We start from the raw sequence: 53,874 nt of genomic DNA on the forward strand, positions 1-53,874 counted from the left end.
GCGTTGCCGTGGCGGAAGACGTCGCCGCAGCGGTCGACGCCCGGACCCTTGCCGTACCAGATGCCCACGACACCATCATACTTCGCACCGGGCGAGAGGTTGAGCTGCTGCGAGCCCCAGACCGCGGTTGCCGCCAGATCCTCGTTCACGCCGGGCTGGAATTTGATGTTGTACTGCTCGAGGTGCTTGCGAGCGGCGAAGAGCTGCTGATCGTAGCCGCCGAGCGGCGAGCCGCGATAGCCGGAGATGAAGCCCGCGGTGTTCAGGCCGGCGGCGCGGTCGCGGCGAATCTGGGCCATCGGCAAACGGACCAGCGCCTGGATGCCCGTCGTGAAAATATGACCGGTGTCCTGGGTGTATTTCTGATCGAGACTGATCGGACCCTGGTTGATGCCCATCGTTGTCCTCTTCCGCCCTTTTGAGCGTTGGCTGCTTAAGCCGTTGCCTGCCCGTTGTTTTTAGCTAGGGCGCGCCGACCATCGCCGCCACTCTATGTCGGATATTCAACGCAAAGCATCACAAATCTGGGCCTGCCGCGGCGGCGGGAAAAAAACGCAATTTCGTGGCCGGAAAGGCATTGGCGATTTTCAATTTGTGTCACCATAGCCCGCCGTCGCGAAATGACGTGACGCCCGTATGATGCGAATGGGCGATGAGTCGCAGCAAGAAGGGTCGAGGATGCGGGGGATTCTGGCGGGCCTGATCTTGTGCAGTGCGATTGCGCGCGCGGCAGTTGCCGCCGAGCCGTCGCCCGAGCTGATCGCCGCCGGCAAGACGCTGGTCGAGGCCGGCGACTGCGCGGGCTGCCACACAGCCGATCCGGCAAAGCCGTTCGCCGGGGGCAAACGCATCGACACGCCGTTCGGCGCGATCTATGCGCCGAACCTGACACCTGATCGCGAGACCGGGATCGGCGCCTGGAGCGACGATAATTTCACCCGCGCCCTGCGCACCGGCACCGCGCCTGACGGCTCGCTTTACTACCCGGCCTTTCCCTACCCCTACTTCACGAAGATGACCAAGGACGACACGCTGGCAATCCGCGCCTATCTCGGCACGCTCGCACCTGTCGTCAGCCGCAACAAGCCGCCGGAGCTGCGTTGGCCCCTCAATTATCGCGTCCTGATGCGCGGCTGGAACTTGCTGTTCTTCACGCCCGGCCTGTTCGAGCCGGACCAGAGCAAGAGCGCGACGTGGAACAGGGGCGGCTATCTCGTCACCGGACCCGGACATTGCGGCGCCTGCCACACGCCGAAGAACTACTTCGGTGCGGACAAGAGCGCGCAGGCGCTGACCGGCAGCGAGCTCGACGGCTGGTACGCGCCGCGTCTCGATGGCGCCGCGCGCAGCGGGCTGCAATCGTGGAGCGCCGAGGACATCACCGAATATCTACAGAGCGGCCGCAATGCCCGGAGCCATGCCGGCGGCCCGATGGCCGAGGTGATCGTCAATTCGACCTCGAAGATGAGCGATGCCGATGTGCGTGCCATCGCGGTTTACCTGAAGGGCCTGCCGCCGGCGCGCCGCGAGACCATCGTGACGCCGCCTGACGAGAGCGAGATGAAAGCCGGCCAGGCGGTCTATGCAAAGTTCTGCATCGCCTGCCACGAAGCCGACGGCACCGGAGCGCCGCGCATCTATCCGCCGCTGCCGGGCAACGCGCTGCTGCAATCGATCAATCCATCCTCCACCTTGCGCGTCATTCTCGACGGCGCGCACACCGTGACGACGCCGCGGGCGCCGAACACAGGCGAGATGCCGGCCTATGCCAGGCAATTGTCGGATGAGGAGATCGCGGCTGTGGTGAACTACATCCGCAACTCCTGGGGCAATGCCGGCCCGCTGGTGACGCCGGAGCAGGTCGCGAAGGCGCGCAATTGAGGAACGAATGGGAAAAGTGAACGGCGAATGGCGGATCCATTCGCAATTGGCCATTCGCGCGCGACAGCGCTCACCGCTCCTCATCTCCCGTGAACACGAATTTCGGCATCTCCCATTTGTAGCGCACCGCAAGCAGACGGAAGCCGAGGCCGAGCACGAAGGTCAGGATCGTCCAGAGCTCGGCGTTGAGCTCGAGGCCGAATGCAGTCGCGTAGAATAGTCCCGTCACGACTGAAACGCTGGCATAGAGCTCGGAGCGAAACAGCAGCGGGACATCGTTGCAGAGCACGTCGCGCAACACACCGCCGGCGCAGCCGGTCACCATGCCCGAAACGATGACGATCGGCAGCGAGGCATCCATCTGCCAGGCGACGTTGCAGCCGATCATGGTGAAGACGACGAGGCCGATGGCATCCAGCACGATGAAGGCGACGTGCAGCCGATGCACGAGTCGCGCCATCAGGATCGTCACGAGCGCCGAACCGCCCGGTAGCGCCAGGTAGACCGGATTTGCAACCCAGACCAGCGGGTAGTGACCGAGAAACAAGTCGCGCAGCGTACCCCCGCCAAGCGCCGTGACACAGGCGAGAAGGCAGACACCCACATAATCCATGCTGCGTCTGCCGGCCGCCAATGCTGCCGTCATGCCCTCCGCCGAGATGGCGATATACGCGAGAAGATGCAGCACGCTGTCGGTTGGCGGCAAGCTCCACATCGGTCAGTTCCCTCGTTGCGGCCATGGAACCCGGGTCCACCGGCTCCTGAGGAACAGGTTCCCGATTCCTCATGAGAGGGCAACATCCGACGAAAGCATAAGAGGGGCGGAACAGAATCTCGCAGCCGAGGGTTGTCACGGCGTAACAACGAGGAGACCCAATCGATGGCAGACGACCGTTTTCCCAACGATCCGTACCGCCCGAACCTCGCCGACGATGAGTATCTTCGCGCGGCGCGCCGGGATGCCGACCTTCAGGTCGATCCTGAGCTCGGCGAAGGCCCCGCCTCCAGCGGCAAGGTTGCGCTGTTCGCGGTGGCGATCGCCCTGGTGCTGGGTGCCGTGTTCTATGGCTTGAACAACTCCAGCACGGGCAACCAGGCGAGCAATACGCCTGCGACGCAGACCGCGCAGCAGACGGCTCCGGCCAACCCGGCCGCGCCTCCCGGCATGCGGGACGTGACCCCGCGTAACAACACCGCACCGGGCGTGACCACGGGCGCCGCCTCCAGCAAGCCGGCCGCACCGGCCCCGGATACGCCTGCGGCAAAGGCGGCACCGGATACGCAGACCCCGTCCGACGGCGCGAAGTAACAATTTGCAACACGAAGCGACAGCGGCGGGATCGAAAGGTCCCGCCGCTTCCGTATGGATCTATCCGAACATCTTGTTGAGCTCGCCGCCGGAATAGCCGGTGCCGAGCTCGGTGAAGGTGCCCTTCTCCGCCATCTCCTTCGCCGCGCGCATGAAGCCGCCCCAGGCGGCGCGGGCGAGCGAGCCGCCGACACTGATGCGGCGCACGCCGAGATCCTCGGCTTCCTTCAACGACAGGCCAGCCGCGCCGATCAGCAGGTTGAACGGCTTGGGTGCGACGGCCTTCACCACGGCGGCGATGTCCTCGCGCGTCTTCAGGCCCGGCGCATAGAGACAGTCGGCGCCAGCATCCGCGTAAGCGGTCAGCCGGTCGATGACGAGCTTGAGATCGGTCACGCCCCAGAGATACGCCTCGCAGCGGCCGACCAGCAGCGTACCGCTGTCGCCGATCGCCTTGCGCGAGGCCTTGATGCGCTCGACCGCGAGCGCGCGCTCATAGATCGGCTTGTCCTTGTCGCCGGTGGAATCCTCGATCGACAGGCCCGCGACGCCGGTGCGCACGCCGCGCGCGACATTTTCCGCGACCTTGTCCGGCTCGACCGCGAAGCCGCCCTCGAAATCCGCGTTCACGGGAATGTCGACAGACGAGCTCAATGCTGCCAGATGCTGACACACGTCCTCGACGGTGACGCGGTTGTCGGCCTTGCCGATGGTCCAGGCAAAGCCCGCGCTCGACGACGCAATGGCCTTGAAACCGAGATGCTGCAACGCCTTGGCGCTCCCGACATCGACGGGATTGGGCAGAATGAAGCATCCGCTCTCGTGCATCTTCCTGAATGTTGCGCGCTTGTCTGCAGTTGTCACATGCATGTTTCTCTCCCGTGTTGGCTGCGCACAGATGGGGTTGCGCGCTCGACAGCGCTAGTGCGCGTCGTGCACCGCGCGGCTGTCCTTCGGCGCCTGCTCGCGATCATTCATGCCGTAGTCCCTGACGACGCTGGCGATGCGCAGGTGATAGTCGGCGAAGATCGTCGCCCTGCCTTTGGCCTGGGTGCGCCTGTGCTCCATTGTGTTGCGCCAGGCCTGCACTGCGGCCTCATCGCGCCAGAACGATAACGACAGGAACTTGCCCTTCTCAGTCAGGCTTTCGAACCGCTCAACCGAGATGAAGCCGTCGATGGCCTGCAGGATCGGCTTCAGATCGGCCGCGAGGTCGAAATAAGTCTGGCAGTGCTCGGGCTTGGGCCAGACTTCGAAGATCACGGCGATCATGGCAGTCTCCTTGATGTTGGTAACCTACATTACCACCTTGCGCAGGAAGGTGCGCTCCTCCGCGAGGATGAATTTGTTGTCCTCGGCAAAATGGAAGTTCGCCATCGCCTCGGCATCGTGCCGCAGCCGCGCGCGATAAGCTTCGTAGGCGGCGAGGCTTTCAAAGGTGACCAGCGCGAACGCGATGTTGTTGGTACCCTCATGCGGCATGAAATAGCCGATCAGGTCGCCGCCGCATTTCGGGATGATCGCGAGCCAGCGCTTCGAATAATCCTCGAACTGCGCACGCTTGAAGGGATCAAGCTGATAGCGGATGAAAACTGTGACGGACATGGGCTCTCCTGTTTCCTCCGTCATTGCGAGCGCAGCGAAGCAATCCGGGAAGAGTTTGGATTGCATCGGCACCAGTGCAAATTGCTTCGCAATTCATCACGGGTTCCTCGCAAATGGCGAGATGGCGAGAAACTACGCGCTTGCCCGGCTACAATGCTTCGGCTACGATCGAAGCATGAAATCAGGACCCGACATTGCCATGGTCGCCGCGCTGGTCGGCGATCCCGCCCGCGCCAATATGCTCACGGCGCTGATGAACGGACGCGCGCTCACCGCGAGCGAGCTCGCGCAGGAGGCCGGCATCACCCCACAGACGGCGAGCTCGCATCTCTCGAAGCTGGAGGCCGGCGGGCTGGTCGAGCCGGAGAAGCAGGGCCGCCACCGCTACTACCGCCTCACCGACGACGATGTCGCCGGCGTGCTCGAAGGGCTTGCAGGGCTTGCTGCGCGCACCGGCCATATGCGCGTGCGCACCGGGCCGAAGGATCCGGCGCTGCGGCGCGCGCGGATCTGCTACGACCACCTCGCCGGCGATCTCGGCGTGCAGATGCTCGACAGCCTGCGTGCACGAAACCTGGTGAAGCAGAAGAAGCAGGAGATCGAGCTGACGGCGGAAGGCGAGCGCTTCCTCGCCAAGAATTTGCAGATTTCATCGGAGATGCTCAGCCATCCGCGCCGCCCGGTCTGCAAAGCCTGTCTCGACTGGAGCGAGCGGCGCCACCATCTCGCCGGAACCCTGGGTGCCGCGATGATGCAGCGGTTTGCCGAGCTGAAATGGGCCGCGCGCGACGCCACGCCCGGCAGCCGCGTGGTGAATTTCACCCGCACCGGCGAGAAGCAGTTTGCGGTGCTGTTCGGCAACGGCAAGGACTGATCACGGCCTGGCGTGGCAGCACACGACCGCGTGTGAACGGAGACCCCCATGTTCCCCATCCTGCCGGCCGCGCTCATCGCCGCCCTGCTCGCTTTTCCCCTCACCGCCCGCGCCGCCGACACGCCGCAACGCGAACCCTATGGCATCTCGCTCGAGGGCTTTGCCTATCCCTACCCCGTGCATCTGCTGCCTGTCGTCAACGACGGCGAGCAGCTCAGCATGGCCTACATGGACATCGCGCCGGAGCAGCCGAACGGGCGCACCGTGGTGCTGCTGCACGGTCGCAATTTTCCGTCGAGTTATTGGGCCGATGTCATCAAGATGCTGAACGAGGCCGGCTACCGCGTCGTGGTGCCCGACCAGATCGGCTTCGGCAAATCGTCCAAGCCTGTAGGCGAACTGCATTTCGATAATCTGGCGCGCAACTCCATCGCGCTGCTCGATCACCTCAAAATCGACAAGGCCGACATCATCGCGCATTCACTCGGCGGCATGCTGGGGGTGCGCATCGCCCGCGCCTATCCCGACCGCGTCTCCCATCTCGTGCTGACCGCGCCGATCGGGCTCGAAGATTACCGCCTCTACGTGCCGCCAACGCCGACCGAGAAGATCATCGAGAGCGAGGACAAGCTCACCGCCGATGGCTATCGCAAGCAGCTGCAGACCAACTACGCGATCAAGCTGCCATCAGAGGCGATCACGCCGTTCATCGATGCCCGCTTCAACATCAAGGGCAGCCCCGATTACCCGCGCTGGCTGCGCGCCTTCGTCTCTTCCGGGCAGATGATCTATCGCGAGCCGGTTGCGCACGAGATTGCTGAGATCACCGAGCCGACGCTGTTCATCATGGGCGCCGACGACCACAACGCGCCGGGCCGGCCGAATGCGCCGGAAGCCTTGCGCGCAAAGATGGGGCAGAATGCCGAGCTCGCAACGGCGTTTGCTGCGAAGATGCCGAATGCGCGCGCCGAGATTATTCCGGATACCGGTCACCTCGTCTTCCTGGAAGCGCCCGGGAAGTACAAGGAATTGGTGCTGGGCTTTCTCGGTCGCTAGCGACGCCGAATTGTCGCTTCAGGCAGCACGCGAGAAATGTTCATGCCGCATTCACGTCATGATTGGCAGGCTTGGATCGCAACGTGACGGCACGTGTCCAAATCAATGTGTCAAATCGCGTCCTTGTGCGCCGCAAGCGCAAAACCCTGCCCGAGAACTTGCTCCCGAGGACCAGAAGGAAGATCGGATGAAATATCTCTTTGCCGCCGTGATGCTCGCCAGTGCGGTCGTCGGCTTCAGCGAGGCGGCCGGCGCCGCCGGTGGTTGCGGCCCGGGCTGGTACCGCGGCCCCTATGGCGGCTGCCGTCCCATGCGCGGTCCCGTCGTCGTCGCCCCCGCGCCTGTCGTGGTCGCCCCGCCTGTTGTCGTGGTGCGTCCGCGCGTTTGCCCCTACGGCTTCCGCTGGTACGCCGGCCGCTGCCGTCCGTTCTGATCTTTCGCGCGGTCAATATCGGTGAATGGCCCAAACCAAAAGGGGATCGCAATCGCGATCCCCTTTTTCAGTCCAGGCGCTGCCCTTACCAGTGGCGCCAATGGCGACGGTGCCAGCGACGGCGCCAACCCCAGTGCCGGTGATGCCAACCCCAGTGCCGGTGACGCCAGCCCCAGTGACGGTGATGCCAGCCCCAGTGACGGTGATGCCAGTGGCCGTGCCCCCAGCGCACCTGCTCGGGCTTGAGCTCTGCTACTTCCTCACTGGTGGTGACGGCGGGATGAGCGTCCGGATTGGCTGATGGCATGCTGCCGTTCCCCAGCGCCCGCGGCGCCAGCGGCGCGGCCTGTGCGGCGGCGGTGAACGCGGCAGTTGCCGCCGCGACACCGAATGCAAGTTTCAAAAAGTTCCGGCGCTCCATGACTCAATCCTCCGATTCATCGATCAAGTGATGCAGAGGAATTGTCGCGGCGGCGACATGAACTGCGGCTGAATCAACCGTTCAGATTCGACGGGTCTGCGCTTGGCGAAAAAACATCGCAGGCCTGTCGGAACGTGCCGGCTCCATCCGTCCTAGGCTCGAGACAGCATGGAGACACTGCATGGTCGACCTCACCTTGATCACCTACGACTGGGTTCCCCCGCCACCGCGCGGCTATGTGCGCGATCTCAGGGTCCGCTGGGCGCTCGAAGAGGCTGGACTGCCCTATCGCGTTGCCAGCACGCCATTCAACGACCGCGGCGCAGAACATCTTGTGCACCAGCCGTTCGGCCAGGTGCCATGGCTGACCGACGGCGACCTTTCGATCTTCGAGAGCGGCGCGATCCTGCTGCATCTCGGCGGGCTCAGCCCGAAACTGATGCCATCAGATCGGCGCGGCCGCAGCGAAGCCACTGAATGGCTGTTCGCCGCGCTCAACTCGGTCGAGATGGCAAGCCTGCCGTGGACGATGTCGAAGTTCATGCGCCACCCAACCGATACGGCGGCATGGAAATTCGTCGACGACTTCCTGAAGCTCCGCCTCAAGCATCTCGAGCCGGTGCTGGCCGGCCGCGAATGGCTGGCCGGATCGTTCTCCGCCGCCGACATCCTGATGTCGGACGTCCTGCGCGTCGTCGATCAATTCGACGGGCTGGCCGACAGCCCCGCCTGCCGCGCCTACGTCGCGCGCGCGATAGGCCGTCCGGCGTTCGCAAAGGCCCACGCCGATCAGATGGCGCACTTCGCCGCAGCGGATAAGGCGCGCGGGATGTGACCTGCCGCACATCGTTAACCCGATGTTAGCCATAGGCTCACGGCCGCTGGAACGAAGCAATTTGCTTCAAATTGTCGAGGTGGAAGGTGACCCATGACCCGCATCGACTATCTCAGAGAGCAGGTAGCCCGCGCCGAGCGCCTGGCGAAGGCGATCCTCGATCCGCAAACCGCGGAACGGCTGCGAGCCTTCGCCGCCGAATGTCGCGCGGAGCTGGAGCTCTTGACCGTCAGGACTGCTGCATAAGGCGGCGCGTCACACCAGCTTCATCGGCGTATCGGCCACCACGCGCAAATCGATCCCGCCGATGAGTGCCGCGCGGCGCGCCTCGGCAGCACCGATCGCATCCTCCGACTGCCGCAGCGTGCTGACGTTCGAGCCGAGCGAGACGATGCCGCCGAGCACCAGCGCGATCGAGCCGAGCGTGGCGGTCTGACCCAATCCAGACAACCCGAGGATGGTGACCAGGAGTAATACCGCGCCGCCCCCGATCGCGATCTTGGACGCCAGGATGTACTTCCGGCAACGCTCGGCGATCCCGGCGAGCCGCTCGATCCGATCCTCGATGTCGGAGATTTCGTCGATCAGATCGTCGTCGGTCATGGGATTGCGGTTACCAGATCCCGATTGCAAAGCGGATTCTACAACGGCAGATTGTCGTGCTTCTTCGCCGGCGCTTCGACCTTCTTGTCCTTCAGCATCGCCAGTGCCCGCGCGATCCGCTTCCGGGTCGAATGCGGCATGATGACGTCGTCGATGTAGCCGCGCTCGGCGGCAATGAACGGCGACAGGAAGCGGTCCTCGTATTCCTTGGTGCGGGCGGCGATCTTGTCGGCATCGCCGATGTCGGAGCGGAAGATGATCTCGACCGCACCCTTGGCGCCCATGACCGCGATCTGGGCGGTCGGCCAGGCGTAATTCATGTCGGCGCCGATTTCCTTGGAGGCCATGACGTCGAAGGCGCCGCCATAGGCCTTGCGGGTGATGACCGTCACCAGCGGCACGGTGCATTGCGAGTACGCGAACAAGAGCTTTGCGCCGTGCTTGATCAGGCCGCCATACTCCTGCGCGGTGCCCGGCAGGAAGCCCGGAACGTCGACGAAGGTCACGATCGGGATGTTGAAGGCATCACAAAAACGAACGAAGCGCGCGGCCTTGCGCGAGGCGTCACTGTCGAGCACGCCTGCCAGCACCATCGGCTGGTTGGCGACGAAGCCGACGGTGCGGCCGGCGATACGGCCGAAGCCGGTGACGATGTTCTTGGCGAAGCTCTCCGCGATCTCGAAGAAGTCGCCCTCGTCCACGACCTTCAGGATCAGCTCCTTCATGTCGTAGGGCTTGTTCGGATTGTCGGGGATCAGCGTATCGAGCGACATGTCGATACGGGCGGTGTCGTCGAAGCTCGGCCATTCCGGCACGCCGTCGGTGTTGTTAGCCGGCAGGAAGTCGATCAGGCGCCGCATCTGCAGCAGCGTCTCGACGTCGTTCTCGAAGGCGCCATCCGCGATCGAAGAGCGCGTGGCGTGCACCGAGGCGCCGCCGAGCTCTTCCGCGGTGACGACCTCGTTGGTGACGGTCTTCACCACGTCGGGGCCGGTGACGAACATGTAGCTGGTGTTCTTCACCATGAAGATGAAGTCCGTCATGGCAGGCGAATAGACGTCGCCGCCGGCGCATGGCCCCATGATGACCGAGATCTGCGGGATCACGCCCGAGGCAAGCACGTTGCGGCGGAACACGTAGGAATAGCCGGCGAGCGCTGCGACGCCTTCCTGGATGCGGGCGCCGCCCGCATCATAGAGGCCGATGATGGGCGCCCTCGCCTTCATCGCCATGTCCTGGAGTTTTGTGATTTTCAGCGCATGCGTTTCCGACAACGAGCCGCCGAACACCGTAAAATCCTTGGCGAAGACGAAGGTCTTTCGGCCGTTGACGGTGCCCCACCCCGTGACGACGCCGTCGCCGGGGATCTTGTTCTTCTCCATGCCGAACTCGGTGGAGCGGTGCTCGACGAACATGTCGAACTCCTCGAACGATCCCTTGTCGAGCAAGAGCTCGATGCGCTCGCGGGCGGTCAGCTTGCCGCGGGCGTGCTGCGCCTCGATGCGCTTCTCCCCGCCGCCGAGCTTTGCGCCGGCGCGACGGTCTTCGAGGGCGTCCAGGATATGTTTCATTTGCTCCCGCCAGTTCTTAAGCCTTAAGTGAAGCGGGTTCTAACACGGCATTTTGCGCGCCGGAAAGCGGCTTTCGGCGCCGCAGGGCTGCCTTGAGGTAGCCTGAAGGCGCAAGGAATTCCAGAGTTTTGCTGAGAGGTGAACCATGGACGAGAGCGCAGTTGGCACGGGTGCCGTGACCGGAGGCGTCAGGATCCTGCTGCGGCTCGAGGGGCTCGCGCTGTTCGCGGCCATGACCGCGCTCTATGCGACCTGGGGCGGCTCCTGGTGGCTCTACGCCCTGCTCTTCCTGGTGCCGGATCTGAGCTTCCTGGCGTACCTGTCGGACGCCAGACTCGGCGCGCTGGTCTACAACGCCGCCCACAGCTACATGGCGCCGGTGGCGCTGATGACGCTGGGCTTTGGGTTCTCCTCGCCGTTGACCCTGTCCATCGCCTTGATCTGGCTCGCCCATATCGGCATCGACCGGGCCCTGGGCTACGGCCTGAAATATGACGCCGGCTTCGGCTTCACCCATCTGGGGCGGATCGGCCGCCAGAAAAGCGCCTGATCCCCCGTGCACGCGCGGCGGGATGAGCGCGATTTGCCCGCGCTGATCAGTTGACCGGACCAGCCGATCCAGGCTTGCTCCAGATCCGATCAGGCGCTGACGGCGAAGAAGACGACGGATCGCGCGGCGGCCAGGCGACGCTCTATGCGAGCCTCGACCGCTTCCACAAGCTCTGGAACAAGTCGGGCGTGCAGTTCGCCGCAGCGCGCACGGTTTTGACAGCGGCCTGCTCGGCGTCGCCTCGGTCACCGTGTCGGCCAATGCCCAGACCGTGCGCAATTGCCACACACGGAGGGCGACGGCTGCGTGCTGATGAACGGCGATACCAACGCGCCCTTCACCTACAAGGACCCCTGCGTCGAGCTCAATCCACATGTCGGCGGCAATCCCGCCACGGCCGAGGCCTCGCGAAAAGCAGTGGTGGAATTTTTGCAGACGTTGTTCAAGCTGGGATAGGCCCGCGTCGGTGCCAAATTCTCCGTCATTGCGAGCGTAGCGAAGCAATCCAGAGTCTTTCCGCGGTGACAGCCTGGATTGCTTCGTCGCAAGAGCTCCTCGCAATGACGAGCCCGATCAACCTGATGCGCTAGCGCGCTCGGCCCGACAGCCGCAGCACGAACACCAGCACTTCGGCGACGGCCTTGTAGAGGTCCGGCGGAATCTCTTCGCCGAGCTCGACCTTCGAAAGCGCGCCGGCCAGGATCTCGTTCTCCTCGATCGGGATGTCGTTGGCCCTGGCGATCTCGACGATCTTGGCGCCGATCGTACCTTTGCCCTTGGCGACGACCACGGGCGCGCCGCTGCCCTTCTCGTAATGCAGCGCGATAGCGAGCTTGGACTCCTCGCTCATGTGGCGCGATCCAGGAAATGCCCGGCGCGGGCCGGCGCGGGTTGCGGCGGGGTGCCGTCGCGCACGACGATGTCGCCGGGCTTGAGCTCGGCCTTGGTCAGCGCCTGATTGAGCTCACCGATGCCGGCGCGGAGTTGCTGCGCCGTCGCCGGCCGCTCGGCCCACATCCGCACAAAGGTCTTGTCGCCGTTGAGCGTGACCAGCGCATGCACGGGGCCCGCCGGCTCGACATTGAGCGTGAAGCGCGCGCGCCAGGCGCGCTTGGCGGTGTCTGGCGTTTCGTTGCCGCCGTCGCGCGATATCTCGAACTGGGCCATCGCGGTGCCCTGCGGCGTCGCAAACGGAATCTCGAAATTCCACTGCGGTACGCTCGGATCGATGCGATGGCCGCCGGCATCGACGCGGTCGGGCAGTGAAGCGACTTGCAGGAGGGTCTGCCGCGCGAGCGCGGCATCGGTATCGTCGAGCAGGCGATGCACGGTCGCAGCGAGCGGCGCATTCAGCGTCAGTGATGGTGAGGCGATTGCCTGCGGCGACGGACCCGCGCCGCGGAACGGCGGCGGCGGCGGCGTACGCCCGGCCGCTTCGAAGACATGCCCGTCAGGCAGCACCTTGTTCGTGCCAGGCACATTGCCGGTCATGCGCGGCAGGTTTTGCGTGACCTCCTGCAGCAAGCTTGCGGCAAGGCCTGCGGAGATGGCCCGCCGCAGTGCTGCCTGCGCCGTTTCGCCGGCCATGTCTTTCAGCACGGCAACCGCAAGCGCGGCGTCGCGCGGCATTTGCGTGAGTTGAGCGCCCCCCGCCTCGGGCCCTGGCAACGCCGTCTGCACAGCTTCGCCGGCCACCTGCAGCGCCGGAGCTGCATTCTGCTGCGGCGTGACGGCATTCGTCGCAATCGCAAGGGCCTGCATCGGCGGCGCGGCGGGCTCGAGCGTGGCTGAGGTCACGGCCAGCGTCTGGCGCAGCACCAGCAGCGCGGCCTTCAAATCCGGTACCGCACCTGACGATGGCGTCGCCCCCGCGGCCAGCGAGGCTTCGAGAAACAGGCCGGATTTCTGGAAGGCGGATTCGATATCGCCGCCATCCAGCGCAGTGTCGAGCGGCGTCTGTTGCGCCAGCACCTCCAGCACCGCCTGCTTCAGGCCAGCAGGCAGATCGCTGCCGCTGACGACCGACGCCAGATTGGCAAACAATGGCGCCTGGCTGCCCTGTTTGGTCGCGGCCTCGGCCGATGCGACCGTGACGGCGACCTGCTCGGTCGGGGTCAAGGAATTGCGGACTGAGGTCATTGACGGCGCAAGGGACGGGCTGTCGACCAGCGAGGCGGCCGTCGGCGTCAGCGTGACCTGATCGGCGCTCGCCTCGCCCGCCCCATTGACGACGGCCAGCCTGATGGTGCCGTCGTTCCGCGATACCGCGAGCTGGAGATGTTGACCCGGGGTCAGCGACACCTCGGACATCACGTCCATCGAGAGGTTGGCGATCGCGATCCGCACCAGATTGTCCGCGAGCACGCTGACGACCTTGGCGTCGACGACGCTGCCGGCCTGAAGCACAAGATCCGGCGTGGCCGCATCAGCCACGAGGCTGGCGGCACTGACGGGAATGATCGAGCTTATCGGCGTCGCCATCTAGGGGGCCCGAGAGAACGTGCTCCCACCCTAAGGCCGCGGCGTAAACCTCTCGTTAAGGACCTTTGACCCCGGGCGGATTCACGGCCGTCAAAACCGCTACGGCGGCTTCGAAATCCCTCAAGCGGCTGGCCCGCCGGGCGGCGGCCTCCTCGTCCACGCCCCATTGGTCGATGTTCCAGTCCTCATCGACATGGGCGGCGGCCCAGACCTGATCGGCGTCGCGCACGCCATGCGCCAGCGCCAGCGCCAGCAGCGCCGAGCCGGTCAGGGTCGTCACGATGTGGAGGGCAGCCACCGACCAGGGATCATCAGGCAGCGCCGCGCGGGCGACCCGGAGCGCCTCGTCCGGCTGCTTCACATGCATGATGCCCTCGGACAGGATGAAATGCGCGCCCAGCGCCTCCGCGGCCCAGAACAGCACGGGATCCCAATGCGCGGCCTCGCGGGCGACCAGCCCCTCGGGGTGGCCGGCGCGATAGAACAGCAGGTCGGTCTCGAAGTATTTTGCGAGGTCATCCGTGACGAGCTCGACGCGGTCGACGACGCCCTCGACCACACTGTTGGCGATCCGCGTCAGCGGCATCGTCACCGGATCGATCGTCTCGGTTTGGGCGGCCCATTCCGCGGCAACGGCGTCGGCGAGCGCCCGCGCCGGGATCACCACCTGGCGCGTGGAAGGGGTTCGGATCGGCCTGCCGTCGAGGGTGATGGCAAAGCCGCCCTCGGCCTCGAGGACGCCCACCTCCTTGTAGAAGCGTTTGCGCAGCGGCGTGCGCGCGGAGGCACGCGCCGATTCCCGCGGGTCCGGCGGGGGCTGGCTGGCTGCTTCTTCGAACAATTCGCGCATGTGAGTATTCGGTCCCGGTCGCTGAATGCTGGGCTTTTAAGATAAGACCTATGGCCGATAAAGCGAGCGGCGGGGATGAGGGAACTTGCGCTGTCTCCACACCGTCATTGCTGTCGATGTTCACTAATTCGCTGATTGGATCGCGCTGCTCTTGGTAGCTGCGAAGGCTTCGGCATTTTGTCGCGGCCTCCCCGCAACGACGGGGCTAACAGCGCAGGCTCAACTACTCCTCCGGCGCGTTCTCGATCGGGTCGAACCGGCTGGCGTCCAACCCGAGCAAATTCCACGACTGCTGCATATGCTGCGGCAGCGGCGCGGTGGCGTCGATAAAGCCGCCGCGCGGATGCGGAATGACGATACGCCTTGCGAGCAGGTGCAGCCGGTTTTGCAGGCCGCCCGGCAGCTGCCAATTCTCGATGTTGAAATATTTGGGATCGCCGACGATGGGATGGCCGATGTGCTCCATGTGGGCGCGCAGCTGGTGGGTGCGCCCCGTCACCGGCTTCAGCGACACCCAGGTCAGCTTGTTGCCGGCGGTCTCGACCACGGCATAGTACGTCACCGCGTGGCTGGCGCCCTCGTCGCCATGCTGGGCGATGCGCATGATGGTGTCGTCCTCGCTCTCCTCCTTCGCAAGGAAGGTCGAGATGCGGCCCTGCTTCGGCTTCGGAAGTCCCGGCACCAGCGCCCAATAGGTCTTGCGAGCCGACCGCGAGCGGAAGGCGCCGGTCAGATGCGAGGCGGCAAACCGCGTCTTGGCGATCAAAAGACAGCCCGACGTTTCCCTGTCGATGCGGTGCACGAGGCGTGGCTTCTGGCCCTTGGAATCGCGCATCACCTCCAGCATCTGGTCGATGTGCCGCGTCATGCCCGAGCCGCCCTGCACGGCAAGGCCGGCGGGCTTGTTCAGGACGAGAACGTCGTCGTCCTCGTAGATCGTCATCTCCTTTAGCGCGGCCAGCGTCTTTTGCGCGCCCTCCGAGAGTTCACCTGCGGCCTTCGGCGTGTCGAGCTTCAGCGGCGGAATGCGGACGCTCTGCCCTTCCTCCAGGCGGTCCTTGCTGTCGACGCGCTTGCCGTCAACGCGCAGCTCGCCTTTGCGCACGACGCGCTGGATATGGGAAAACGACAGGCCGGGAAAGCGCGCCTCGAGAAAGCGATCGACGCGCATGTTGTTCTCGTCCGCCGTGACAGTGACGGTCTGCACCTTGGTCGGCAGCAGCGCCTCGACGGGTTTTGCCGGCGCGGCTCGCTCCGCTTCAGCCTTCGGCGGACGCCGCTCGGCGCGCTCGCCGGCGAAACGCGGCGGCTTGCTGCCGGGCTTGCCGCCCGGACGCGGTCCGGCCTTCGCGCTTCGTGCCTTCAACGGGCGCGATTCCTTGCGCTCGTCGCGTTCGCGGGGCTTTGGGTTCATTCTCTTGATACGGCGGCTCATGGTCGTCTGCGTACCCTAAAAGCCGGCCCCCGTCACGGCGAAATGGCCCGTTTTCAGCCCTTCCCACCCCGCTCCTTGCGCAGCTTGGCCCAGTAATCCAGCCGCTTCCGGATCTCCCGCTCGAAACCGCGCTCGGGCGGGTCGTAGAAGGTCTGGCGGCCCAGGGCTTCCGGAAAGTAGTCCTGGCCGGAGAAGGCGTCGGGGGCGTCGTGGTCGTATTCGTAGGCGGCGCCGTAGCCCTCAGACTTCATCAGCTTGGTCGGGGAATTGAGGATGTGCTTGGGCGGCAGCAGCGAGCCGGCCTGTTTTGCCACCTGCATCGCCGCCCCGAAGGCCGTATAGACCGCGTTCGATTTCGGCGCGGTGGCGAGATAGACCACGGCCTGCGCGATCGCGAGCTCTCCTTCGGGGTGACCGAGGAAGTCGAAAGCGTCTTTCGCCGCATTTGCGATGACGAGCGCCTGCGGATCGGCGAGCCCGATGTCCTCCACCGCCATGCGCACGACGCGGCGGGCCAGGAACAGCGGGTCTTCGCCGGCATCGAGCATGCGCGCGAGATAGTAGAGCGCGGCGTCAGGATCAGAGCCGCGCACCGATTTATGCAGCGCCGAGATCAGATTGTAGTGGCCATCGGCCGATTTGTCGTAGATCGGCGCGCGGCGCTGCAGGATGTCCTGCAATTGCGCGGCATTGAAAATCTCGTCGGCCCGTGCCGAGCGCCAGACCTCTTCGGCCAGCGTCAGCGAGGCGCGGCCGTCACCATCGGCCATACGCACCAGCACGGACCTCGCCTCGGCATCGAGCGGCAGCTTGCGGCCCTCGACCTCTTCGGCATGCGCGAACAACTTTTCGATCGCATCGGCATCGAGCGAGCGAAATACCAGGACGCGCGCGCGAGAGAGCAACGCCGCGTTGAGTTCGAATGACGGGTTCTCGGTGGTGGCGCCGACCATCACCACCGTGCCGTCTTCCATGACCGGCAGAAACGAATCCTGCTGCGCGCGGTTGAAGCGATGCACCTCGTCGACGAACAGCAGCGTACCCTTGCCCATCTCGCGGCGAGCCCGCGCGGCGTCGAAGGCCTTCTTCAGATCGGCAACGCCGGAGAACACCGCCGAGATCTGCTCGAAATGCAGGTCCGTCGCGTCCGCGAGCAGCCGGGCCACCGTGGTCTTGCCGGTGCCGGGCGGGCCCCAGAACACCAACGATCCCAGCGTGCGCGTCTCCAGCATGCGCGTCAGCGCGCCGTCGGGGCCGAGGATGTGATCCTGGCCGACGACCTCCGACAGTGCACGCGGCCGCAGCCTATCAGGCAGCGGATGCGGCGCTTCTTGATCGAGCCCCGCCGCGGCGAAGAGAGTTGGGGTCTGCCGTGGTCGCTTCGGACTCATCCGCCCAGCGTGACGTTGATCTGCTGGCCGCCGCGCACCAGCGCAATGCGCCAGAGTCGCGGCTGCTCCTTCGCGGCCTTCTCGAGGTCGCTGGTCCTGGCGATCTTCTGGCTGTTCACGGACAGGATGATGTCGCCCTTCTGGAAGCCGACATTTTGCGCAGCCGTGCCATCGCCGATGTCGGTGACGACGACGCCCTCGGTGTCGGCATCGAGATGCAGCTCGTCGGCCACCGCCGGCGTGATGGTGGAGATCCTTGCACCCTGGAACGGCGAACGCGTGGTGATGACGAGTTCATTACGGCCGCTGTCCGGCGCCGTCTCGAGCGCGATCGTCAGCTTGAGCGGCTTGCTGCCGCGCTGCACGTCGATCTGCGCGGTGCCGCCGAGCGGACGGGTGGCGAAGCGGTAGTCGAACGCGTTGGGGTCGTCTACGGCCTGGCCATCGATTCCGGTGATGAGGTCGGAGGATTTCAACCCGGCCCGCGCCGCGGGGCCGTTGGGGACGACGCTCGCGACCAGCGCACCGGTCGGCGAGCGCAGGCCGAGGCTCTCGGCGATCTCTGCCGTCACCGCCTGCAGCTTCGCGCCGAGCCAAGGCCGCTTCACGGCCGTGCCGCCGCTCTTGGCGGAGGCGACGACGACGCGCACCATGTTGGCGGGAATCGCAAAGCCGATGCCCTGCGAGCCGCCCGAGCGCGAGTAGATCGCGGTGTTGATGCCGGCAAGCCGGCCGTTCATGTCGACCAGCGCACCGCCGGAATTGCCGGGATTGATCGCAGCGTCGGTCTGGATGAAGAACTGGTAGTCGGTGATGCCGACCTGCGTGCGCGCCAGCGCCGAGATGATGCCGTGGGTCACGGTCTGACCGACGCCGAAGGGATTGCCGATCGCGAGCACGACGTCGCCGACCATCAGCTCGTCCGAATTGGTGAATTCGAGCGCCGGAAATTTTTCCTTGGTGTCCTTCAGGCGCAACACCGCAAGATCGCTGCGGGAATCCTTCAGCACGATCTCCGCCTCGAACTCGCGCTTGTCCGCCAGCGACACCTTCACCTGGTCGGCGCCTTCGATGACGTGGACGTTGGTGACGATGAGTCCGGAGGAATCGACGATCACGCCCGAACCCAGCGAGCGCTGCACCTGCTCCTGCTGCTCGCCGCCGCCGAAGAAACGGCGGAAAATCGGGTCGTCCAGCAGCGGATTGCGGTTCTGCACCACCTTGGCGGCATAGACGTTGACGACCGCAGGCTGCACCCGCTGCACGATCGGCGCATAGGACAGCCGCAGTTCGGCCGGCGAGGACGGAACGCGACGGTCCTGCGCGGCAGCCGGATTGAAGTGGGCCGAAAAGGCTATGCACAGAGCCGTGACGACGGCGGTCCAGTTCGCTCGAAACATTCCTACCTCTCGGAAAAGACGCCGGAATATAGGCGCGTTCGTCTCCCAATAGAAGGGCGCCCGACGGCAATATTCAGTCCTCGCCCGGCGTCACGGGCATACAAGCCTCGCGTGCGAAATCGCAATTTGCTTGGCTTGGTGGATTGGCATGATGTGCGTCAGCTTGCATGCTCGTGCTGGGCAGATTCGGCTGCGGCGAATCGGCGTCAATGGGAACTGGGCAACCGGCGTTCACCGTCGCGGGGCAGTCATCGATCAGTCTTAGGCTCTCGCGTTCTCGACTTGGGGAAGTTCGTCAAAGGATGGAGTCACGACATGAGCAGGACAAGAATAGCGGCCACGGCGATTGGTCTCGCCGGCGCGCTGGCGGCCTCGCAGGCCCAGGCCCAATCGGCAAGCAACAGCGAACAGGAGATCGCGCTCCTGAAGCAGCAACTGAAGTTGCTGGAGCGGAAGCTCGACAAGCTGCAGAACCAGACCGCGGCGAACACGGCGGCAGCAGCAAAGACCAGGGCCGAAGCGAAGGCCGAGGCCAAAGCCGAAGCGCGCTCGGAGGCGAAGGCCGTCGTCGCCAACGCCAATGCGGCATTCCCGGTCAAAGGCGCCCCCCCAACGGCCGGCGTGATCGTGACCATGCCGAACAACCGGCCGACCATTTGCACCGCCGATCAAGCGAACTGCGTCGCGATCACCGGCCGCGTGCATTGGGACGTCGGCGGTTACGACTATCGTCCCAACACGGCGGCCACCGTGCCGCAGAGGCTGGACAGCGGCGAGAACGTCCGCCGCGCGCGCATCGGCCTCGCCGGCAAATTCTTCGACGACTGGAACTTCGCGCTTGTCTATGATTTCGGCGGCTCGTCGGACGGGTTCGGCGGCGCAGCGCCGGGATCGCTGCCCGGTGGCGGGGTCTCCGGCGTCGAGAACGCCTATCTCAGCTACACCGGACTAAAACCGTTCGGCGGCCGCATGGCCGTCGAAGCCGGCATCATGGACCTGCCCTACACCATGGACGAGGCCACGAGTTCCAACGACATCATGTTCATGGAGCGCGCCTCGGCCGGCGTGATCGCCACCAACATCGCCGCCGGAGATTTCCGCTCGGCAGCCGGCACGCGCTGGTTCGACGATCAGCTCTGGATCGGCGGCTATGTCACCGGACCTTCGACGGGCGCCATCCACTCCGCTTCGAGCGCGGCGCCGGCGGGCACGAGCGAGCAATACGGCGCGGTGGCGCGCGTTGCCGGCAATCCCATCAGCGGCAAGGACTACTCGGTGCATATCGGTGCTGACGCACAATGGCTGATCCAGCCGCCGCGCAACCTCATCGCCAATACGCAGACCGTCACGCTGAGCGATCGTCCGGAATTGCGGCTCGACCCGACGACGCTGGTGTCGACGGGGGCGATCGCAAATGTCTCGGGCGCCCAAGTCTACAGCGTCGAAGCGGCTGCGACCTACGGTTCGTTCATCGTCCAGGGTGAGTACTTCTGGTACAACGTCGACCGCACCGCCAATACCGGCGTGCCGCTGGTCGGCGCGCCGAGCCTGAAATTCCAGGGCGGCTATGCGCAAGCCGGCTACGTGCTGACCGGAGAGGGTCGGACTTACAATGCGGCAAACGCGGCCTATAACGGCGTCAAGCCGGCGCACCCGTTCTCGCTCGATGGCGGCGGCTGGGGCGCATGGGAAATCGCGGGACGCTTCTCGACGATCGACCTCAACGATCAGCTTGCGAGCGCCAACGGCGTCGCGGGCGGACGCCAGAACGTCTACACGCTGGCGCTGAACTGGTACGTCAACGGCAACGTCCGGTTCATGCTCGACTACCTGCACGGCACCGTCTCCAAGCAGACGCTGCCGCCGAGCGCGTTCGCGAATACGGGCTCGGGCTTCGACGCCGTGGCGATGCGTACGCAGTTCGCATTCTGAGACGATCTCGTCCGAAAGCGGCGCGAGCTGCTCCCGGACGATCACGCCGCCCGCTTCGGCTTGTTCGCCGCGACCGGCGGCGGCGCGCAGGCGAGCCGCTGCTGGTGGCTCTCGCCCCAGGCTTTCAGGATGTCGATCACCGGCCGCAGGCTCTCGCCGAGCTCGGAAAGGCAATACTCCACCCGCGGCGGGACTTCGGCATAGACCTTGCGGATGACGAGCTGGTCCTCCTCCAGCGCGCGAAGCTGCTTGGTCAGCATGCGCTGGGTGACGCTGGGCATCATGCGTCGCAATTCGCCGAAGCGCCTTGTGCCGCTCTGGAGGTGATAGAGGATCACGCCCTTCCATTTGCCATCGATCAGGTCCAGCGTCGCCTCGACCGAGCAGCCGGGACGACGGGCAAAATCGCGCCGTTTCATGCTTATTTCCCCGATAGTATCCAAACGGGCACTATATCCCCGAATTTACAGTACTTGCCAAATTGAAGCCGGGGCGACAGTTAGAGCGGCAGGCGAATACGCCATCTGATGGAGACAAGCCATGAAGGCCGTCGGCTACAGGAAGTCGCTACCGATCGAGGATCAGGATGCGCTGATCGATTTCGAAACCGCAAAGCCGGAGCCCAGGGGACGCGACATCCGCGTCGCCGTGAAGGCGATCTCGGCCAATCCTGTGGATTACAAGGTGCGCAAGCGCGCCGCCCCGCCGGAGGGCGAGACCAAAATTCTCGGCTATGATGCGGCCGGCGTGGTCGACGCCGTCGGCCCCGAGGTCAGGCTGTTCAAGCCGGGCGACGAGGTGTTTTACGCCGGCTCGATCCTGCGCCAGGGCACCAATTCCGAATTCCATCTGGTCGACGAGCGCATCGTCGGCAACAAGCCGAAGTCGCTGTCGTTCGCGCAGGCCGCCGCGCTTCCCCTCACCTCCATCACCGCCTGGGAATTGCTGTTCGATCGTCTCGGCGCGGTGCCCGGCAAGAGCGTCGATCCGCGAACGCTCTTGATCACCGGCGGCGCCGGCGGTGTCGGCTCGATCCTGATCCAGCTGGCACGCCGTCTCACCGGCCTTACCGTGGTTGCGACTGCAACGCGGCCGGAGTCGCAGAAATGGTGCCTCGATCTCGGCGCGCATGCGGTGATCGATCACGGCAAGCCGATGAAGGAGCAGATCGAAGAGCTCAAGGTGCCGCCGGTCGCGCTGGTGGCGAGCCTCACCTTCACCGACCAGCACTACAAGTCGATCGCCGAGTTCATGGCGCCGCAGGGCCGGTTCGGCCTGATCGACGATCCGCCGGAATTCACCATGAGCACGTTCAAGGGCAAGGCGATCTCGGTGCACTGGGAATCGATGTTCACGCGCTCCTCATTCCAGACACCCGACATGATCGCGCAGCATCATCTGCTGAACGACGTCGCCGATCTCATCGACAAGGGCGTTCTGCGCACCACGCTCGACCAGACCTTCGGCACGATCAACGCAGCCAATCTCAAGCGCGCGCATGCGCTGCTGGAGAGCGGCAAGTCGCGCGGCAAGATCGTGCTGGAGGGGTGGTAGAACATGTCGTTGGGGTGGGTTACGCCTGCGGCTAACCCACCCTTGCGCCCGGCCTAGGCGATCGTGTTGACGATGCCGCCTTCGGCGCGCAGCGCCGCGCCATTGGTCGCTGACGCCTGCTTCGAGGCGACGTAGACCACCATGTTCGCGATCTCATCGACGCTGGCGAAGCGTTGAATCAAAGAGCTCGGGCGATGCTGCCTGACGAAATTGGCAGCGGCCTCGTCGACCGATTGCCCGTTCTTCTTGGCGAGATCCTTCACGAAGGTCTCGACGCCCTCGGACATGGTCGGACCAGGCAGCACCGAGTTCACGGTGACGCCGGTCCCCCGGGTGAGCTGCGCGAGGCCACGCGCGACCGCGAGCTGGGCCGTCTTGCTCATTCCGTAGTGCATCATCTCGACGGGAATGTTGAGCCCGGATTCCGAGGAGATGAAAACGATGCGGCCCCAGTTGCGCCCAAGCATGCCCTTCATATAGGCGCGCGACAGCCGCACGCCGCTCATCACGTTGACTTCGAAGAATCGGCTCCAGTCTTCGTCCGGGATCTCGAAGAAGTCTTTCGGCTCGAAGATGCCGGCGTTGTTGATGAGGATGTCGACCTCGGGCAGATCAGCCACGAGCGCCTTGCATCCCGCCGCGGTCGAGACGTCGGCGGCGATGCCGCGCACCTTGGCGCCCGCCCCCTCCAGCTTGCGCACGGCCGCATCGACCTTGTCCTGGCCGCGTCCGTTGATGACGACGCTCGCGCCCGAGCCGGCGAGGCCCTTGGCGATGGCGTGGCCGATCCCGGCGGTCGAGCCGGTGACGAGGGCAGTCTTTCCGGACAGGTCGATCTTCATACGCAATCTCCATCGGTGGTGACGAGGATATCGTACCCCGCATGGGCGGCTGCAATCGCCGCTCACCGATGCGTGAGATTTACCTGCGCGATGGGCAGTGTCCGGACAAAGACGACGATGGCATCGAGGTCCTGCGGCGTCATGCCGGTGTCCTCATGAGACGTCGCCGCGCCATACAAAAAAGCGGCGCCCAGGGGCGCCGCTTTCTGAAATCCCGATACCGGCTGGCTTACGCCGCCTCGGCTTCCTTCGCCTGCACCGGACCGGAGTCCTGGCCCTTGGCATCGACGTCGCGGTCGACGAACTCGATCACCGCCATCGCGGCGTTGTCGCCGTAACGGAAGCCCGCCTTGATAATGCGGGTGTAGCCGCCCTGGCGGTCCTTGTAGCGCGGCGCCAGCACGTCGAACAGCTTCTTGACCTGGTCCTTGTCGCGCATCTCGGAGATCGCCTGGCGGCGCATGGACAGGCCGCCTTTCTTGCCGAGGGTGACGAGCTTCTCGACGATGGGGCGAAGCTCCTTGGCCTTGGGCAGAGTGGTGACGATCTGCTCGTGCTTGATCAGCGCGGCCGCCATGTTGGCGAACATCGCGCGGCGATGCTCGGCCGTGCGGTTGAGCTTCCGATGAACCTTGCCGTGACGCATGTGTAGTGTCCTTACTTGAAACTGCCGCGACGGTTCGTCGGACATGTTGCTCAGGTGGGCTGCCTGCGTTCGCCCAGATAGCGAGTGGTGAACGGCGAGGAGCGAATTGTCGTTCGCTATTCGCCACTCCCAATTCGCCAAACTCAGTAGTGATCTTCGAAGCGCTTGGCGAGCTCGTCGATGTTCTCCGGCGGCCAGCCCGGCACTTCCATGCCGAGATGCAGCCCCATCTGGGCCAGCACTTCCTTGATCTCGTTCAGCGACTTGCGGCCGAAGTTCGGGGTGCGGAGCATTTCCGCTTCCGACTTCTGCACGAGGTCGCCGATATAGACGATGTTGTCGTTCTTCAAGCAGTTGGCCGAACGCACCGAGAGCTCGAGCTCGTCCACCTTCTTGAGGAAGGCCGGGTTGAAGGCGAGGTCCGGGATGATCTCCTGGGCGACTTCCTTGCGCGGCTCTTCGAAGTTGACGAACACGTTGAGCTGATCCTGCAGGATGCGCGCGGCGTAGGCCACGGAATCATCCGGCGTCAGCGCGCCGTTGGTCTCGATCGTCATGGTCAGCTTGTCGTAGTCGAGGATCTGGCCCTCGCGGGTATTCTCGACCTTGTAGGAGACCTTGCGAACCGGCGAGTACAGGCTGTCGACCGGGATCAGGCCGATCGGCGCGTCCTCGGGACGGTTGCGCTCGGCGGGCACGTAGCCCTTGCCGGTGGAGACCGTGAACTCCATGCGGATCTCGGCGCCCTCGTCCAGCGTGCAGATCTGCAGCTCCGGATTGAGCACCACGACGTCGCCGACCGTCTGGATGTCACCGGCGGTGACGGCACCAGGGCCCTGCTTCTTCACGACCATGCGCTTGGGGCCCTCGCCCTGCATCTTGATCGCGATGTCCTTGATGTTCAGCACGATGTCGGTGACGTCCTCGCGGACGCCGGCGATCGAGGAGAACTCGTGCAGCACGCCGTCGATGTGCACCGACTGCACCGCGGCGCCCTGCAGCGAGGAGAGCAGGATGCGGCGTAGCGCGTTGCCGAGCGTCTGGCCGAAGCCACGCTCGAGCGGCTCGGCGACGATGGTCGCAAAGCGGGTCGAATCGCTACCGGGCTGAATCTGGAGCTTGTTCGGCCGAATCAGTTCTTGCCAATTTTTCTGGATCGTCACTGTTTCACCCATACAGGCCAGTCGATTTGAAGGTTCAAATACTGGCGTTGGAGAAAGGCCGCGGATCAGTCCCGCGGCTCCTTAAAAAACCATCGCGGGCGACAAGCGCCCGCAACGTCGTATCAGACGCGCCGACGCTTGCGCGGACGGCAACCGTTGTGCGGGATCGTGGTCACATCGCGGATGGAGGTGACGGTGAAACCCGCGGCCTGCAATGCACGGAGCGCCGACTCACGGCCCGAACCCGGACCGGCGACTTCGACTTCCAGCGTGCGCATGCCGTGCTCCTGCGCCTTCTTCGACACGTCCTCGGCAGCCACCTGCGCGGCGTACGGGGTCGACTTGCGCGAGCCCTTGAAGCCCATCGTGCCGGCGGAAGACCAGGCAATCGTGTTGCCCTGCGCGTCGGTGATGGTGATGGTCGTGTTGTTGAACGACGAGTTCACGTGCGCGACGCCGGAGGCGATGTTCTTGCGCTCACGACGACGAACGCGGGTGGCTTCCTTGCCCATAGACTACCTTTCCTGGAGATCTCAAACGCCGCCGTAATGCCAGCGGCTACACCTGTGAAAATGCGAGTGGCGAATGGCGAGCGGCGAACGAATCCATTCGCTGCTCCCCATTCGCCATTCGCGTCGAATTACTTCTTCTTGCCGGCGATGGCCTTGGCCGGACCCTTGCGCGTACGCGCATTGGTGTGGGTGCGCTGGCCGCGCACCGGCAGACCGCGACGATGACGCAGGCCGCGATAGCAGCCGAGGTCCATCAGACGCTTGATGTTGATGCCGACTTCGCGACGCAGATCGCCCTCGACGAGATAGTCGCGGTCAATGACTTCGCGGATCTGGAGCACTTCAGCGTCGCTGAGCTGATTGACCCGACGATCCTCGGGGATCTTCACCTTTTCGAGGATCTCACCAGCGATCTTCTGGCCGATGCCATGGATGTACTGGAGCGCGATCAGCACGCGCTTGTTGGTCGGAATGTTCACGCCGGCAATACGGGCCACGGCCTTCTCTCCTGTTGCCGATCCCTCGTCAGGAATCGGGCTTTAAGTGCTTATGTTTCTCGGGCAGGTGTTCACAAACGCGAACACGACGCCCACCCCTGGTCTTCCTGGGGCCCGGCATCGTTTGAAACTATCCGACTTGGATGCGGGGCTTATTAAGGGATTCAGGGGGCTTTCGTCAACCGCCGCTAGCGCCTGGCTCGCTTTTTCGTGACCTTTTTTGCGGCCTTTCTGGCACCCTTTTTGACGGTCTTCTTGGCGGCCTTTTTAGCCGTTTTCTTGGCTGTCTTCTTTCCTGCCTTTTTGGTGCCCTTCACGGCCTTTTTGGCGGATTTGGCCGATTTGGCTGTCTTTGGAGCCGCTTTCGCCGGCTTTTTGGCTGCTTTCTTGGCGGACTTGGTCTTTTCGGCCGCCCTGTTGGCGGGCGCCGCCCTGGCTGCACTGCGCGCACGCGACTTCCCATGCGACTTCCCATGCGTCTTGGGCTCGACCGCGCCCAGCGCCAGCAGCTGGCGATGGATGGCACGGGTCACCTCGTCGATGGCCATCATGCCGTCGATGGTCGACAGCTTCCGGCGCTCGGAATAGTAGTGAATCAGCGGTTCCGTCTGGCTGCGGTAGCTGGCCAACCGCTTGGTCAGGACCTCCGGGGTGTCGTCAAGGCGGACCTCCTCCCCGCGCTCCCGCATCTGGGCGACGCGGGTCTCGACCCGGCTCAGCAGCGCGCTCTCGTTGACGCGAAGCTCGATCACGGCGTCCAGCTTGAGGTGCTTGTGCCGGAGCAGATCATCTAGAGCCTCGGCCTGCGGCACGGTGCGCGGGAAGCCGTCGAGGATGAAGCCATGCTTGGCGTCCGGCTGGTCGATACGGTCGGAGATGATTCCCACCACAACCTCGTCAGGCACGAGCCCGCCGCTGGCCATGATTTCCTTGGCCTTCAGTCCGACCGGCGTCCCCGCCGCAACGGCTGCACGCAACATCTCACCGGTCGAGAGCTGGACGATGCCATAGCGCTGCACCAGCAGCTGCGCCTGGGTGCCCTTGCCCGATCCTGGTGGTCCCAGAAGTATAATTCTCATTGGCGTACGCCCCCCATTGGGTGAGCGATATGTCGCGCACCCGTGTTTGAAACTCGGCAACAGTGCAAATCATAATCAACGCCGTACCGCTACCCATATCATAGGGGAGCAAATGCCCGGACGCCAAGAAGGCCTTTGAAACCAGGGATTGCGCCGCCGCGAGAGCAGCCCTGCCGATGTCGCCGAACGGCTGGCTGATCGCCCTGGCGGGCCGCGCGTTGCTTGCGCAGCGAATCGGCGGCGCAGATGCGCCGCCTGGAGAGGACGCCGCGCCTTAGCGGCGCCGGCCCCGCAGCTTCGACTTGCGGATCAGGCCTTCATACTGATGAGCCAGCAGATAGCCCTGCACCTGCGCCACGGTATCCATGGTGACGCTGACGACGATCAGCAGCGAAGTGCCGCCGAAATAGAACGGCACCGAGGCATAGGAGATCAGGATTTCCGGGATCAAGCAGACGATCGCCAGGTAAATCGCACCGAGCACGGTGATGCGCGACAGCACGTAGTCGATATATTCCGCCGTGCGCTCGCCCGGACGGATGCCCGGGATGAAGCCACCGTGCTTCTTCAGATTGTCCGCGGTCTCGGTCGGGTTGAACACGATCGCGGTGTAGAAGAACGCGAAGAACACGATCAGCGCGAGATAGAGCACCAGGAACAGCGGACGGCCGTGGCCGAGCTGGGTGGTGATCCACTGGAACCATTCCGGCCCCTTGCCCGCGTTGAAGTTCGCGACCGTGGTCGGCAGCAGCAGCAGCGAGGACGCGAAGATCGGCGGGATCACGCCCGAGGTGTTGAGCTTGAGCGGCAGATGCGAGGACTGGCCCTCGAACATCTTGTTGCCGACCTGGCGCTTCGGATACTGGATCAGGAGCCGGCGCTGGGCGCGCTCCATGAACACGATGAAGGCGATGACGGCCACGGCCATCACGATCACGACCAGGATCAGGCCGGTCGACATCGCGCCCTGACGGCCGAGCTCGAGCATGTTGGCGAGCGCCGCCGGCAGCTCGGCGACGATGCCGGAGAGAATGATCAGCGAGATACCGTTGCCGATGCCGCGCGAGGTGATCTGCTCACCCAGCCACATCAGGAACATGGTGCCGCCGGTCAGCGTGATCGCGGTGGAGAGACGGAAGAACATGCCGGGGTCGCTGACGACGTTGCCGGCACCTTCGAGGCCGACCGCGATGCCGTACGACTGGAACGCGGCCAGGATCACCGTGAGATAGCGGGTGTACTGATTCAGCGTCTTGCGGCCCGCCTCACCTTCCTTCTTCAGCGCCTCGAGCTGCGGCGAGACGGTCGTGAGGAGCTGGATGATGATCGATGCCGAGATGTACGGCATGATGTTCAGCGCGAAGATCGCCATGCGGTGGATGCCGCCACCGGCGAACATGTTGAACATGCCGAGGATGCCGCCTGCCTGCGACTTGAACACCTGCTCCCAGATGTTCGGATCGATGCCGGGCAGCGGGATGTAGGTTCCCAGCCGATAAACGAGTAGCGCACCCAGGGTGAACCAGATGCGCTTCTTCAGTTCGTCGGCCTTGGCGAACGCGCCGAAATTGAGGTTGGCTGCCAGTTGTTCCGCTGCAGAGGCCATATTGGACTTTCTCCCGCCGCCTTTTGCGCCGTCATACCCGCGGCCGGGCTATTTAGCGGACGCCGGACATTATCTGGGGCTTCGGCTTCGATAAGTCCATCGTCCCGCATGCGTAAAGGCCCGCGAGGCGCGGGCCAATGACGCAGTTGTTACGCCGCCTCGCCTTCTTCCTTGGCAGGGGCGAGGATCTTCACCGAACCGCCGGCCTTCTCGACCGCTTCGATCGCGGACTTCGTGGCGCCGTGGACCTCGATGTTCAGCTTCGCCTTGAGCTCACCGCGGCCGAGCAGCCGCAGGCCGGCCTTGGCGCGGCGCAGCACGCCCGCCTTCACCAGGGCCTCGACGTTGACGACGCTGCCGGCCTCGAGCTTCTTGGCATCGATCGCGTCCTGCAGACGGTCGAGATTGATCTCGGCGTACTCGACGCGGAAGATGTTGTTGAAGCCGCGCTTGGGCAGACGGCGATGCAACGGCATCTGACCGCCTTCGAAGCCCTTGATGCGCACGCCCGAACGTGCGGTCTGGCCCTTGCCGCCGCGGCCGGACTGCTTGCCCTTGCCCGAACCAATGCCACGGCCAACGCGCATGCGCTTCTTGCGCGAGCCGGCGTTGTCGGCGATATCGCTGAGCTTCATCGCCCTGCTCCTTGTGTCTTGCGCATGATCTGGCCCGAAAACCGGTATCCACTTTTCGGGATCATGCGCCCTGTTTTACTTCTCGCCGACGATGCGGACGAGATGGTGAACCTTCTCGATCATGCCGCGGACCGCCGGGGTATCCGGCAGTTCGCTGGTGCGGCCGATCTTGTTGAGCTTGAGTCCGATCAGTGTCGAACGCTGCGAGTGATGGCGGCGGATCGCGCTGCCGGTTTGCTCGAGCTTGATCGTCTTTGCGGACTTAGCGGCGTCCTTGGCCATCGTGGTCTACTCCGAAAAGCGTTGGTTAGTCCGCAGCCGCCTCGGCATCGCCGCCGACGCGACGACCCTGGAGGGTGGACACCTTGATGTTGCGGCGCGCCGCGACCGAACGCGGGCTATCCTGATGCTTCAGCGCGTCAAAGGTCGCGCGAACCATGTTGTACGGGTTCGACGAGCCGATCGACTTGGCCACCACGTCCTGGACGCCGAGCGTCTCGAACACGGCGCGCATCGGGCCGCCGGCGATGATGCCGGTACCGGCAGGAGCTGCACGCAGGTAGACACGGCCCGCGCCATGACGGCCGGCAATGTCGTGATGCAGCGTACGGCCCTCACGCAGCGAGACGCGGGTCAGGTTGCGCTTGGCGGACTCGGTGGCCTTGCGGATCGCCTCGGGAACTTCGCGCGCCTTGCCGTGACCGAAGCCGGCGCGGCCCTTTTGATCGCCGATCACGACCAGCGCGGCGAAACCGAAGCGCTTGCCGCCCTTCACGACCTTGGCGACGCGGTTGATGTGCACGAGCTTGTCGACGAACTCGCTGTCGCGCTCCTCGCGCTCCCTGCGTTCACGTCCGCCGCCGCCGCGTTGATCGCGTCCACCACGTTGTTCGCGTTCTGCCATTTTTCCAATCCTTCAGAGGCTTGCGCCTCAATCCTTAAATTCTGTTAGAAGCTCAGCCCGCTCTCGCGCGCAGCGTCGGCAAGAGCCTTGACGCGCCCGTGGTAGAGATAGCTGCCGCGATCGAACACGACTTCCTTGACACCCTTCTCGGCAGCGCGCTCGGCCAGTAGCTTGCCGACCGCCTTCGCCGCATCGATGTCGGCGCCGGTCTTGCCGCCGTCCCGCATCGACTTCTCGAGCGAGGAGGCAGAGGCCAACGTCTCGCCCTTCAAGTCGTCGATGACCTGGGCGTAGATGTGTTTGGACGAGCGGAACACCGACAGACGCGGACGGCCACCACCGGAGCGGCGCAGCTTCAGCCGCACACTCCGCTTGCGCCGGGCATTCGTAACCTTGGCTTTGGACATGACCGGCTCCGTTACTTCTTCTTGCCTTCCTTGCGGAAGATGAATTCGCCAACATACTTCACGCCCTTGCCCTTGTAGGGCTCCGGCGGGCGATAGGAGCGGATCTCAGCGGCGACCTGGCCGACGCGCTGGATGTCGCTGCCCGCCACCGTGATCTCGGTCGGCTTCGGCACGGTGATCGTGATCCCTTCCGGGATCGTGTAGATCACGTCGTGGCTGTAACCGAGCGCCAGCTGCAGGTTCTTGCCCTGCATCGCGGCGCGGTAACCGACGCCGGTGATTTCGAGCTTCTTCTCGAACCCCTTGGTGACGCCTTCGACCAGATTCGCGACCTGGGCGCGAGCGGTACCGTACAGCGCCCGCGCGCGGTTGGTCTCAGCCCGCGGCTTGACCTTGATCTGGCCGCTCTCAAGCTTCACCTCGACGTCGTCATGAACGACGAACTGAAGCTGGCCCTTCGGCCCCTTCATCTTGACGGTCTGCCCATCGACGGTCGCGGTCACACCGGACGGCACCGCCACAGGCTTTTTGCCAACACGTGACATGGATCAAAAATCCTTCTCAGAACACCGTGAAGAGGACTTCACCGCCCACGTTCGCTTCACGCGCACTGTGGTCGGCCATGATCCCCTTCGGCGTCGACAACACCGAAATACCGAGTCCGTTATTGACCCGCGGCAGGTTCTTCACCGAGGCGTAAACGCGACGCCCGGGCTTGGAAACACGTTCGATCTCGCGGATGACGGGCTCGCCGTCGAAATACTTCAGCTCGATCTCGATCTCGCTGCGGCCCGAGGAGTGCTCGAGGGTCGCGTAACCGCGGATGTAGCCCTCGCTCTTCAGCACTTCGAGGACGTTCTCGCGCATCTTCGAACCAGGGGTGGAGACCTTGTTCTTGGAACGCATCTGCGCGTTGCGGATACGGGTGATCAGATCGCTGATTGGATCGTGCGTAGACATCTAAACGACCCTCCTTACCAGCTCGACTTGACGAGGCCCGGGACCATGCCCTTGGAGCCAAGGTCGCGCAGCGCGATACGGGACAGCTTGTTCTTGCGATAGTTGGAGCGCGGGCGACCCGACAGCTCGCAACGCAGACGGATGCGGGTGGCCGACGAATTGCGCGGCATTTCCGCAAGCTTCAGGGTGGCGGCGAACCGCTCTTCCATCGGCAGCGTCTTGTCGGCGATGATCGCCTTCAACCGCTCGCGCTTCGGGGCGGCGTTCTTCACCATCCGCTTGCGCCGGTTGTTCTTCTCGACTGAACTCTTCTTTGCCATGCTTGGCTCCTGGGTATCCGCGTTTGAGAGGCTTTAGGTCAGCGTCTCACTGCCGGAACGGGAAATTGAAAGCGGTCAACAAGGCCCTCGCCTCTTCGTCGGTCCTGGCCGTGGTGCAGACGGTGATGTCCATACCGCGGGCTTCCGTGACCTTGTCGAAGTCGATCTCGGGGAAAATGATGTGTTCCTTGATGCCGAGCGAGTAGTTGCCGCGGCCGTCAAAGCTCTTCGGGTTCAAGCCGCGGAAGTCGCGGACGCGCGGCAGCGCGACCGTCACCAGGCGATCGATGAACTCGTACATGCGGGCCTTGCGCAGCGTGACCTTGCAGCCGATCGGCTGGTTCTCACGCAGCTTGAAGGTCGCGATCGCGATACGCGAATAGGTCACGATCGCCTTCTGGCCGGCAATCTGGGTCAACTCGGCAGCGGCGGTCTCGGCCTTCTTGCGATCGTTGACGGAATCGCCAACGCCCATGTTCAGCACGACCTTGTCCAGGCGCGGAACCTGCATCACGTTCTCATAACCGAACTTCTCGGTCATGGCCGTGCGGATCTTCGCGTCGTATTCCGCGCGCAGGCGCGGGGTGTAAGCGGCCTCAGCCATCGATCTCAGCTCCCGAGCGCTTGGCGATGCGGACCTTCTTGCCGTCCGCCAGAATCTTGAATCCGACGCGGGTCGGCTTTCCATCCTTGCCGACATACGCGATGTTGGACAGTTGGATCGGCGCCTCTTTCGAGATGATGCCGCCCTCCTGGGCCTGCGTCTGCTTCTGGTGACGCTTGACCATGTTGATGCCGCGCACGAGTGCGGTGCCGGCGTCCGGGCGAACCTCGAACACCTCGCCGCTGCGGCCCTTGTCGCGGCCTGTCAGCACGACGACCTTGTCGCCCTTGCGGATCTTCGCAGCCATCACAGCACCTCCGGCGCGAGCGAAATGATCTTCATGTGGTTCTTGGCGCGCAGCTCGCGCGGCACGGGCCCGAAGATACGGGTGCCGACCGGCTCGGACTGGTTGTTGATCAGCACGGCGGCGTTGCGGTCGAAGCGGATGACCGAACCGTCAGCGCGGCGGATGTCCTTGCGGACACGCACCACGACGGCCTTCATCACGTCGCCCTTCTTCACCTTGCCACGCGGAATGGCTTCCTTGATCGAGACGACGATGATGTCGCCGATGGTGGCGTAGCGGCGCTTGGAGCCCCCGAGCACCTTGATACACATGACACGGCGTGCGCCAGAATTGTCGGCCACGTCGAGGTTGGTCTGCATCTGAATCATTGATGCACCTCGTCCTCTTTCTCTTTGCGCCAGCCTAGCCGGCGCTCAACATTTCCCTGAAGTCGGTCGGCCAAGGCCGACAGATCAGGCGGTTTTCTTGTGCTCACCCCGGATCACGATCCAGGACTTCAACTTCGAAATCGGCTTCGATTCCTCGATCCACACCATGTCGCCCGGCTTGAACTCGTTGTTCTCGTCGTGCGCGTGGTAGTTCTTCGAACGGCGGATCGTCTTCTTGTAGATCGGATGCGTGAAGCGGCGGTCAACGCGCACCACGACGGTCTTGGCAGTCTTGTCGCTGACGACCACGCCTTGCAAAGTACGTTTCGGCATATCCGTTAGCCCCTTACTTCTTCTTGGCGCGCGTCTGCGCGGCGACGGTCTTGATCCGGGCAATGTCACGGCGAGCCTCGCGCAGGCGCGAGGTGTTCTCGAGCTGCCCGGTGGCACGCTGGAAGCGCAGGTTGAAGCGCTCCTTCTTGAGGTTCAGGACGGCGTCGTCCTGCTGGTCGGGGCTCATCGCGCGGATGTCTTCGATCTTCATCTGGGCCATGGCCGTTACTCCGCAATGCGCTCGACGAAGCGCGTCTTGATCGGCAGCTTGGCGGCCGCCAGGGTCAGCGCTTCACGCGCCGTCTGGGTGTTGACGCCGTCGATCTCGAACAGCACCCGGCCCGGCTTGACGCGGGCGACCCACAGTTCCGGCGAACCCTTGCCGGAGCCCATGCGGACTTCGGCCGGCTTCTTCGACACCGGAACGTCCGGGAATACGCGGATCCAGACGCGGCCGGCGCGCTTCATGTGGCGGGTCAGCGCGCGGCGGGCGGCTTCGATCTGGCGCGCGGTGACGCGCTCCGGCTCGGTCGCCTTCAGGCCGAACTGGCCGAACGCCAACGTCGCGCCCGAAGTCGCAACGCCGTGAATGCGGCCCTTATGCGCCTTCCGGAACTTCGTTTTCTTAGGTTGCATCATGGCTTTAAGCCCTCAAATTCCTGTGCTGGATCAGGCCGCAGCCGTATCGCGGCGCTGACGGCCACCACGATCGCTGCTACCGCCCGTCTCGCCTTCGGCCATTCTCTTGTCCTGGGCCATCGGATCGTGCTCGAGGATCTCGCCCTTGAAGATCCAGACCTTGACACCGCAAGTGCCGAAGGTCGTGAACGCGGTCGCAACGCCGTAGTCGATGTCCGCGCGCAGCGTGTGCAGCGGCACGCGACCTTCGCGGTACCACTCCATGCGCGCGATTTCCGCACCGCCCAGGCGACCCGAGCAGTTGATGCGGATGCCTTCCGCGCCGAGCCGCATCGCCGACTGAACGGCGCGCTTCATGGCGCGGCGGAACGCGACGCGCCGCTCGAGCTGCTGCGCGATCGATTCGGCCACCAGCGTCGCATCGAGCTCCGGCTTGCGGATTTCGACGATGTTGATGACGACGTCCGACGAGGTGATGTCCGCGACCTTCTTGCGCAGCTTGTCGATATCGGCGCCCTTCTTGCCGATCACCACGCCCGGGCGAGCCGAGTGGATGGTGACGCGGCACTTCTTGTGCGGACGCTCGATCACGATGCGGGCGACGGCCGCCTGCTTGAGCTCCTTGTGCAGGATCTCACGGATCTTGACGTCCTCATGCAGCAGCTTGCCGTATTCCTGCTTGCCGGCGAACCAGCGCGAATCCCAGGTCCGGTTGATGCCGAGGCGCAGACCGATCGGATTGATCTTTTGACCCATCGTGTTCTCCTGCGTCCCTTAGGCCGCTGCTTCGGCTTCGACCTGACGAACGATGATCGTCAGCTGCGAAAATGGTTTGTAGACACGGCCCGACCGACCACGGCCGCGAGCAGCAAAGCGCTTCATCACGAGACCATTGCCGACGAAGGCCCGCGACACGACGAGATCATCGACGTCGAGGTCGTGGTTGTTCTCGGCATTGGCGATAGCCGATTCCAGGCACTTCTTCACGTCGACCGCGATCCGCTTGCGCGAAAACTGCAGGTCGGCGAGCGCGGCGGAAGCCTTCCGGCCGCGAATGAGCTGGGCGACCAGGTTGAGCTTCTGCGGGCTCACCCGCAGCATCCGGGCGACCGCCTTGGCCTCGTTCTCGGCGAGGCTCCGTTCGCGCTTAGGTTTGCTCATCGTTTAATCCTCAAGCCTTCTTGGCTTTCTTGTCGCCGGAGTGGCCATGGAAGGTCCGGGTCGGCGAGAACTCGCCGAACTTGTGACCGACCATTTCCTCGTTGACGGCCACCGGCACGTGCTTCTGACCATTGTAGACGCCGAAGGTCAGGCCCACGAACTGCGGCAGGATCGTCGAGCGACGGCTCCAGATCTTGATGACGTCGTGACGGCCGGACGCGCGCGCGGCATCTGCCTTCTTGAGCAGAGAACCCTCGACGAACGGGCCTTTCCAGACTGAACGAACCATGTCCGTCGTTCCTTACTTCTTCCGCTTGTGGCGGCTTAGGAGAATGAATTTGTTGGTCGACTTGTTGGTGCGGGTCTTCTTGCCCTTGGTCGGCTTGCCCCACGGAGTGACCGGGTGACGACCGCCCGAGGTACGACCTTCACCACCGCCGTGCGGATGGTCGATCGGGTTCATGGCAACACCGCGGTTGTGCGGGCGACGGCCCATCCAACGCTTGCGACCGGCCTTGCCGATCGAGGTGTTCATGTGATCCGGGTTCGACACCGCGCCGATCGTGCCGCGGCAACGGCCGTGCACCAGGCGCTGCTCGCCCGAGTTCAGGCGGATGATGACGTAGTCCTGATCGCGGCCGACGAGCTGGGCGTAGGTACCAGCCGAGCGAGCGAGCTGACCGCCCTTCCCGATCTTGACCTCGATGTTGTGGATGATCGTGCCGACCGGCATGTTGCCGAGCGGCATGACGTTGCCCGGCTTCACGTCGACATAGTTGCCGGCGACGATGGTGTCACCCACCGCCAGGCGCTGCGGCGCCAGGATGTAGGCCTGCTCGCCGTCCTGATACTTGATCAGCGCGATGAAGCCGGTGCGGTTCGGATCGTATTCCAGCCGCTCGACAACAGCGGGAACGTCGATCTTCTCGCGCTTGAAGTCGACGGTACGCAGCGTCTGCTTGTGGCCACCGCCGCGGAAGCGCACGGTGATGCGACCGGTGTTGTTGCGGCCGCCCGAGGACTTCTTGCCTTCGGTGAGCGCCTTGACCGGCTTGCCCTTGTAGAGCGCCGAACGATCGACCATGACCAGCTGGCGCTGGCCCGGCGTCGTGGGATTGAATGTCTTCAGTGCCATCGTCGTACGACCTTACAGACCGGTGGTGACGTCGATCCGGTGGCCCTCTTCGAGGGTCACGATCGCGCGCTTGGTGTTCGACTGCGAGCCGAGATTGCCGCGGAAGACCTTGGTCTTGCCCTTGCGGACCAGCGTGTTGACGCTCTTGACCTTGACGTCAAACAGCTTCTCGATCGCTTCCTTGATCTGCGGCTTGGTCGCCTTGGCGGCCACCTTGAACAGGACCTTGTTGTGCTCGGACGCCAGCGTCGCCTTTTCGGTGACAACAGGGGCGACGATCACGTCGTAATGGCGAGCCTCGATGTTCTTCGTCATTTGAAGCGCGCCTCCAGCGCATCGATGGCGGCCTTGGTCAGAACCAGCTTCTGACGGCGCAGGATGTCATAGACGTTGATGCCCTGGATCGGCAGCACATCCATGTTGGGGATGTTGCGGGCCGCGGCGGCAAATCCGTTGTTGAGCTCGGCGCCGTCGATGATCAGCGCGTTGGTCAGCCCCAGGCCCGAGAAATGACCGAGCAACGCCTTGGTCTTGGCAGCTTCCAGCGCGGCCTTGTCGATCACGAGCAGATCGCCGTCCTTGGCCTTGGCCGAGAGCGCATGCTTGAGAGCAAGCGCGCGGACCTTCTTCGGCAGGTCGGTGGCGTGCGAACGCACGACCGGACCGAAGGCACGACCGCCGCCGCGGAACTGCGGCACGCGGGCCGAGCCGTGACGAGCACCGCCGGTGCCCTTCTGCTTGTACATCTTCTTGCCGGTGCGCCAGATCTCGGCGCGGCCCTTGGCCTTGTGCGTGCCGGCCTGACGCTTGTTCAGCTGCCACTGCACGCAACGCGCAATGATGTCCTGGCGCGGCTCAAGGCCGAAAATGGCGTCGGACAGCTGGACCGAGCCCGCTTCCTTGCCCTCGAGGGTGGTGACCTTCAATTCCATCTCACGCACCCTCTTGCTGGGCCGCGGCTTCGGCTTCGCCGCCCGCAACCTTGAACTTGCCGGGCTTCGGAGCTTCCTTCGGCAGCGGCTTCTTGACGGCATCGCGCACGCGGATCCAGCCGCCCTTGGAGCCGGGAACGGCGCCTTCGACGAGGATCAGGCCACGCTCGACGTCGAGCTGAACAACGCGGAGGTTGAGCGTGGTGATGCGGTCGACACCCATGTGGCCGGGCATCTTCTTGTTCTTCCAGGTCTTGCCGGGGTCCTGACGACCACCGGTCGAGCCGATCGAACGATGCGAGATCGACACACCGTGCGTCGCGCGCAGACCGCCGAAGTTCCAGCGCTTCATACCGCCGGCGAAGCCCTTACCGACCGAGGTGCCGGTGACGTCGACGAACTGGCCCACGACGAAGTGGTCGGCGAGGATCTCGGCGCCCACGGGGATCATGGCATCCGCGGAGACGCGGAATTCCTCGACCTGCCGCTTCGGCTCGACCTTGGCGACCGCGAACTGGCCGCGCTCTGCCTTGGGCATGTACACGGTCTTGCGGCTGCCAGAACCAAGCTGGAGCGCAACATAACCGTTCTTCTCTTCAGTGCGGTGGCCTACGACCTGGCAATTGCCGAGCTTCAGCACGGTCACGGGGATGTGCTCGCCGGCCTCTGTAAAGACCCGCGTCATCCCGACCTTTTGTGCGATCACTCCGGAGCGCATCGGCGTGCTTCCTGTTCTTTCTGTCCGCTAGTGGCGAACGTGATCCAAAAATCTTAGAGCTTGATCTCGACGTCGACACCGGCGGCCAGGTCGAGCTTCATCAAAGCATCGACGGTCTGCGGGGTCGGATCGACGATGTCGAGCAGACGCTTGTGAGTGCGCATCTCGAACTGTTCGCGGCTCTTCTTGTCGACGTGGGGCGAACGGTTGACGGTGAACTTCTCGATGCGGGTGGGCAGCGGAATGGGTCCGCGGACCTGCGCACCGGTGCGCTTCGCCGTGTTCACGATCTCCCGGGTCGACGTATCGAGGATACGATGGTCGAACGCCTTGAGACGGATGCGAATATTCTGGCCGTTCATTGCCGTGTCTTTCTTAGTGAGTGGCGAGTAGCGAACAGCGAATGGATTTCATCCACTCGCCACCCGCCATTCCCTATTCGCGTGATTACTCGATGATCGAAGCGACGACGCCGGCACCGACGGTGCGGCCACCTTCGCGGATCGCGAAGCGGAGCTTCTCTTCCATCGCGATCGGCACGATCAGGTGCACTTCCATCGCGATGTTGTCGCCCGGCATCACCATCTCGGTGCCTTCCGGCAGGTGCACGACACCGGTCACGTCGGTGGTGCGGAAGTAGAACTGCGGACGGTAGTTGGTGAAGAACGGGGTGTGGCGACCGCCCTCTTCCTTGGTGAGGATGTAAGCCTCGGCCTTGAACTTGGTGTGCGGCTTGACCGAACCCGGCTTGGCCAGAACCTGGCCGCGCTCGACGTCCTCGCGCTTGGTACCGCGGAGCAGCGCACCGATGTTGTCGCCGGCCTGGCCCTGATCGAGCAGCTTGCGGAACATTTCGACGCCGGTGACGGTGGTCTTCTGGGTGGCGCGGAGACCGACGATCTCGATTTCCTCGCCGACCTTGACGATACCGCGCTCAACACGGCCGGTCACGACGGTGCCGCGGCCCGAGATCGAGAACACGTCTTCAACCGGCATCAGGAACGGCTGGTCGATCGGACGCTCCGGCTGCGGGATATAGCTGTCGACGTTCTTCATCAGCTCGATGATGGCGTCGTGGCCGAGCTTCTTGTCCGAATCTTCGAGAGCGGCGAGAGCCGAACCCTTGATGATCGGAATCTTGTCGCCCGGGAATTCATACTTCGAGAGCAGCTCGCGGACTTCGAGCTCGACGAGCTCGAGGAGCTCCGGATCGTCGACCATGTCGCACTTGTTGAGGAACACGACGAGCGCGGGCACGCCGACCTGGCGGGCGAGCAGGATGTGCTCGCGGGTCTGCGGCATCGGGCCGTCAGCAGCCGACACGACCAGGATCGCACCGTCCATCTGGGCAGCGCCGGTGATCATGTTCTTCACGTAGTCGGCGTGGCCGGGGCAGTCGACGTGCGCGTAGTGGCGGTTCGGCGTCTCGTACTCGACGTGCGCGGTCGAGATGGTGATGCCGCGCGCCTTCTCTTCCGGCGCCTTGTCGATCTGGTCGTACGCGGTGAACGTCGCACCGCCGGCTTCGGCGAGAACCTTGGTGATCGCCGCGGTCAGCGACGTCTTGCCATGGTCGACGTGACCGATGGTACCGATGTTGCAGTGCGGCTTGGTACGTTCAAACTTAGCTTTGGCCATTTGACTCTCCGTTCAATCGTCAGTTCGTGACCGACGACAATCAGGCAAACTTCTTCTGGACTTCTGCCGACACGTTGGCCGGCGCTTCTGCGTAGTGGTCGAACTGCATGGTGAAGGTGGCGCGACCCTGGCTCATCGAGCGCAGATTATTCACGTACCCGAACATGTTCATGAGCGGCACCATCGCGTTGATGACGTTGGCGTTGCCGCGCATGTCCTGCCCCTGGATCTGACCGCGCCGGGAATTCAGGTCGCCGATGACCGAACCGGTGTAGTCTTCCGGGGTCACCACTTCGACCTTCATGATCGGCTCGAGCAGGACGGACTTGCCCATCTGGAGCGCTTCGCGGAAGCAGGCGCGCGAGGCGATTTCGAAGGCGAGTGCCGACGAGTCGACGTCGTGATACTTGCCGTCGACGAGCTGCACCTTGACGTCGACCACGGGGAAGCCCGCGACCACGCCGGACGACAGCACGCTCTCGAGGCCCTTTTCGACGCCGGGGATGTATTCCTTCGGCACGGCGCCGCCGACGATCTTCGATTCGAACTCGTAGCCCTTGCCGGGCTCGTTCGGCTCGACGATGAACGACACCGCAGCGAACTGGCCGGTACCGCCGGTCTGCTTCTTGTGGGTGTAGCTATGCTCGACGCGCTTGGTGACACGCTCCCGGAACGCCACCTGCGGTGCGCCGATGTTGGCGTCGACCTTGTAGGTGCGCTTGAGGATGTCGACCTTGATGTCGAGGTGGAGTTCGCCCATGCCCTTCAGGATGGTCTGGCCGGACTCGTGGTCGGTCGACACGCGGAAGGACGGATCCTCCGCGGCGAGCTTGGCCAGCGCCACGCCCAGCTTCTCCTGGTCGGCCTTGGACTTCGGCTCGATCGCGATCTCGATGACCGGCTCGGGGAATTCCATCTTTTCCAGGATCACCTGCTTGTCGGGATCGCACAGCGTGTCGCCGGTGCGCGCTTCCTTCAGGCCAGCCAGAGCGACGATGTCGCCGGCATAGGCTTCCTTGATGTCTTCGCGGTTGTTCGCATGCATCAAGAGCATGCGCCCGATGCGCTCCTTCTTCTCACGGGTCGAGTTCACGACGCCGGTGCCGCTCTGGAGAACGCCGGAGTAGATGCGGCAGAAGGTGATGGTGCCGACGAACGGGTCGTCCATGATCTTGAACGCGAGCAGCGCCAGCGGCTCCTTGTCGTCCGCCTTGCGCACGACTTCGTTGCCCTTGTCGTCGGTGCCCTTGATCGCAGGCACGTCGAGCGGCGACGGCAGGTAGTCGACGACGGCGTCGAGCAGCGGCTGCACGCCCTTGTTCTTGAAGGCCGAGCCGCACAGCACGGGATAGAACGCGCCGGTCAGCACCGCCTTGCGGATCAGGCGCTTCAGGGTCGCCTCGTCCGGCTCCTTGCCGTCGAGGTAAGCGGCCATGGCGTCGTCGTCGAGCTCGACGGCGGCTTCCACCATCTTCTCGCGGTATTCCTTGGCCTGGTCGACGAGGTCTTCGGGAATGTCGACATAGTCGAACTTCGCGCCGAGCGACTCGTCGTTCCAGACAACGCCCTTCATCTTCACGAGGTCGACGAGACCCTTGAAGTTGTTCTCGGCACCGATCGGAAGCTGGATCGCGACGGGCTTGGCACCCAGACGGTCAACGATGTCGGCCAGACACTTGAAGAAGTCGGCGCCGATCTTGTCCATCTTGTTGGCGAAAACGATGCGGGGAACCTTGTACTTGTCGCCCTGGCGCCAGACGGTCTCGGTCTGGGGCTCAACACCCTGGTTCGAATCGAGCACGCAGACGGCACCGTCGAGCACGCGCAGCGAACGCTCGACTTCGATGGTGAAGTCGACGTGGCCGGGGGTGTCGATGATGTTCAGGCGCTTGCCGGCCCAGAACGCAGTGGTCGCGGCCGAGGTGATCGTGATGCCGCGCTCCTGCTCCTGCTCCATCCAATCCATCGTCGCGGCACCTTCGTGCACTTCGCCGATCTTGTGGCTCTTGCCGGTGTAGTAGAGGATGCGCTCGGTCGTCGTCGTCTTACCGGCGTCGATATGCGCCATGATACCGAAGTTACGGTAGTCCTCGATGGCATGTTGGCGGGGCATGGGGTGTTCCTTGCGAGTCCGTTTGTTTCGCCGTTACCAGCGATAGTGCGAGAAGGCGCGGTTGGCTTCCGCCATCCGGTGCACGTCTTCGCGCTTCTTGACGGCGTTCCCACGGTTGTTCGATGCATCCAGGAGCTCCGCCGAGAGACGCTCCGTCATCGTCTTTTCGTTACGCTCGCGCGCGGCCGAGATTAGCCAGCGGATACCCAGCGCCTGGCGGCGGGTCGAGCGAACTTCGACCGGCACCTGGTAGGTCGCGCCACCGACGCGGCGGGAGCGCACTTCGATCGTCGGCATGACATTCTCGAGCGCCTGCTCGAACACGCCGAGCGGGTTCTGCTTGGTCTTGCCTTCGATGAGGCTGAATGCACCGTAGACGATGCCTTCGGCGACCGACTTCTTGCCGGCGTACATCACCGAGTTCATGAATTTCGTGACGATGATGTTCCCGAACTTCGGATCGGGAAGAACTTCGCGCTTTTCCGCTGAGTGGCGACGAGACATGGAGCTGGTTCCCGCTTACTTCGGACGCTTCGCGCCGTACTTCGAACGACGCTGCTTACGGTTCTTGACGCCCTGAGTATCCAGAACGCCGCGGAGGATGTGGTAGCGCACGCCGGGCAAATCCTTGACGCGGCCGCCGCGGATCATGACCACCGAGTGCTCCTGGAGGTTATGGCCCTCACCCGGGATGTAGCCGATCACCTCGAAACCGTTGGTCAGACGCACCTTGGCGACCTTACGAAGCGCCGAGTTCGGCTTCTTCGGGGTCGTGGTGTAGACGCGCGTGCAAACACCACGCTTCTGCGGCGACTGCTGCAGCGCCGGCACCTTCTTGCGCGACTTCTGCACTTCACGCGGTTGAGCGATCAGCTGGTTGATCGTCGGCATCCTGGCCTTACCCTTTGTTATCGCGGCCCCTTGCAGGCCCGCTGTCTTGCCGCGGCCCGTTGCCGGGACCGCAAATTCTCTCGAGCCACCCGCTCGATCGGGCCCGCCCGCGCGGAACAATCCACACAAAGCGAAATCGCGCCAACCGCTCATTGCTGAGTGGAAAGCGCTTCGACGCCACAGAGGACCGCAGTATTAAGGCCGATCAGCATAAGCCGCGGCCCGCGCACTGAGGTCATGCATCCGAATTCGACCACAGGAGAACGCGCCCCAGAGGCCTAAAATCGCACTGGCATTGCCTAGCTATTATCGACAGCGTTTGAGCGGCATTCGTCGAGGTTGGTGCCCGCTTAGCGACCCCTGGGGATCAACGGGTGGCCCGTTCCGACGTTGGCAATGCTCACCGCCTGTCGTTAAGTGAGGCGCTTTCTATAAGTGAGAATCGATCAAGTCAAGGCGAAACGACAGTCGCAAAGCGCTTCTGGCAGCTTCGGAAATTGCCCGGTCGTCCCCTGACGCGCCTCCCCGATATGGGAACGATATCCCGGCTCCGCCAACCTTCCATCGATTAACACCCGTATAAAATATAGTTTTATGTCGGCCGCTAAGGCTTTTTTTCCTCTTGATGCGTCAATCTGCCGCCTTCGGCAGAGACAGGCGCCATGCGGTACACCGACGTTGCCATCATTGGCGGAGGACTAGCAGGCTCGACCGCCGCCGCAATGCTCGGGCGTGCCGGCATTTCAGCGATTCTGATCGACCCGCATGAGACCTATCCGGCCGATTTTCGCGTCGAGAAGCTGAGCGGTCACGGTCAGGTCGAGCGATTCCACCAAACGGGAATCGCCGACTCGGTCCTGCGTCGCGCGACCTTCTCGGGCGAGAACTGGATCGCGCGATTCGGCCACATGCTCGACAGGGCGCCGAGCCGACAGTTCAACATCCTCTACGATTCGCTTGTTAACGCGATCCGCGACGAGATTCCCGACACGGTCGGACGTATCTGGACCAAGGCGGTGTCGGTCGCGACCAGTGCCGAGCGGCAAACGGTAGCCCTCGCCAATGATGAGACCATCTCGGCCCGCCTGGTGTTGCTCGCCAACGGCCTGAATGTCGGCCTGCGCCACCAGCTCGGCATCATCAGGAACGTCATCAGCCCCTGCCATTCGATCTCGATCGGCTTCGACGTGGTGCCGGCCGGGCGGAATGCGTTCGACTTCCCGGCGCTCACCTATTTCTCGGAGCGGCCGAGCGACCGCATCCCCTACATCTCGCTGTTTCCGATCGGCACGCGGATGCGCGCCAATCTGTTCGTGTATCGCGGCTTCGACGATCCCTGGCTGCGCGAGCTGCGTCGCGCTCCGGCCGAGACATTGAACGCCGCGCTGCCGCGGCTGAAGCGCATCACCGGCGCCTTCGACATTCCCGGCGAGTTGAAGGTTCGTCCGGTCGATCTCTACGCGAACGACGCCGGCCGTCAGCCGGGCGTGGTGCTGGCGGGCGACGCTTTCGCCACCTCCTGCCCGGTCGCCGGCACCGGCTGCGACAAGGTGTTCACCGACATCGAGCGGCTCTGCAACGTCCACATCCCGCAATGGCTCGCCAGCGACGGGATGAATGCGGACAAGATTGCCACCTTCTATGCCGACCCGGTCAAGCGGGCCTGTGATGAATGGTCGGCCGCGAAAGCCTTCGACTTCCGCTCGGTCTCGATTGCGACGAGCCCCTACTGGACCGCGCAGCGCTGGGCACGCTTCATGGCGTGGTCGACCCAGGGATTACTGCGCAGGCTTGGAGGCGCGTTCCACCTGGAGCCGAACTTCCTCGGTCACTCCTCGTCCTCGTCCTCATCATCCTCGTCGAGGTCGTCCTCATCCGCGTCTTCGTCATCATCGCTGTCATCGTCGGCCTGAGCGGTCGCGCCGTGCGGCTGATGGATCTGGTCGTTCCACAGCTTGCGATAGATACCGTTCCTGGCAAGCAGCTCGGCATGCGAGCCGCGCTCGATTGCCCTGCCCCCTGAGATCACGATGATCTCGTCCATCTCGACCACCGAGGTCAGACGATGTGTCGACCAAATCATGGTGCGACCCTTGGCGAGCTTGAGCAAGGTGCGGTTGATCGCGGCCTCCGTGGTCTGGTCCAGGGCCGAGGTCGCTTCGTCGAGCAGCAGCACGGAGGGATTGCGGATGATCGCGCGTGCGATCGCGATGCGCTGGCGCTGGCCGCCCGACAGCGTGTCGCCGCGTTCGCCGACCGGGGTGTCGTAGCGCTGCCGCAGGCCCATGATGTAGCGGTGAATCTCGGCCTTCTTGGCAGCCTCCTCCACCTCCTCGTCGGTGGCGCCTTCCTTGCCGAGCCGGATGTTCTCGCGGATCGACATGTTGAACAGCATGTTCTCCTGGAACACCACCGCCATGCTCCGGCGCAGCGAATCCAGCGTCACCTTGCGGACGTCGACACCGTCGATGGTGACGCGCCCCTCATCGGGCACGTAGAGGCGAAGGATCAGATTGAGCAGCGTGCTCTTGCCGGAGCCTGACGGACCAACGATGGCGATGCGCTTGCCGGCGTCGAGCTTGAGGCTGAGATTGTCCAGCACCGGCGTCTGGCCGCCTTCATACTGGAAGCTAACATGCTCGAAGGTGATGTCGTGGGTGATGCGCGGCAGATCGGGCGCGCCGGGACGATCCGCCCCGCGCGTCGGCTCGTCGAGCAGCTCCTGGATGTGACGGATCGCGGCGGCCGAGGAGATCGACACCGGGATGAAATGCATCACGTGGGCGATGTTGTAGGAGACCTCCCAGAACGCGCTCTCGAAGGTGACGAAGGTGCCGATGGTGATCTGGCCCTTGGTCGCGAGATAGGCGCCGATCGCGAGCACGACGAGGTGCAACAGCAGCACGGAGATGGTGACCGTCCGCTCCACCATCGTGGACAGGAACCCCGCTGCCGCAATCCTGTCGCGGGTCGCATCGTTGCGGAAGGTGAAGAAGCCGAACATCTTGCGTTGCAGGCTGAACGCCTTGATCACGGCCTGCGCCGCCACGTTCTCCTGCACCATTCCGAGCAGCGCGCTCTCGTTCAGCTTCTGCTCGTAGTTGGCCTGCACCGCCTTCGGCGTCAGGATGCGCGGGCCGATCAACGTGATCGGGAATACCAGCAGCGCGACCACCGCGAGCTGCCAGTTCAGGAATAGCATCAGGATGATGCCGGCGATCAACTCAAAGAACGGCAGCGCGGCGCTGTTGACGAAGGACTTGACCGAACCTTCGAAGGCCGAGAGATCGACCGAGAAGCGCGACAGGATCTCGCCACGCTTCGTGCGGCCGAAATAAGCCGCTGGCAGGTCCTGGACATGCTCGAACAGGCGCTTGCGGACGTCGGTGATGACGCAAGCCGCCAACCGCGCATCCCAGCGCTCGTACCAGACCGCGACGATCGAGGTTGAGATGCCGGCAGCCGCCAGCACGCCGAGGATCTTGTACAGCGCCTGGAAATCCTCTTCGCCGAGCGCGTCGTCGATCAGGTATTTCAGGCTGAGCGGCATGATGACGTTGAACAGTGTCTCAACCAGGACGCCGAACGCCACATAACCCAGGATGCGCTTGTAGCTGGACAGGAAGGGCTTGACGAATCCCAAGATCGTCGCGAGCGCGCCGGCAGCTTCGCGGGCGGTAAAGACGACGAGGTCCTCATCATCATCGTCATCGAGCTCAAGCTCGTCGTCATCCTCGTCTTCGTCGTCTTGCAGCTCGGGCGCGGCGCCGGGCGCAAGCTTGTCCTCGAGCTCGGCCGCCTCTTGCGCAGCGAGCTTCTGTTTGTCGGGAGAGAGGGGCCTGGACGCCATGAAACCAACCGATGCTGACGGCCGGCATGACCGCAGAGAGAGCAGGAAATAGCGGACCACCGCTACTCCGCCGATTCTATGCGATCAGGACGAGTTCGGCAAAGCAATTGGCGAATTCATCCGCGCCTGGTGATGTTAGTCCTCGTCTTCGTCCTCGATCTTGTCGAAGAAGGAGTAACGCAAGCTGTCGGCGTCGGCATACCATTGGCCCGGCCCTTTGTTGGCGGCGAGCGTCGCAGTCCATAGCGCGTCGGTGCAGTCCTTGCGGTGCATCGACAGATCGAAGCCGTTGCCGAAGAACAGCTCCGACCATTCCCACCAGGTGCCGAGCTTCTTGACCCCGCGCAGCAGGTCGTAGCGGTCGATCACGGCCGAAGCCATGTCCGAGGTGATCGAGCCGAACACGAGGCCGGTCTTGACCACACGGTTCAACTCGCGGATCGCGCGAACCACCTGCCTGGGCGCAACGTGGCATAGGCTGGTCTCGAAGACGTAGTCGAACGTGCCGTCCTTGAACGGCAGGTCGGTGATCGAACCGAGCCTGTTGAACTTCTTCAGCGCCTTCGGCGTCTTGGCATGGATGGCACGGTTGTTCTCGATGCCCCAGGCGTCGACGCCGCGCTCGCGCAATGCGCCGACCAGCTCGCCGCTGGCGGAGCCCGCGACCAGGAGCTTGGCGCCCCTGGCCTTGCCCCAGACGATGGTGATCAGCTTGGACAGATAATCCGGATCTGTGAACTGCCTCCACACCTCGCCGTAAGGTCCGAGGCCGCGATAATTCTCGAAATAGTCGCGGTCGATCTTGTCGGAAACCGGCTCGCCATCCTCCTGCGCACGCGCGCGGCGCAGCCGCATCATCTCGGTCAGAATGATGTCGGTCGCCGCATCCGAGGAGTCGAGGAGCCCGTTCAGCGTGGAATCGAACAGATAGTCGCCTACCACCACGATACCGGGATGCTCCTTCGGCTCGGGTCGATGATTGGACATGACATCGCGAACGGGCAGGCCGCCAGGAATCGCATTCACCGACGACAGCCAACGGTGGATTTTGCCTTCCATGAAATGCGCACGCGCATCCCCAAGCGAGGCCGGCAGCGACTTCAGCGCGGCGTCGATCAGCTCCTGGTCCGACAGATTTGCGAACGCCAGCGCATCGGAGCCGGGAATCAGCCAGTTCAGGACGCCGTACCTGCCGACGTCGTGACGCGCGCCCTCATTGTAGACGCAGCAGCCGCCGAAAGCTTCCGACATGAACCAGGCGCCTGGAATCTTGTCGCCCCAGAACGGAGCGTCGAACAGGATCGAGACGCGCAGATAATGCGCGGGGCGATCGAAATACGAGACGTGCTTGACCATGGACTTGCGCAGCTGCTCGCCTTCCCACCCCATCGTCGAGAGCCAGGAGTGCGGCAGGCACATCAGCACGAGATCGAAGTCGCGCGTCTCCGGCCCCTTGCCGTTCATCATCTTCAGCTGATAGCGGCCGGTCGGCGCCTTGCCGACGGTGAGCACGCGGTGATTGAGCTGGATGTCGGCGCTGACCTCCGACTGCAGGCATTCGACCAGCTGCTCGTTGCCGTTCTGGATGGAATAGAGGCCGATATAGCCATCGACATCCATCAGGTAGTTCTTGAGCGCGTTGAGGCCGTTGGTGTTGTGGCTTTCGGTCGCGATGTCGGAGCGCGCCATCACCTTGAAGAAGCGCTTTGCGGTCTCGTCCTCGACCTCTTCGTCGAGCACCTGCTCGGCGGTCTTGTAGGCCCAGGGGTTCTCGTTGTCGTGCGCGCCGACGCCTTCGTAATATTCGATCGGCGACATCTGCTCGGCGCAACGCTTGCGGAACTGCTCGATCGCATCCGCGGTCTTGGCGCCGTATTTGCGGCGCATGCCGGCGACGTCGTCGAGCAACTCGCCGCCGAACTGCACCTGCTCGGCGTCCATCGGAATCGTCTGCAGGCCGAAATGCTGGATCAGCTCGCGCAGCGGATCAGGACCCGTCATCGAATAGTCGTAGATCTCCGCGACGCCGGCCTCGTACATCGCCGGCGCGGAATCGAATTTGCGCGTGACGATCTTGCCGCCGAGGCGATCGGAGGCCTCGAAGATGGTGATGCGACAGAGGTCGCCGAGCTTACGCTTCAAGTACCAGGCGCTCATCAGCCCGCCGGGGCCGCCGCCTACGATTGCGAGATCAAGCATGTGAGTTCCGTGGTCTCCGGCCCTGCCCCCGTCACGGGACCACCGGTCTAAGCTCCCTTAGCAGAAGCACTTTTGCGCCTGAAGGAAAGATGAACAAAGGTTGATCCCGCATCGCAACAGGCAAACAAAGCAGCAAAAAGGCCGGCTTTCGCCGGCCTTTTCGTTATCCTCGTATTCTTACGGATGAAGCACTATTCCGCGGGCGGCAGCGCAGGAAGCTCGGCTTCCGGAGCGGGCGACACGACGGCCGCCTGCTTCTCGCGCTCGTCGAGAATCAGCTTGTCGCGCTTCATGGCGACTTCGCGGATCTTGGCCATGGAGGCGCCGGTGCCCGCCGGGATCAGCCGGCCGACGATGACGTTCTCCTTGAGGCCTTCGAGCGGATCGACCTTGCCGTTGACCGCCGCTTCCGTGAGGACGCGGGTGGTCTCCTGGAACGAGGCCGCCGAGAAGAACGAGCGGGTCTGCAGGCTCGCCTTGGTGATGCCGAGCAGAACCGGCGTTCCCGTGGCGGGCTTCTTGCCCTCTTCCTTGGCTTTCATGTTCAGCGCGTCGAACTCGATCTTGTCGACCTGCTCGCCGGAGATCATGTCCGTGTCGCCCTGATCGGTGACTTCCACCTTCTGGAGCATCTGACGGACAATCACCTCGATGTGCTTGTCGTTGATGAGCACGCCCTGGAGCCGGTAGACCTCCTGGATTTCATTGACCAGATAGGCCGCGAGCTCCTCGATGCCCTTGACCGCAAGGATGTCGTGCGGCGCCGGGTTGCCTTCCACGATGAAGTCGCCCTTTTCGACGACGTCTCCGTCCTGAAGGTGGATGTGCTTGCCCTTCGGGATCAGGTACTCGCGCGCCTCGTCGGTCTTGTCCATCGGCTCGATCGAGATGCGACGCTTGTTCTTGTAGTCGCGCCCGAACCGGATGGTGCCCGCGATCTCGGCGATGATCGCCGCATCCTTCGGACGCCGTGCCTCGAACAGTTCCGCCACCCGCGGCAGACCGCCGGTGATGTCACGCGTCTTGGCGCTCTCGGTCGAGACACGGGCGAGGATGTCGCCCGGGTTGACCTTGGCTCCGACGTCGACCGAGAGAATGGCGTCGACCGACAGCATGTAGCGGGCATCGCCGCCACGGGCGAGCTTGAGCACCTTGCCGTCCTTGCCCTTCACCACGATGGCCGGACGCAGGTCCGAGCCGCCGCGGGTCGAGCGCCAATCGATGACGACGCGCTTGGCGATACCGGTCGCCTCGTCCAGCGTTTCCGAGATCGACTGGCCCTCGACCAGATCCTCGAACCCGATGGTGCCTTCCACTTCGGTGAGGAGCGGACGGGTGTACGGGTCCCACTCGACGATGCGCTGGCCACGCTTGACCATGTCGCCTTCGTCGACATGCAGGCGCGAGCCGTACTGAATACGGTGCGTCGCACGCTCGGTGCCGTCGGCATCGACCACCGCCACCACCATGTTGCGCACCATCGCGACCAAATGACCTTCGCTGTTGCGGGCGATGGCCTTGTTCCGGATCACGATCTTGCCGTCGAAATTGGCTTCGACGAAAGACTGCTCGTTGAGCTGCGCCGCGCCGCCGATGTGGAAGGTACGCATGGTGAGCTGCGTGCCCGGCTCGCCGATCGACTGCGCCGCGATGACGCCGACCGCTTCGCCGTGGTTGACCGGCGTGCCGCGGGCGAGGTCGCGGCCGTAGCACTTGCCGCAGATGCCGTTGACGAGTTCGCAGGTCAGTGCCGAGCGGATCTTCACCTCCTGCACACCACCCTGCTGGATGGCGTCCAGATGGCTCTCTTCCATCAGCGTGTCGCGCTTGATGATCACCTTGCCCGAGCTGTCGCGCACGTCTTCGCAGGCCGTACGTCCGAGGATGCGCGAACCGAGCGAAGCGACCACGGTGCCGGCATCGACGATGGCGCGCATCTTGATGCCGAGCTTGGTGCCGCAGTCGGACTGCGTGATGATGCAATCCTGCGCGACGTCGACCAGACGACGGGTCAGGTAGCCGGAGTTCGCGGTCTTCAACGCGGTGTCCGCGAGGCCCTTACGGGCGCCGTGGGTCGAGTTGAAGTACTCGAGAACCGAGAGGCCCTCCTTGAAGTTCGAGATGATCGGCGTCTCGATGATCTCACCCGACGGCTTGGCCATCAGGCCGCGCATGCCGGCGAGCTGGCGCATCTGGGCCGGCGAACCGCGGGCGCCGGAATGAGCCATCATGTAGATCGAATTGATGTCGGCATCGGCGCCGGCCGCCGTCTTCTTGGTGGAGGAGATCTCCTTCATCATCGCCTTGGCGATTTCTTCCGTGGCCTTCGACCAGGCGTCGACGACCTTGTTGTACTTCTCGCCATGCGTGATCAGGCCGTCGTTGTACTGCTGCTCGAAATCCTTCGCCAGCGTACGCGTGGTGTCGACGATCTTCCACTTGGAGTTCGGCACGACCATGTCGTCCTTGCCGAACGAGATGCCGGCCTTGAACGCGTTGTAGAAGCCGAGCGCCATGATGCGGTCGCAGAAGATCACGGTCTCCTTCTGGCCGCAGTGGCGGTAGACCTGATCGATGACGCCCGAGATCTCGCGCTTGGTCATCAGCTTGTTGATGATCTCGTACGAGATGCGCGGGTTGCGCGGCAGCAAATTGCCGAGCATGACGCGGCCGGCGGTGGTCTCGATCCAGCGCTTGGAGACCTTGCCGGTCTCGTCCATGCCTTCCCAGCGATACTTGATCTTGGTGTGGAGGTGGATGACCTTCGCATGCAGGGCGTGCTCGAGCTCGGCCATCTCGCCGAACAGCTTGCCCTCGCCGGGCAGGCCTTCGCGCATGATCGAGACGTAGTAGAGACCCAGGACGATGTCCTGCGACGGCACGATGATCGGCTGACCGTTCGCGGGATGCAGGATGTTGTTGGTCGACATCATCAGCACGCGCGCTTCCAGCTGCGCTTCGAGCGACAGCGGGACGTGCACGGCCATCTGGTCACCATCGAAGTCGGCGTTGAACGCCGAGCAGACCAGCGGGTGAAGCTGGATCGCCTTGCCCTCGATCAGCACCGGCTCGAACGCCTGGATGCCCAGACGATGCAGCGTCGGCGCGCGGTTGAGCAGCACGGGATGCTCGCGGATCACCTCGTCAAGGATGTCCCAGACCTCGGGCCGCTCCTTCTCGACCAGCTTCTTGGCCTGCTTGACGGTGGTGGACAGGCCCTTGGCGTCAAGCCGCGAATAGATGAACGGCTTGAACAGCTCGAGCGCCATCTTCTTCGGCAGACCGCACTGATGCAGGCGCAGCTCGGGACCGACCACGATCACCGAACGGCCCGAATAGTCGACGCGCTTGCCGAGCAGGTTCTGGCGGAAACGGCCCTGCTTGCCCTTCAACATGTCGGCGAGCGACTTCAGCGGGCGCTTGTTGGCACCCGTGATGACGCGGCCGCGACGGCCGTTGTCGAACAGCGCATCGACCGCTTCCTGAAGCATGCGCTTCTCGTTGCGGATGATGATGTCAGGCGCACGCAGCTCCATCAGCCGCTTCAAGCGGTTGTTGCGGTTGATGACGCGGCGATAGAGGTCGTTGAGGTCCGAGGTCGCGAAGCGGCCGCCGTCCAGCGGCACCAGCGGACGCAGGTCCGGCGGGATCACGGGAACGACGGTCAGGATCATCCATTCCGGCTTGTTGCCGGAGTGGCGGAACGCTTCCACGATCTTCAGGCGCTTGGCGAGCTTCTTGTGCTTGATGTCGGAGTCGGTCTCCTGCATTTCCGCACGCAAGGTCAGCTCGAGCTTCTCGAGGTCCATGCCCTTGAGCAGCTCGCGGATCGCCTCGGCGCCGATCATCGCGGTGAAGGAATCCTGGCCGTACTCGTCCTGCGCCTTCAGATATTCGTCTTCCGACAGCAGCTGACGGTCCTTCAGCGCGGTCAGGCCCGGCTCGAGAACGACGTAATATTCGAAGTAGAGGATCCGTTCGAGATCCTTCAGCGTCATGTCCAGCAGCAAGCCGATGCGCGAAGGCAGCGACTTCAAGAACCAGATGTGGGCGACCGGGGCCGCGAGCTCGATATGGCCCATGCGCTCGCGCCGGACGCGCGACAGCGTGACCTCGACCGAGCACTTCTCGCAGATGATGCCCTTGTACTTCATGCGCTTGTACTTGCCGCACAAGCACTCGTAGTCCTTGATCGGCCCGAAGATGCGGGCGCAGAACAGGCCGTCGCGCTCGGGCTTGAAGGTACGGTAGTTGATGGTCTCCGGCTTCTTGATCTCGCCGTAGGACCAGGACAGAATCTTCTCTGGAGACGCGATCGAGATCCGGATCTGGTCGAAGACCTGCGCCGGCGTCGTCGGGTTAAAGAGATTCATAATTTCTTGGTTCATCGTCTTCTCCTCGCGTACCGGTCGCCTCCGGCCGCAAATTCGAAAATCACTCGAGCGGGGCGCCCTGCCCTCAAGGCATCGGGAGGGGCGCCAATGCCCGGCCGTGCAGGCCGGGCATGAAACGTCGTATTACTCGGCTGCTTCCGACGTCGGCGCCGGTCCCATCTTGGAATTGTGCAGGTCGACGTTGAGGCCGAGCGAGCGCATTTCCTTGACCAGCACGTTGAACGATTCCGGAATACCGGCCTCGAAGGTGTCGTCGCCACGCACGATCGCCTCGTACACCTTGGTACGGCCGGCCACGTCGTCCGACTTCACGGTCAGCATTTCCTGCAGCGTGTAGGCCGCGCCGTAAGCTTCGAGCGCCCACACCTCCATTTCGCCGAAGCGCTGGCCGCCGAACTGCGCCTTGCCACCCAGCGGTTGCTGGGTCACGAGCGAGTACGGACCGATCGAACGCGCGTGGATCTTGTCGTCCACGAGATGGTGCAGCTTGAGCATGTAGATGTAGCCGACCGTCACCTTGCGATCGAAGGCGTCGCCGGTGCGGCCGTCATAGACGGTCGACTGACCCGAAGCATCCAGACCGGCAAGCTTCAGCATCTCCTCGATGTCGCTTTCCTTGGCACCGTCGAACACCGGCGTCGCGATCGGTACGCCGCGGCTCAGATTGTGACCGAGTTCAAGCAGCTCGTTGTCGTTGAGCGTCTTGATCGTCTCGTCCTCGCCATAGACCTTCTTCAAGGTTTCCTTCAGCGGCTTGATGTCCTGCTTCGACAGATAGGCATCGACGGTCTGGCCGATGCGCTTGCCCAGACCGGCGCAAGCCCAGCCGAGATGCGTCTC

The 53,874-nt window shown here is 63.8% G+C and carries 61 protein-coding genes and 2 pseudogenes (2 of these 63 cut by a window edge); 12 read left to right on the plus strand and 51 right to left on the minus strand.

The window, feature by feature from the left end:
• Positions 1–398 carry the 5' portion of an indolepyruvate ferredoxin oxidoreductase family protein gene (locus ACVW16_RS03855; RefSeq protein ID WP_456738613.1) on the minus strand. The gene continues 3,094 nt to the left of window position 1, outside the view, so the window shows 398 of its 3,492 coding nt (coding positions 1–398); the start codon lies at positions 396–398; the stop codon falls past the left edge of the window.
• A gap of 280 nt (positions 399–678) precedes the next feature.
• Between ACVW16_RS03855 and ACVW16_RS03860 the strand changes: the two genes are divergently transcribed.
• Positions 679–1,881 (plus strand): c-type cytochrome, encoded by a 1,203-nt coding sequence (locus ACVW16_RS03860; protein ID WP_456704052.1) that lies wholly within the window; start codon positions 679–681, stop codon positions 1,879–1,881.
• A 70-nt stretch (positions 1,882–1,951) separates the two neighbouring features.
• Here the strand turns inward: ACVW16_RS03860 and ACVW16_RS03865 are convergent, their stop codons facing one another.
• Positions 1,952–2,596 carry a trimeric intracellular cation channel family protein gene (locus ACVW16_RS03865; protein WP_456704053.1) on the minus strand — a complete coding sequence of 215 codons (645 nt, stop codon included), beginning with the start codon at positions 2,594–2,596 and terminating at the stop codon, positions 1,952–1,954.
• A gap of 165 nt (positions 2,597–2,761) precedes the next feature.
• Here ACVW16_RS03865 and ACVW16_RS03870 point away from each other — a divergent pair, with 165 nt between their 5' ends.
• A complete protein-coding gene (locus ACVW16_RS03870; protein WP_456704054.1) occupies positions 2,762–3,190 on the plus strand; it encodes a hypothetical protein in 429 nt (142 codons plus the stop codon).
• A gap of 60 nt (positions 3,191–3,250) precedes the next feature.
• Here the strand turns inward: ACVW16_RS03870 and ACVW16_RS03875 are convergent, their stop codons facing one another.
• The 3 genes from ACVW16_RS03875 to ACVW16_RS03885 are packed head-to-tail and all read right to left on the minus strand — an operon-like array spanning position 3,251 to position 4,795.
• Positions 3,251–4,060 carry an isocitrate lyase/PEP mutase family protein gene (locus ACVW16_RS03875; RefSeq protein WP_456735427.1) on the minus strand — a complete coding sequence of 270 codons (810 nt, stop codon included), beginning with the start codon at positions 4,058–4,060 and terminating at the stop codon, positions 3,251–3,253.
• A 51-nt stretch (positions 4,061–4,111) separates the two neighbouring features.
• Entirely contained in the window at positions 4,112–4,462 is a 351-nt protein-coding gene (locus tag ACVW16_RS03880) for an antibiotic biosynthesis monooxygenase family protein (protein WP_456735428.1), read from the minus strand.
• Positions 4,463–4,486: 24 nt separating this feature from the next.
• A complete protein-coding gene (locus ACVW16_RS03885) occupies positions 4,487–4,795 on the minus strand; it encodes an NIPSNAP family protein (RefSeq protein WP_456735429.1) in 309 nt (102 codons plus the stop codon).
• 175 nt (positions 4,796–4,970) lie between these two features.
• On the opposite strand from ACVW16_RS03885, the gene ACVW16_RS03890 reads away from it, so the two are divergent.
• From ACVW16_RS03890 to ACVW16_RS03900, 3 genes are all read left to right on the plus strand, one after another.
• Positions 4,971–5,669, plus strand: coding sequence for an ArsR family transcriptional regulator (locus tag ACVW16_RS03890; protein WP_177243638.1), 699 nt, complete (start codon positions 4,971–4,973; stop codon positions 5,667–5,669).
• A 48-nt stretch (positions 5,670–5,717) separates the two neighbouring features.
• Positions 5,718–6,725, plus strand: a complete 1,008-nt coding sequence (locus ACVW16_RS03895) for an alpha/beta fold hydrolase (protein ID WP_456735430.1) — start codon at positions 5,718–5,720, stop codon at positions 6,723–6,725.
• Between the two features lie 187 nt (positions 6,726–6,912).
• The gene (locus tag ACVW16_RS03900; RefSeq protein WP_456735431.1) at positions 6,913–7,158 is read left to right on the plus strand and encodes a GCG_CRPN prefix-to-repeats domain-containing protein; all 246 of its coding nucleotides are present in this window, start codon (positions 6,913–6,915) and stop codon (positions 7,156–7,158) included.
• Positions 7,159–7,243: 85 nt separating this feature from the next.
• On the opposite strand, the gene ACVW16_RS03905 is transcribed toward ACVW16_RS03900, so the two are convergent.
• Positions 7,244–7,579, minus strand: coding sequence for a twin-arginine translocation signal domain-containing protein (locus ACVW16_RS03905; RefSeq protein ID WP_456735432.1), 336 nt, complete (start codon positions 7,577–7,579; stop codon positions 7,244–7,246).
• A gap of 181 nt (positions 7,580–7,760) precedes the next feature.
• Here ACVW16_RS03905 and ACVW16_RS03910 point away from each other — a divergent pair, with 181 nt between their 5' ends.
• Entirely contained in the window at positions 7,761–8,414 is a 654-nt protein-coding gene (locus tag ACVW16_RS03910; RefSeq protein ID WP_456704061.1) for a glutathione S-transferase family protein, read from the plus strand.
• Between the two features lie 93 nt (positions 8,415–8,507).
• Entirely contained in the window at positions 8,508–8,660 is a 153-nt protein-coding gene (locus ACVW16_RS03915; RefSeq protein WP_456704062.1) for a hypothetical protein, read from the plus strand.
• A gap of 9 nt (positions 8,661–8,669) precedes the next feature.
• On the opposite strand, the gene ACVW16_RS03920 is transcribed toward ACVW16_RS03915, so the two are convergent.
• The gene (locus ACVW16_RS03920; RefSeq protein ID WP_456735433.1) at positions 8,670–9,017 is read right to left on the minus strand and encodes a hypothetical protein; all 348 of its coding nucleotides are present in this window, start codon (positions 9,015–9,017) and stop codon (positions 8,670–8,672) included.
• 38 nt (positions 9,018–9,055) lie between these two features.
• On the minus strand, positions 9,056–10,588 hold the full coding sequence (locus ACVW16_RS03925) for an acyl-CoA carboxylase subunit beta (protein WP_456704064.1): 1,533 nt from the start codon (positions 10,586–10,588) through the stop codon (positions 9,056–9,058).
• Between the two features lie 145 nt (positions 10,589–10,733).
• Here ACVW16_RS03925 and ACVW16_RS03930 point away from each other — a divergent pair, with 145 nt between their 5' ends.
• Both ACVW16_RS03930 and ACVW16_RS03935 read left to right on the plus strand, forming a co-directional pair.
• Entirely contained in the window at positions 10,734–11,138 is a 405-nt protein-coding gene (locus ACVW16_RS03930) for a DUF4260 domain-containing protein (protein ID WP_456735434.1), read from the plus strand.
• A gap of 119 nt (positions 11,139–11,257) precedes the next feature.
• Positions 11,258–11,594: pseudogene (locus ACVW16_RS03935) on the plus strand (hypothetical protein); the annotation flags it as partial.
• Positions 11,595–11,724: 130 nt separating this feature from the next.
• Here ACVW16_RS03935 and ACVW16_RS03940 read toward each other — a convergent pair.
• The 6 genes from ACVW16_RS03940 to ACVW16_RS03965 form a co-directional block, all read right to left on the minus strand.
• Positions 11,725–11,988 carry an EscU/YscU/HrcU family type III secretion system export apparatus switch protein gene (locus ACVW16_RS03940; protein ID WP_456704066.1) on the minus strand — a complete coding sequence of 88 codons (264 nt, stop codon included), beginning with the start codon at positions 11,986–11,988 and terminating at the stop codon, positions 11,725–11,727.
• Entirely contained in the window at positions 11,985–13,619 is a 1,635-nt protein-coding gene (locus tag ACVW16_RS03945) for a flagellar hook-length control protein FliK (protein ID WP_456735435.1), read from the minus strand. Before ACVW16_RS03945 ends, ACVW16_RS03940 begins: the two co-directional genes overlap by 4 nt.
• A 55-nt stretch (positions 13,620–13,674) precedes the next feature.
• On the minus strand, positions 13,675–14,469 hold the full coding sequence (locus tag ACVW16_RS03950) for an ATP12 family chaperone protein (RefSeq protein WP_456735436.1): 795 nt from the start codon (positions 14,467–14,469) through the stop codon (positions 13,675–13,677).
• 223 nt (positions 14,470–14,692) lie between these two features.
• On the minus strand, positions 14,693–15,904 hold the full coding sequence (locus ACVW16_RS03955; RefSeq protein WP_456735437.1) for an RluA family pseudouridine synthase: 1,212 nt from the start codon (positions 15,902–15,904) through the stop codon (positions 14,693–14,695).
• 53 nt (positions 15,905–15,957) lie between these two features.
• Entirely contained in the window at positions 15,958–17,295 is a 1,338-nt protein-coding gene (locus ACVW16_RS03960; RefSeq protein ID WP_456735438.1) for a replication-associated recombination protein A, read from the minus strand.
• A complete protein-coding gene (locus ACVW16_RS03965) occupies positions 17,292–18,695 on the minus strand; it encodes a DegQ family serine endoprotease (protein ID WP_456735439.1) in 1,404 nt (467 codons plus the stop codon). Before ACVW16_RS03965 ends, ACVW16_RS03960 begins: the two co-directional genes overlap by 4 nt.
• A 315-nt stretch (positions 18,696–19,010) precedes the next feature.
• Between ACVW16_RS03965 and ACVW16_RS03970 the strand changes: the two genes are divergently transcribed.
• Entirely contained in the window at positions 19,011–20,627 is a 1,617-nt protein-coding gene (locus ACVW16_RS03970) for an OprO/OprP family phosphate-selective porin (protein ID WP_456704072.1), read from the plus strand.
• 41 nt (positions 20,628–20,668) lie between these two features.
• On the opposite strand, the gene ACVW16_RS03975 is transcribed toward ACVW16_RS03970, so the two are convergent.
• Positions 20,669–21,046 (minus strand): winged helix-turn-helix transcriptional regulator, encoded by a 378-nt coding sequence (locus ACVW16_RS03975; RefSeq protein ID WP_456704073.1) that lies wholly within the window; start codon positions 21,044–21,046, stop codon positions 20,669–20,671.
• Between the two features lie 121 nt (positions 21,047–21,167).
• Between ACVW16_RS03975 and ACVW16_RS03980 the strand changes: the two genes are divergently transcribed.
• Positions 21,168–22,181: a zinc-binding alcohol dehydrogenase family protein gene (locus ACVW16_RS03980; RefSeq protein ID WP_456704074.1), complete on the plus strand. Its 1,014-nt coding sequence runs from the start codon at positions 21,168–21,170 to the stop codon at positions 22,179–22,181.
• 53 nt (positions 22,182–22,234) lie between these two features.
• On the opposite strand, the gene ACVW16_RS03985 is transcribed toward ACVW16_RS03980, so the two are convergent.
• The 32 genes from ACVW16_RS03985 to rpsL all read right to left on the minus strand — a co-directional run bounded on the left by ACVW16_RS03985 (position 22,235) and on the right by rpsL (position 42,591).
• Positions 22,235–23,023 carry an SDR family NAD(P)-dependent oxidoreductase gene (locus ACVW16_RS03985; RefSeq protein WP_456735440.1) on the minus strand — a complete coding sequence of 263 codons (789 nt, stop codon included), beginning with the start codon at positions 23,021–23,023 and terminating at the stop codon, positions 22,235–22,237.
• Positions 23,024–23,252: 229 nt separating this feature from the next.
• Positions 23,253–23,669, minus strand: a complete 417-nt coding sequence (gene rplQ, locus ACVW16_RS03990; RefSeq protein WP_057745449.1) for a 50S ribosomal protein L17 — start codon at positions 23,667–23,669, stop codon at positions 23,253–23,255.
• A 143-nt stretch (positions 23,670–23,812) separates the two neighbouring features.
• Complete coding sequence (locus tag ACVW16_RS03995; protein ID WP_092228449.1) at positions 23,813–24,844, minus strand: DNA-directed RNA polymerase subunit alpha; 1,032 nt, start codon at positions 24,842–24,844, stop codon at positions 23,813–23,815.
• Positions 24,845–24,954: 110 nt separating this feature from the next.
• Positions 24,955–25,344: a 30S ribosomal protein S11 gene (gene rpsK / locus ACVW16_RS04000; RefSeq protein ID WP_007603045.1), complete on the minus strand. Its 390-nt coding sequence runs from the start codon at positions 25,342–25,344 to the stop codon at positions 24,955–24,957.
• Positions 25,345–25,472: 128 nt separating this feature from the next.
• Positions 25,473–25,841: a 30S ribosomal protein S13 gene (gene rpsM / locus ACVW16_RS04005; RefSeq protein ID WP_014494511.1), complete on the minus strand. Its 369-nt coding sequence runs from the start codon at positions 25,839–25,841 to the stop codon at positions 25,473–25,475.
• Between the two features lie 188 nt (positions 25,842–26,029).
• Positions 26,030–26,920: an adenylate kinase gene (locus tag ACVW16_RS04010; RefSeq protein ID WP_456735441.1), complete on the minus strand. Its 891-nt coding sequence runs from the start codon at positions 26,918–26,920 to the stop codon at positions 26,030–26,032.
• Between the two features lie 274 nt (positions 26,921–27,194).
• Positions 27,195–28,526, minus strand: a complete 1,332-nt coding sequence (secY, locus tag ACVW16_RS04015; RefSeq protein WP_092228451.1) for a preprotein translocase subunit SecY — start codon at positions 28,524–28,526, stop codon at positions 27,195–27,197.
• Positions 28,527–28,675: 149 nt separating this feature from the next.
• Complete coding sequence (gene rplO, locus ACVW16_RS04020; protein ID WP_456704078.1) at positions 28,676–29,161, minus strand: 50S ribosomal protein L15; 486 nt, start codon at positions 29,159–29,161, stop codon at positions 28,676–28,678.
• 75 nt (positions 29,162–29,236) lie between these two features.
• On the minus strand, positions 29,237–29,443 hold the full coding sequence (gene rpmD / locus ACVW16_RS04025; protein ID WP_092228453.1) for a 50S ribosomal protein L30: 207 nt from the start codon (positions 29,441–29,443) through the stop codon (positions 29,237–29,239).
• Between the two features lie 25 nt (positions 29,444–29,468).
• Positions 29,469–30,065, minus strand: a complete 597-nt coding sequence (gene rpsE / locus ACVW16_RS04030; RefSeq protein WP_092228454.1) for a 30S ribosomal protein S5 — start codon at positions 30,063–30,065, stop codon at positions 29,469–29,471.
• A 44-nt stretch (positions 30,066–30,109) separates the two neighbouring features.
• On the minus strand, positions 30,110–30,472 hold the full coding sequence (rplR, locus tag ACVW16_RS04035; protein WP_007603036.1) for a 50S ribosomal protein L18: 363 nt from the start codon (positions 30,470–30,472) through the stop codon (positions 30,110–30,112).
• Between the two features lie 11 nt (positions 30,473–30,483).
• Positions 30,484–31,017, minus strand: coding sequence for a 50S ribosomal protein L6 (rplF, locus tag ACVW16_RS04040; protein ID WP_456704079.1), 534 nt, complete (start codon positions 31,015–31,017; stop codon positions 30,484–30,486).
• A 16-nt stretch (positions 31,018–31,033) separates the two neighbouring features.
• Positions 31,034–31,432: a 30S ribosomal protein S8 gene (gene rpsH, locus ACVW16_RS04045; RefSeq protein WP_007603034.1), complete on the minus strand. Its 399-nt coding sequence runs from the start codon at positions 31,430–31,432 to the stop codon at positions 31,034–31,036.
• Positions 31,433–31,446: 14 nt separating this feature from the next.
• The gene (rpsN, locus tag ACVW16_RS04050; protein WP_057745473.1) at positions 31,447–31,752 is read right to left on the minus strand and encodes a 30S ribosomal protein S14; all 306 of its coding nucleotides are present in this window, start codon (positions 31,750–31,752) and stop codon (positions 31,447–31,449) included.
• Between the two features lie 46 nt (positions 31,753–31,798).
• A complete protein-coding gene (rplE, locus tag ACVW16_RS04055; protein WP_456704080.1) occupies positions 31,799–32,356 on the minus strand; it encodes a 50S ribosomal protein L5 in 558 nt (185 codons plus the stop codon).
• On the minus strand, positions 32,349–32,663 hold the full coding sequence (rplX, locus tag ACVW16_RS04060) for a 50S ribosomal protein L24 (protein WP_456704081.1): 315 nt from the start codon (positions 32,661–32,663) through the stop codon (positions 32,349–32,351). The genes rplE and rplX overlap by 8 nt, the downstream gene beginning before the upstream one ends.
• Positions 32,663–33,031, minus strand: coding sequence for a 50S ribosomal protein L14 (gene rplN / locus ACVW16_RS04065; protein ID WP_007603030.1), 369 nt, complete (start codon positions 33,029–33,031; stop codon positions 32,663–32,665). The genes rplX and rplN overlap by 1 nt, the downstream gene beginning before the upstream one ends.
• 84 nt (positions 33,032–33,115) lie before the next feature.
• A complete protein-coding gene (gene rpsQ, locus ACVW16_RS04070; protein ID WP_212301601.1) occupies positions 33,116–33,364 on the minus strand; it encodes a 30S ribosomal protein S17 in 249 nt (82 codons plus the stop codon).
• 13 nt (positions 33,365–33,377) lie between these two features.
• Positions 33,378–33,584, minus strand: coding sequence for a 50S ribosomal protein L29 (rpmC, locus tag ACVW16_RS04075; protein ID WP_026202715.1), 207 nt, complete (start codon positions 33,582–33,584; stop codon positions 33,378–33,380).
• 5 nt (positions 33,585–33,589) lie between these two features.
• Positions 33,590–34,003 (minus strand): 50S ribosomal protein L16, encoded by a 414-nt coding sequence (gene rplP / locus ACVW16_RS04080; RefSeq protein WP_027535296.1) that lies wholly within the window; start codon positions 34,001–34,003, stop codon positions 33,590–33,592.
• A gap of 30 nt (positions 34,004–34,033) precedes the next feature.
• The gene (gene rpsC, locus ACVW16_RS04085) at positions 34,034–34,759 is read right to left on the minus strand and encodes a 30S ribosomal protein S3 (protein ID WP_092294149.1); all 726 of its coding nucleotides are present in this window, start codon (positions 34,757–34,759) and stop codon (positions 34,034–34,036) included.
• An 18-nt stretch (positions 34,760–34,777) separates the two neighbouring features.
• Positions 34,778–35,164 carry a 50S ribosomal protein L22 gene (gene rplV, locus ACVW16_RS04090; protein WP_456802231.1) on the minus strand — a complete coding sequence of 129 codons (387 nt, stop codon included), beginning with the start codon at positions 35,162–35,164 and terminating at the stop codon, positions 34,778–34,780.
• Between the two features lie 10 nt (positions 35,165–35,174).
• Complete coding sequence (gene rpsS, locus ACVW16_RS04095) at positions 35,175–35,453, minus strand: 30S ribosomal protein S19 (protein WP_008136357.1); 279 nt, start codon at positions 35,451–35,453, stop codon at positions 35,175–35,177.
• Between the two features lie 12 nt (positions 35,454–35,465).
• Positions 35,466–36,299 carry a 50S ribosomal protein L2 gene (rplB, locus tag ACVW16_RS04100; RefSeq protein WP_092228459.1) on the minus strand — a complete coding sequence of 278 codons (834 nt, stop codon included), beginning with the start codon at positions 36,297–36,299 and terminating at the stop codon, positions 35,466–35,468.
• Positions 36,300–36,311: 12 nt separating this feature from the next.
• Complete coding sequence (locus ACVW16_RS04105) at positions 36,312–36,614, minus strand: 50S ribosomal protein L23 (protein WP_027535292.1); 303 nt, start codon at positions 36,612–36,614, stop codon at positions 36,312–36,314.
• Positions 36,611–37,231: a 50S ribosomal protein L4 gene (rplD, locus tag ACVW16_RS04110; RefSeq protein WP_011088150.1), complete on the minus strand. Its 621-nt coding sequence runs from the start codon at positions 37,229–37,231 to the stop codon at positions 36,611–36,613. The genes ACVW16_RS04105 and rplD overlap by 4 nt, the downstream gene beginning before the upstream one ends.
• A gap of 1 nt (position 37,232) precedes the next feature.
• Positions 37,233–37,949: a 50S ribosomal protein L3 gene (gene rplC / locus ACVW16_RS04115; RefSeq protein ID WP_092228460.1), complete on the minus strand. Its 717-nt coding sequence runs from the start codon at positions 37,947–37,949 to the stop codon at positions 37,233–37,235.
• A 53-nt stretch (positions 37,950–38,002) separates the two neighbouring features.
• The gene (gene rpsJ / locus ACVW16_RS04120) at positions 38,003–38,311 is read right to left on the minus strand and encodes a 30S ribosomal protein S10 (RefSeq protein WP_002712302.1); all 309 of its coding nucleotides are present in this window, start codon (positions 38,309–38,311) and stop codon (positions 38,003–38,005) included.
• An 85-nt stretch (positions 38,312–38,396) separates the two neighbouring features.
• Positions 38,397–39,587: an elongation factor Tu gene (gene tuf / locus ACVW16_RS04125; RefSeq protein ID WP_092228461.1), complete on the minus strand. Its 1,191-nt coding sequence runs from the start codon at positions 39,585–39,587 to the stop codon at positions 38,397–38,399.
• Between the two features lie 40 nt (positions 39,588–39,627).
• Positions 39,628–41,700, minus strand: a complete 2,073-nt coding sequence (gene fusA, locus ACVW16_RS04130) for an elongation factor G (RefSeq protein ID WP_128966832.1) — start codon at positions 41,698–41,700, stop codon at positions 39,628–39,630.
• Positions 41,701–41,733: 33 nt separating this feature from the next.
• Complete coding sequence (rpsG, locus tag ACVW16_RS04135) at positions 41,734–42,204, minus strand: 30S ribosomal protein S7 (protein ID WP_092228463.1); 471 nt, start codon at positions 42,202–42,204, stop codon at positions 41,734–41,736.
• Positions 42,205–42,219: 15 nt separating this feature from the next.
• Positions 42,220–42,591, minus strand: a complete 372-nt coding sequence (rpsL, locus tag ACVW16_RS04140) for a 30S ribosomal protein S12 (protein ID WP_007603006.1) — start codon at positions 42,589–42,591, stop codon at positions 42,220–42,222.
• 662 nt (positions 42,592–43,253) lie between these two features.
• On the opposite strand from rpsL, the gene ACVW16_RS04145 reads away from it, so the two are divergent.
• Positions 43,254–44,504 carry an FAD-dependent oxidoreductase gene (locus tag ACVW16_RS04145; protein ID WP_456735442.1) on the plus strand — a complete coding sequence of 417 codons (1,251 nt, stop codon included), beginning with the start codon at positions 43,254–43,256 and terminating at the stop codon, positions 44,502–44,504.
• Here ACVW16_RS04145 and ACVW16_RS04150 read toward each other — a convergent pair.
• The 4 genes and pseudogenes from ACVW16_RS04150 to rpoB all read right to left on the minus strand — a co-directional run.
• Positions 44,420–46,441, minus strand: coding sequence for an ABC transporter ATP-binding protein (locus ACVW16_RS04150; RefSeq protein WP_456735443.1), 2,022 nt, complete (start codon positions 46,439–46,441; stop codon positions 44,420–44,422). The two genes, ACVW16_RS04145 and ACVW16_RS04150, sit on opposite strands and share 85 nt — an antisense overlap.
• Positions 46,442–46,576: 135 nt before the next feature.
• Positions 46,577–48,640 carry an FAD-dependent oxidoreductase gene (locus ACVW16_RS04155; RefSeq protein WP_456735444.1) on the minus strand — a complete coding sequence of 688 codons (2,064 nt, stop codon included), beginning with the start codon at positions 48,638–48,640 and terminating at the stop codon, positions 46,577–46,579.
• A gap of 191 nt (positions 48,641–48,831) precedes the next feature.
• A complete protein-coding gene (rpoC, locus tag ACVW16_RS04160; RefSeq protein ID WP_456704085.1) occupies positions 48,832–53,028 on the minus strand; it encodes a DNA-directed RNA polymerase subunit beta' in 4,197 nt (1,398 codons plus the stop codon).
• Between the two features lie 129 nt (positions 53,029–53,157).
• Positions 53,158–53,874 (minus strand): annotated as a pseudogene (gene rpoB / locus ACVW16_RS04165) (DNA-directed RNA polymerase subunit beta); it runs 3,410 nt beyond the window's last position.

Source organism: Bradyrhizobium sp. USDA 4474 (assembly GCF_054057515.1).

What these genes read in the sequence shown, in the direction of transcription:
- ACVW16_RS03860 (WP_456704052.1), top strand. Translation starts at nt 679, where the DNA reads ATGCGGGGGATTCTGGCGGGCCTGATCTTGTGCAGTGCGATTGCGCGC.
- ACVW16_RS03865 (WP_456704053.1), bottom strand. Translation starts at nt 2,596, where the DNA reads ATGTGGAGCTTGCCGCCAACCGACAGCGTGCTGCATCTTCTCGCGTAT.
- ACVW16_RS03870 (WP_456704054.1), top strand. Translation starts at nt 2,762, where the DNA reads ATGGCAGACGACCGTTTTCCCAACGATCCGTACCGCCCGAACCTCGCC.
- ACVW16_RS03875 (WP_456735427.1), bottom strand. Translation starts at nt 4,060, where the DNA reads ATGCATGTGACAACTGCAGACAAGCGCGCAACATTCAGGAAGATGCAC.
- ACVW16_RS03880 (WP_456735428.1), bottom strand. Translation starts at nt 4,462, where the DNA reads ATGATCGCCGTGATCTTCGAAGTCTGGCCCAAGCCCGAGCACTGCCAG.
- ACVW16_RS03885 (WP_456735429.1), bottom strand. Translation starts at nt 4,795, where the DNA reads ATGTCCGTCACAGTTTTCATCCGCTATCAGCTTGATCCCTTCAAGCGT.
- ACVW16_RS03890 (WP_177243638.1), top strand. Translation starts at nt 4,971, where the DNA reads ATGAAATCAGGACCCGACATTGCCATGGTCGCCGCGCTGGTCGGCGAT.
- ACVW16_RS03895 (WP_456735430.1), top strand. Translation starts at nt 5,718, where the DNA reads ATGTTCCCCATCCTGCCGGCCGCGCTCATCGCCGCCCTGCTCGCTTTT.
- ACVW16_RS03900 (WP_456735431.1), top strand. Translation starts at nt 6,913, where the DNA reads ATGAAATATCTCTTTGCCGCCGTGATGCTCGCCAGTGCGGTCGTCGGC.
- ACVW16_RS03905 (WP_456735432.1), bottom strand. Translation starts at nt 7,579, where the DNA reads ATGGAGCGCCGGAACTTTTTGAAACTTGCATTCGGTGTCGCGGCGGCA.
- ACVW16_RS03910 (WP_456704061.1), top strand. Translation starts at nt 7,761, where the DNA reads ATGGTCGACCTCACCTTGATCACCTACGACTGGGTTCCCCCGCCACCG.
- ACVW16_RS03915 (WP_456704062.1), top strand. Translation starts at nt 8,508, where the DNA reads ATGACCCGCATCGACTATCTCAGAGAGCAGGTAGCCCGCGCCGAGCGC.
- ACVW16_RS03920 (WP_456735433.1), bottom strand. Translation starts at nt 9,017, where the DNA reads ATGACCGACGACGATCTGATCGACGAAATCTCCGACATCGAGGATCGG.
- ACVW16_RS03925 (WP_456704064.1), bottom strand. Translation starts at nt 10,588, where the DNA reads ATGAAACATATCCTGGACGCCCTCGAAGACCGTCGCGCCGGCGCAAAG.
- ACVW16_RS03930 (WP_456735434.1), top strand. Translation starts at nt 10,734, where the DNA reads ATGGACGAGAGCGCAGTTGGCACGGGTGCCGTGACCGGAGGCGTCAGG.
- ACVW16_RS03940 (WP_456704066.1), bottom strand. Translation starts at nt 11,988, where the DNA reads ATGAGCGAGGAGTCCAAGCTCGCTATCGCGCTGCATTACGAGAAGGGC.
- ACVW16_RS03945 (WP_456735435.1), bottom strand. Translation starts at nt 13,619, where the DNA reads ATGGCGACGCCGATAAGCTCGATCATTCCCGTCAGTGCCGCCAGCCTC.
- ACVW16_RS03950 (WP_456735436.1), bottom strand. Translation starts at nt 14,469, where the DNA reads ATGCGCGAATTGTTCGAAGAAGCAGCCAGCCAGCCCCCGCCGGACCCG.
- ACVW16_RS03955 (WP_456735437.1), bottom strand. Translation starts at nt 15,904, where the DNA reads ATGAGCCGCCGTATCAAGAGAATGAACCCAAAGCCCCGCGAACGCGAC.
- ACVW16_RS03960 (WP_456735438.1), bottom strand. Translation starts at nt 17,295, where the DNA reads ATGAGTCCGAAGCGACCACGGCAGACCCCAACTCTCTTCGCCGCGGCG.
- ACVW16_RS03965 (WP_456735439.1), bottom strand. Translation starts at nt 18,695, where the DNA reads ATGTTTCGAGCGAACTGGACCGCCGTCGTCACGGCTCTGTGCATAGCC.
- ACVW16_RS03970 (WP_456704072.1), top strand. Translation starts at nt 19,011, where the DNA reads ATGAGCAGGACAAGAATAGCGGCCACGGCGATTGGTCTCGCCGGCGCG.
- ACVW16_RS03975 (WP_456704073.1), bottom strand. Translation starts at nt 21,046, where the DNA reads ATGAAACGGCGCGATTTTGCCCGTCGTCCCGGCTGCTCGGTCGAGGCG.
- ACVW16_RS03980 (WP_456704074.1), top strand. Translation starts at nt 21,168, where the DNA reads ATGAAGGCCGTCGGCTACAGGAAGTCGCTACCGATCGAGGATCAGGAT.
- ACVW16_RS03985 (WP_456735440.1), bottom strand. Translation starts at nt 23,023, where the DNA reads ATGAAGATCGACCTGTCCGGAAAGACTGCCCTCGTCACCGGCTCGACC.
- rplQ (WP_057745449.1), bottom strand. Translation starts at nt 23,669, where the DNA reads ATGCGTCACGGCAAGGTTCATCGGAAGCTCAACCGCACGGCCGAGCAT.
- ACVW16_RS03995 (WP_092228449.1), bottom strand. Translation starts at nt 24,844, where the DNA reads ATGGGTGAAACAGTGACGATCCAGAAAAATTGGCAAGAACTGATTCGG.
- rpsK (WP_007603045.1), bottom strand. Translation starts at nt 25,344, where the DNA reads ATGGGCAAGGAAGCCACCCGCGTTCGTCGTCGTGAGCGCAAGAACATC.
- ACVW16_RS04010 (WP_456735441.1), bottom strand. Translation starts at nt 26,920, where the DNA reads ATGAGAATTATACTTCTGGGACCACCAGGATCGGGCAAGGGCACCCAG.
- secY (WP_092228451.1), bottom strand. Translation starts at nt 28,526, where the DNA reads ATGGCCTCTGCAGCGGAACAACTGGCAGCCAACCTCAATTTCGGCGCG.
- rplO (WP_456704078.1), bottom strand. Translation starts at nt 29,161, where the DNA reads ATGAAGCTCAGCGATATCGCCGACAACGCCGGCTCGCGCAAGAAGCGC.
- rpmD (WP_092228453.1), bottom strand. Translation starts at nt 29,443, where the DNA reads ATGGCCAAGGACGCCGCTAAGTCCGCAAAGACGATCAAGCTCGAGCAA.
- rpsE (WP_092228454.1), bottom strand. Translation starts at nt 30,065, where the DNA reads ATGGCAGAACGCGAACAACGTGGTGGACGCGATCAACGCGGCGGCGGC.
- rplR (WP_007603036.1), bottom strand. Translation starts at nt 30,472, where the DNA reads ATGTCCAAAGCCAAGGTTACGAATGCCCGGCGCAAGCGGAGTGTGCGG.
- rplF (WP_456704079.1), bottom strand. Translation starts at nt 31,017, where the DNA reads ATGTCACGTGTTGGCAAAAAGCCTGTGGCGGTGCCGTCCGGTGTGACC.
- rpsH (WP_007603034.1), bottom strand. Translation starts at nt 31,432, where the DNA reads ATGTCTACGCACGATCCAATCAGCGATCTGATCACCCGTATCCGCAAC.
- rpsN (WP_057745473.1), bottom strand. Translation starts at nt 31,752, where the DNA reads ATGGCAAAGAAGAGTTCAGTCGAGAAGAACAACCGGCGCAAGCGGATG.
- rplE (WP_456704080.1), bottom strand. Translation starts at nt 32,356, where the DNA reads ATGGCTGAGGCCGCTTACACCCCGCGCCTGCGCGCGGAATACGACGCG.
- rplX (WP_456704081.1), bottom strand. Translation starts at nt 32,663, where the DNA reads ATGGCTGCGAAGATCCGCAAGGGCGACAAGGTCGTCGTGCTGACAGGC.
- rplN (WP_007603030.1), bottom strand. Translation starts at nt 33,031, where the DNA reads ATGATTCAGATGCAGACCAACCTCGACGTGGCCGACAATTCTGGCGCA.
- rpsQ (WP_212301601.1), bottom strand. Translation starts at nt 33,364, where the DNA reads ATGCCGAAACGTACTTTGCAAGGCGTGGTCGTCAGCGACAAGACTGCC.
- rpmC (WP_026202715.1), bottom strand. Translation starts at nt 33,584, where the DNA reads ATGGCCCAGATGAAGATCGAAGACATCCGCGCGATGAGCCCCGACCAG.
- rplP (WP_027535296.1), bottom strand. Translation starts at nt 34,003, where the DNA reads ATGATGCAACCTAAGAAAACGAAGTTCCGGAAGGCGCATAAGGGCCGC.
- rpsC (WP_092294149.1), bottom strand. Translation starts at nt 34,759, where the DNA reads ATGGGTCAAAAGATCAATCCGATCGGTCTGCGCCTCGGCATCAACCGG.
- rplV (WP_456802231.1), bottom strand. Translation starts at nt 35,164, where the DNA reads ATGAGCAAACCTAAGCGCGAACGGAGCCTCGCCGAGAACGAGGCCAAG.
- rpsS (WP_008136357.1), bottom strand. Translation starts at nt 35,453, where the DNA reads ATGGTTCGTTCAGTCTGGAAAGGCCCGTTCGTCGAGGGTTCTCTGCTC.
- rplB (WP_092228459.1), bottom strand. Translation starts at nt 36,299, where the DNA reads ATGGCACTGAAGACATTCAATCCCACGACGCCGGGCCAGCGCCAGCTG.
- ACVW16_RS04105 (WP_027535292.1), bottom strand. Translation starts at nt 36,614, where the DNA reads ATGACGAAGAACATCGAGGCTCGCCATTACGACGTGATCGTCGCCCCT.
- rplD (WP_011088150.1), bottom strand. Translation starts at nt 37,231, where the DNA reads ATGGAATTGAAGGTCACCACCCTCGAGGGCAAGGAAGCGGGCTCGGTC.
- rplC (WP_092228460.1), bottom strand. Translation starts at nt 37,949, where the DNA reads ATGCGCTCCGGAGTGATCGCACAAAAGGTCGGGATGACGCGGGTCTTT.
- rpsJ (WP_002712302.1), bottom strand. Translation starts at nt 38,311, where the DNA reads ATGAACGGCCAGAATATTCGCATCCGTCTCAAGGCGTTCGACCATCGT.
- tuf (WP_092228461.1), bottom strand. Translation starts at nt 39,587, where the DNA reads ATGGCCAAAGCTAAGTTTGAACGTACCAAGCCGCACTGCAACATCGGT.
- fusA (WP_128966832.1), bottom strand. Translation starts at nt 41,700, where the DNA reads ATGCCCCGCCAACATGCCATCGAGGACTACCGTAACTTCGGTATCATG.
- rpsG (WP_092228463.1), bottom strand. Translation starts at nt 42,204, where the DNA reads ATGTCTCGTCGCCACTCAGCGGAAAAGCGCGAAGTTCTTCCCGATCCG.
- rpsL (WP_007603006.1), bottom strand. Translation starts at nt 42,591, where the DNA reads ATGCCGACGATCAACCAGCTGATCGCTCAACCGCGTGAAGTGCAGAAG.
- ACVW16_RS04145 (WP_456735442.1), top strand. Translation starts at nt 43,254, where the DNA reads ATGCGGTACACCGACGTTGCCATCATTGGCGGAGGACTAGCAGGCTCG.
- ACVW16_RS04150 (WP_456735443.1), bottom strand. Translation starts at nt 46,441, where the DNA reads ATGGCGTCCAGGCCCCTCTCTCCCGACAAACAGAAGCTCGCTGCGCAA.
- ACVW16_RS04155 (WP_456735444.1), bottom strand. Translation starts at nt 48,640, where the DNA reads ATGCTTGATCTCGCAATCGTAGGCGGCGGCCCCGGCGGGCTGATGAGC.
- rpoC (WP_456704085.1), bottom strand. Translation starts at nt 53,028, where the DNA reads ATGAACCAAGAAATTATGAATCTCTTTAACCCGACGACGCCGGCGCAG.